The organism is Pseudomonas sp. URMO17WK12:I9, assembly GCF_900230165.1.
Taxonomy (GTDB): Bacteria; Pseudomonadota; Gammaproteobacteria; order Pseudomonadales; family Pseudomonadaceae; genus Aquipseudomonas; species Aquipseudomonas fulva.
In genome coordinates this window covers 57,063-113,126 of record NZ_OCMQ01000008.1, presented here as the reverse complement: position 1 = coordinate 113,126, position 56,064 = coordinate 57,063, and the positions used below count along the sequence as shown (strand labels likewise).

General features: G+C 62.3%; 53 protein-coding genes (2 of these 53 running past the window's edge). 25 read left to right on the top strand and 28 right to left on the bottom strand.

What is annotated here, in order from left to right; all coding sequences use genetic code 11:
• The 3 genes in view from lptC to CRP40_RS16395 are tightly spaced (at most 11 nt apart) and all read right to left on the bottom strand, a layout consistent with a single transcriptional unit that may run on beyond the window.
• A protein-coding gene (gene lptC, locus CRP40_RS16405; RefSeq protein WP_027913744.1) for an LPS export ABC transporter periplasmic protein LptC crosses the window boundary here: on the bottom strand, positions 1–506 show its 5' portion. It extends 67 nt beyond the left edge of the window; 506 of the gene's 573 nt are visible here — the first part of the coding sequence; it begins with the start codon at positions 504–506; its stop codon lies beyond the left edge, outside the window.
• Between the two features lie 8 nt (positions 507–514).
• Positions 515–1,039 (bottom strand): HAD family hydrolase, encoded by a 525-nt coding sequence (locus tag CRP40_RS16400; RefSeq protein WP_027913745.1) that lies wholly within the window; start codon positions 1,037–1,039, stop codon positions 515–517.
• 11 nt (positions 1,040–1,050) lie between these two features.
• Complete coding sequence (locus CRP40_RS16395; RefSeq protein WP_027913746.1) at positions 1,051–2,025, bottom strand: KpsF/GutQ family sugar-phosphate isomerase; 975 nt, start codon at positions 2,023–2,025, stop codon at positions 1,051–1,053.
• 247 nt (positions 2,026–2,272) lie between these two features.
• On the opposite strand from CRP40_RS16395, the gene CRP40_RS16390 reads away from it, so the two are divergent.
• The 12 genes from CRP40_RS16390 to CRP40_RS16335 all read left to right on the top strand — a co-directional run bounded on the left by CRP40_RS16390 (position 2,273) and on the right by CRP40_RS16335 (position 12,192).
• Positions 2,273–3,082, top strand: coding sequence for an ATP-binding cassette domain-containing protein (locus CRP40_RS16390; RefSeq protein WP_027913747.1), 810 nt, complete (start codon positions 2,273–2,275; stop codon positions 3,080–3,082).
• Positions 3,082–3,879: a lipid asymmetry maintenance ABC transporter permease subunit MlaE gene (gene mlaE / locus CRP40_RS16385; protein WP_023533432.1), complete on the top strand. Its 798-nt coding sequence runs from the start codon at positions 3,082–3,084 to the stop codon at positions 3,877–3,879. Before CRP40_RS16390 ends, mlaE begins: the two co-directional genes overlap by 1 nt.
• Positions 3,879–4,364, top strand: coding sequence for an outer membrane lipid asymmetry maintenance protein MlaD (gene mlaD / locus CRP40_RS16380; RefSeq protein ID WP_027913748.1), 486 nt, complete (start codon positions 3,879–3,881; stop codon positions 4,362–4,364). Before mlaE ends, mlaD begins: the two co-directional genes overlap by 1 nt.
• A 9-nt stretch (positions 4,365–4,373) precedes the next feature.
• Positions 4,374–5,021, top strand: coding sequence for an ABC transporter substrate-binding protein (locus CRP40_RS16375; protein ID WP_027913749.1), 648 nt, complete (start codon positions 4,374–4,376; stop codon positions 5,019–5,021).
• Positions 5,018–5,323 carry an STAS domain-containing protein gene (locus tag CRP40_RS16370; RefSeq protein WP_027913750.1) on the top strand — a complete coding sequence of 102 codons (306 nt, stop codon included), beginning with the start codon at positions 5,018–5,020 and terminating at the stop codon, positions 5,321–5,323. The genes CRP40_RS16375 and CRP40_RS16370 overlap by 4 nt, the downstream gene beginning before the upstream one ends.
• A 117-nt stretch (positions 5,324–5,440) precedes the next feature.
• Positions 5,441–5,680: a BolA family protein gene (locus CRP40_RS16365; RefSeq protein WP_019471361.1), complete on the top strand. Its 240-nt coding sequence runs from the start codon at positions 5,441–5,443 to the stop codon at positions 5,678–5,680.
• 23 nt (positions 5,681–5,703) lie between these two features.
• Complete coding sequence (gene murA / locus CRP40_RS16360; protein WP_027913751.1) at positions 5,704–6,969, top strand: UDP-N-acetylglucosamine 1-carboxyvinyltransferase; 1,266 nt, start codon at positions 5,704–5,706, stop codon at positions 6,967–6,969.
• Positions 6,970–7,090: 121 nt separating this feature from the next.
• On the top strand, positions 7,091–7,726 hold the full coding sequence (hisG, locus tag CRP40_RS16355; protein ID WP_023533364.1) for an ATP phosphoribosyltransferase: 636 nt from the start codon (positions 7,091–7,093) through the stop codon (positions 7,724–7,726).
• 126 nt (positions 7,727–7,852) lie between these two features.
• A complete protein-coding gene (gene hisD, locus CRP40_RS16350; protein ID WP_027913752.1) occupies positions 7,853–9,178 on the top strand; it encodes a histidinol dehydrogenase in 1,326 nt (441 codons plus the stop codon).
• Positions 9,179–9,180: 2 nt separating this feature from the next.
• A complete protein-coding gene (hisC, locus tag CRP40_RS16345) occupies positions 9,181–10,227 on the top strand; it encodes a histidinol-phosphate transaminase (protein WP_027913753.1) in 1,047 nt (348 codons plus the stop codon).
• A gap of 123 nt (positions 10,228–10,350) precedes the next feature.
• Entirely contained in the window at positions 10,351–11,631 is a 1,281-nt protein-coding gene (locus CRP40_RS16340; protein ID WP_027913754.1) for an MFS transporter, read from the top strand.
• Between the two features lie 75 nt (positions 11,632–11,706).
• Entirely contained in the window at positions 11,707–12,192 is a 486-nt protein-coding gene (locus CRP40_RS16335; protein WP_027913755.1) for a nuclear transport factor 2 family protein, read from the top strand.
• Here CRP40_RS16335 and CRP40_RS16330 read toward each other — a convergent pair.
• Positions 12,171–13,043 carry a hypothetical protein gene (locus CRP40_RS16330; RefSeq protein WP_027913756.1) on the bottom strand — a complete coding sequence of 291 codons (873 nt, stop codon included), beginning with the start codon at positions 13,041–13,043 and terminating at the stop codon, positions 12,171–12,173. The genes CRP40_RS16335 and CRP40_RS16330 overlap by 22 nt on opposite strands.
• A gap of 36 nt (positions 13,044–13,079) precedes the next feature.
• On the opposite strand from CRP40_RS16330, the gene CRP40_RS16325 reads away from it, so the two are divergent.
• Positions 13,080–13,415, top strand: coding sequence for a GIY-YIG nuclease family protein (locus CRP40_RS16325; RefSeq protein WP_097223518.1), 336 nt, complete (start codon positions 13,080–13,082; stop codon positions 13,413–13,415).
• Here the strand turns inward: CRP40_RS16325 and yejK are convergent.
• On the bottom strand, positions 13,396–14,403 hold the full coding sequence (gene yejK / locus CRP40_RS16320; protein ID WP_027913758.1) for a nucleoid-associated protein YejK: 1,008 nt from the start codon (positions 14,401–14,403) through the stop codon (positions 13,396–13,398). The two genes, CRP40_RS16325 and yejK, sit on opposite strands and share 20 nt — an antisense overlap.
• A gap of 372 nt (positions 14,404–14,775) precedes the next feature.
• Here yejK and CRP40_RS16315 point away from each other — a divergent pair, with 372 nt between their 5' ends.
• Positions 14,776–15,057 carry an HU family DNA-binding protein gene (locus CRP40_RS16315; protein WP_003255106.1) on the top strand — a complete coding sequence of 94 codons (282 nt, stop codon included), beginning with the start codon at positions 14,776–14,778 and terminating at the stop codon, positions 15,055–15,057.
• 50 nt (positions 15,058–15,107) lie between these two features.
• On the opposite strand, the gene rlmF is transcribed toward CRP40_RS16315, so the two are convergent.
• The 5 genes from rlmF to CRP40_RS16290 form a co-directional block, all read right to left on the bottom strand.
• Positions 15,108–16,061: a 23S rRNA (adenine(1618)-N(6))-methyltransferase RlmF gene (rlmF, locus tag CRP40_RS16310; protein WP_027913759.1), complete on the bottom strand. Its 954-nt coding sequence runs from the start codon at positions 16,059–16,061 to the stop codon at positions 15,108–15,110.
• Positions 16,062–16,189: 128 nt separating this feature from the next.
• A complete protein-coding gene (locus CRP40_RS16305) occupies positions 16,190–19,036 on the bottom strand; it encodes a valine--tRNA ligase (protein ID WP_023533311.1) in 2,847 nt (948 codons plus the stop codon).
• A 214-nt stretch (positions 19,037–19,250) separates the two neighbouring features.
• On the bottom strand, positions 19,251–19,598 hold the full coding sequence (locus CRP40_RS16300; RefSeq protein ID WP_027913760.1) for a hypothetical protein: 348 nt from the start codon (positions 19,596–19,598) through the stop codon (positions 19,251–19,253).
• 5 nt (positions 19,599–19,603) lie between these two features.
• Positions 19,604–20,032 carry a DNA polymerase III subunit chi gene (locus CRP40_RS16295; RefSeq protein ID WP_027913761.1) on the bottom strand — a complete coding sequence of 143 codons (429 nt, stop codon included), beginning with the start codon at positions 20,030–20,032 and terminating at the stop codon, positions 19,604–19,606.
• A gap of 48 nt (positions 20,033–20,080) precedes the next feature.
• Positions 20,081–21,574: a leucyl aminopeptidase gene (locus CRP40_RS16290; RefSeq protein WP_027913762.1), complete on the bottom strand. Its 1,494-nt coding sequence runs from the start codon at positions 21,572–21,574 to the stop codon at positions 20,081–20,083.
• 301 nt (positions 21,575–21,875) lie between these two features.
• Between CRP40_RS16290 and lptF the strand changes: the two genes are divergently transcribed.
• The gene (lptF, locus tag CRP40_RS16280; RefSeq protein WP_023533424.1) at positions 21,876–22,991 is read left to right on the top strand and encodes an LPS export ABC transporter permease LptF; all 1,116 of its coding nucleotides are present in this window, start codon (positions 21,876–21,878) and stop codon (positions 22,989–22,991) included.
• Entirely contained in the window at positions 22,984–24,045 is a 1,062-nt protein-coding gene (gene lptG / locus CRP40_RS16275) for an LPS export ABC transporter permease LptG (protein WP_023533306.1), read from the top strand. The genes lptF and lptG overlap by 8 nt, the downstream gene beginning before the upstream one ends.
• A 94-nt stretch (positions 24,046–24,139) precedes the next feature.
• On the opposite strand, the gene CRP40_RS16270 is transcribed toward lptG, so the two are convergent.
• From CRP40_RS16270 to gcvH, 5 genes are all read right to left on the bottom strand, one after another.
• The gene (locus CRP40_RS16270; RefSeq protein ID WP_027913763.1) at positions 24,140–24,628 is read right to left on the bottom strand and encodes an RDD family protein; all 489 of its coding nucleotides are present in this window, start codon (positions 24,626–24,628) and stop codon (positions 24,140–24,142) included.
• An 89-nt stretch (positions 24,629–24,717) separates the two neighbouring features.
• Positions 24,718–24,930 carry a cold-shock protein gene (locus CRP40_RS16265; protein ID WP_027913764.1) on the bottom strand — a complete coding sequence of 71 codons (213 nt, stop codon included), beginning with the start codon at positions 24,928–24,930 and terminating at the stop codon, positions 24,718–24,720.
• Positions 24,931–25,287: 357 nt separating this feature from the next.
• Positions 25,288–26,409 carry a glycine cleavage system aminomethyltransferase GcvT gene (gene gcvT / locus CRP40_RS16260; RefSeq protein WP_027913765.1) on the bottom strand — a complete coding sequence of 374 codons (1,122 nt, stop codon included), beginning with the start codon at positions 26,407–26,409 and terminating at the stop codon, positions 25,288–25,290.
• 82 nt (positions 26,410–26,491) lie between these two features.
• Positions 26,492–29,347, bottom strand: coding sequence for an aminomethyl-transferring glycine dehydrogenase (gene gcvP, locus CRP40_RS16255; RefSeq protein ID WP_027913766.1), 2,856 nt, complete (start codon positions 29,345–29,347; stop codon positions 26,492–26,494).
• 11 nt (positions 29,348–29,358) lie between these two features.
• Positions 29,359–29,742 carry a glycine cleavage system protein GcvH gene (gene gcvH / locus CRP40_RS16250; RefSeq protein ID WP_027913767.1) on the bottom strand — a complete coding sequence of 128 codons (384 nt, stop codon included), beginning with the start codon at positions 29,740–29,742 and terminating at the stop codon, positions 29,359–29,361.
• Between the two features lie 793 nt (positions 29,743–30,535).
• On the opposite strand from gcvH, the gene CRP40_RS16245 reads away from it, so the two are divergent.
• Complete coding sequence (locus CRP40_RS16245) at positions 30,536–30,802, top strand: bacteriocin immunity protein (RefSeq protein WP_080671996.1); 267 nt, start codon at positions 30,536–30,538, stop codon at positions 30,800–30,802.
• A gap of 78 nt (positions 30,803–30,880) precedes the next feature.
• On the opposite strand, the gene gltS is transcribed toward CRP40_RS16245, so the two are convergent.
• The 7 genes from gltS to arcD (CRP40_RS16210) form a co-directional block, all read right to left on the bottom strand.
• On the bottom strand, positions 30,881–32,080 hold the full coding sequence (gene gltS / locus CRP40_RS16240) for a sodium/glutamate symporter (RefSeq protein WP_027913768.1): 1,200 nt from the start codon (positions 32,078–32,080) through the stop codon (positions 30,881–30,883).
• A gap of 165 nt (positions 32,081–32,245) precedes the next feature.
• The gene (locus tag CRP40_RS16235; RefSeq protein WP_027913769.1) at positions 32,246–33,754 is read right to left on the bottom strand and encodes a sigma-54-dependent transcriptional regulator; all 1,509 of its coding nucleotides are present in this window, start codon (positions 33,752–33,754) and stop codon (positions 32,246–32,248) included.
• A 71-nt stretch (positions 33,755–33,825) separates the two neighbouring features.
• Positions 33,826–34,194 carry a DUF5064 family protein gene (locus tag CRP40_RS16230; protein ID WP_027913770.1) on the bottom strand — a complete coding sequence of 123 codons (369 nt, stop codon included), beginning with the start codon at positions 34,192–34,194 and terminating at the stop codon, positions 33,826–33,828.
• A gap of 47 nt (positions 34,195–34,241) precedes the next feature.
• Positions 34,242–35,171, bottom strand: coding sequence for a carbamate kinase (gene arcC, locus CRP40_RS16225; protein WP_027913771.1), 930 nt, complete (start codon positions 35,169–35,171; stop codon positions 34,242–34,244).
• An 88-nt stretch (positions 35,172–35,259) separates the two neighbouring features.
• A complete protein-coding gene (locus CRP40_RS16220; protein ID WP_027913772.1) occupies positions 35,260–36,270 on the bottom strand; it encodes an ornithine carbamoyltransferase in 1,011 nt (336 codons plus the stop codon).
• A 66-nt stretch (positions 36,271–36,336) separates the two neighbouring features.
• Positions 36,337–37,590 carry an arginine deiminase gene (arcA, locus tag CRP40_RS16215; protein ID WP_027913773.1) on the bottom strand — a complete coding sequence of 418 codons (1,254 nt, stop codon included), beginning with the start codon at positions 37,588–37,590 and terminating at the stop codon, positions 36,337–36,339.
• 31 nt (positions 37,591–37,621) lie between these two features.
• The gene (gene arcD / locus CRP40_RS16210; protein WP_027913774.1) at positions 37,622–39,049 is read right to left on the bottom strand and encodes an arginine-ornithine antiporter; all 1,428 of its coding nucleotides are present in this window, start codon (positions 39,047–39,049) and stop codon (positions 37,622–37,624) included.
• Positions 39,050–39,472: 423 nt separating this feature from the next.
• Here arcD (CRP40_RS16210) and arcD (CRP40_RS16205) point away from each other — a divergent pair, with 423 nt between their 5' ends.
• Entirely contained in the window at positions 39,473–40,900 is a 1,428-nt protein-coding gene (gene arcD / locus CRP40_RS16205; RefSeq protein ID WP_027913775.1) for an arginine-ornithine antiporter, read from the top strand.
• Here the strand turns inward: arcD (CRP40_RS16205) and CRP40_RS16200 are convergent.
• The 6 genes from CRP40_RS16200 to gap all read right to left on the bottom strand — a co-directional run bounded on the left by CRP40_RS16200 (position 40,880) and on the right by gap (position 47,606).
• The gene (locus CRP40_RS16200) at positions 40,880–41,293 is read right to left on the bottom strand and encodes a YbaN family protein (protein WP_027913776.1); all 414 of its coding nucleotides are present in this window, start codon (positions 41,291–41,293) and stop codon (positions 40,880–40,882) included. The genes arcD (CRP40_RS16205) and CRP40_RS16200 overlap by 21 nt on opposite strands.
• A 51-nt stretch (positions 41,294–41,344) precedes the next feature.
• Positions 41,345–41,938, bottom strand: a complete 594-nt coding sequence (locus tag CRP40_RS16195) for a biliverdin-producing heme oxygenase (RefSeq protein ID WP_027913777.1) — start codon at positions 41,936–41,938, stop codon at positions 41,345–41,347.
• Between the two features lie 146 nt (positions 41,939–42,084).
• A complete protein-coding gene (locus CRP40_RS16190) occupies positions 42,085–44,673 on the bottom strand; it encodes a TonB-dependent receptor (RefSeq protein ID WP_027913778.1) in 2,589 nt (862 codons plus the stop codon).
• A 182-nt stretch (positions 44,674–44,855) separates the two neighbouring features.
• Positions 44,856–45,824 (bottom strand): FecR domain-containing protein, encoded by a 969-nt coding sequence (locus tag CRP40_RS16185; protein ID WP_027913779.1) that lies wholly within the window; start codon positions 45,822–45,824, stop codon positions 44,856–44,858.
• A gap of 79 nt (positions 45,825–45,903) precedes the next feature.
• Positions 45,904–46,419 (bottom strand): sigma-70 family RNA polymerase sigma factor, encoded by a 516-nt coding sequence (locus CRP40_RS16180; RefSeq protein ID WP_027913780.1) that lies wholly within the window; start codon positions 46,417–46,419, stop codon positions 45,904–45,906.
• A 185-nt stretch (positions 46,420–46,604) separates the two neighbouring features.
• The gene (gene gap, locus CRP40_RS16175) at positions 46,605–47,606 is read right to left on the bottom strand and encodes a type I glyceraldehyde-3-phosphate dehydrogenase (RefSeq protein ID WP_027913781.1); all 1,002 of its coding nucleotides are present in this window, start codon (positions 47,604–47,606) and stop codon (positions 46,605–46,607) included.
• Between the two features lie 262 nt (positions 47,607–47,868).
• On the opposite strand from gap, the gene edd reads away from it, so the two are divergent.
• The 7 genes from edd to CRP40_RS16140 form a co-directional block, all read left to right on the top strand.
• Positions 47,869–49,695 (top strand): phosphogluconate dehydratase, encoded by a 1,827-nt coding sequence (gene edd / locus CRP40_RS16170; protein ID WP_027913782.1) that lies wholly within the window; start codon positions 47,869–47,871, stop codon positions 49,693–49,695.
• Positions 49,692–50,654: a glucokinase gene (locus CRP40_RS16165; protein WP_027913783.1), complete on the top strand. Its 963-nt coding sequence runs from the start codon at positions 49,692–49,694 to the stop codon at positions 50,652–50,654. The genes edd and CRP40_RS16165 overlap by 4 nt, the downstream gene beginning before the upstream one ends.
• A gap of 72 nt (positions 50,655–50,726) precedes the next feature.
• Positions 50,727–51,452 (top strand): two-component system response regulator GltR, encoded by a 726-nt coding sequence (gene gltR, locus CRP40_RS16160; RefSeq protein ID WP_027913784.1) that lies wholly within the window; start codon positions 50,727–50,729, stop codon positions 51,450–51,452.
• Positions 51,433–52,887: an ATP-binding protein gene (locus CRP40_RS16155; RefSeq protein ID WP_027913785.1), complete on the top strand. Its 1,455-nt coding sequence runs from the start codon at positions 51,433–51,435 to the stop codon at positions 52,885–52,887. Before gltR ends, CRP40_RS16155 begins: the two co-directional genes overlap by 20 nt.
• A 141-nt stretch (positions 52,888–53,028) precedes the next feature.
• On the top strand, positions 53,029–54,279 hold the full coding sequence (locus tag CRP40_RS16150) for an AGE family epimerase/isomerase (protein WP_027913786.1): 1,251 nt from the start codon (positions 53,029–53,031) through the stop codon (positions 54,277–54,279).
• Between the two features lie 103 nt (positions 54,280–54,382).
• Positions 54,383–55,669 (top strand): ABC transporter substrate-binding protein, encoded by a 1,287-nt coding sequence (locus CRP40_RS16145; protein WP_027913787.1) that lies wholly within the window; start codon positions 54,383–54,385, stop codon positions 55,667–55,669.
• A 230-nt stretch (positions 55,670–55,899) separates the two neighbouring features.
• A protein-coding gene (locus CRP40_RS16140; RefSeq protein WP_027913788.1) for a sugar ABC transporter permease crosses the window boundary here: on the top strand, positions 55,900–56,064 show its start. 744 nt of this gene lie beyond the right edge of the window; only the first 165 of its 909 coding nucleotides appear in the window; its start codon is at positions 55,900–55,902; its stop codon lies off the right edge, out of view.

Sequence of the window (56,064 nt, the reverse complement as noted above, 5' to 3'; positions counted from 1 at the left end):
TTCATTCCTTTGCCCGTGGTCGTTCCACCGGCGCCGTCGATTCTAACGGCTTGCTCGGTCTGCGCATATTGCTTCTGCGGGAACACGGTCATGCGCGAGCTGGTGATGATGGTCTCACGCTTCTGTTCGTCAGTGCGGGCAACCCGCACATTGTCGATCAACTCGACCTCGCTGCCGTCGGGGTTGACCTCGGCGCGGGTGCTTTGTACATGCCACGGAAACGCCGTGCCGCGGTACAGGTGCAAGTCCGGCGTGGTCAACATCGTGACCTCGCTGGCCTTGAGATGTTCGACTTTGTCGGCGGTCATTTCGTACTGGAGCCTGCCGTCGGGCAGGAACTGGACGCTGTGGGCGTTGATGGCGTAGTAGTCGATGGCGCTCTCGTCGACCTGGGCGATTGGCTTCTCCAGGAAGCTCTCCGGGCTGACGTTCCAGTAGCCGACGGCCACCAGCAGGGCCGCAATGGCCCCGAGCAGCACGATGTTTCTGGCTTTCTTGCTGAACATGGGCAACCTTACAGGTAGTTGGCGTTGGCAGCATCCAGGGTACCCTGGGCCTGCATGATGAGTTCGCAGAATTCACGTGCGGCGCCTTCGCCGCCGCGGGCCTGGGTCACGCCGTGAGCGTGCTCGCGCACGAACGGCGCCGCGTTGGCGACGGCCATGCCCAGAGCTACGCGCCGAATGACCGGCAAGTCCGGCAGGTCATCGCCAAGGTAAGCCACCTGATCATAGCTCAGGCCCAGCTCGGCGAGCAGGCCGTCGAGCACCACGAGTTTGTCTTCGCGCCCCTGATACAGATGCGCGATGCCGAGGTTCTTCGCCCTGCGTTCGACGACCGGTGTCTTGCGCCCACTGATGATCGCGGTCGTAACGCCAGACGCCATCAGCATCTTGATGCCGTGCCCGTCGAGGGTATTGAAGGTCTTGAACTCGCTGCCGTCTTCAAGAAAATAGAGACGCCCGTCGGTGAGTACACCATCGACGTCGAAGACCGCCAGCTTGATGGCCTTGGCGCGTTGCATCAGATCCTGATTCATCGTGGAGCTCCTCACAGTACGCCAGCGCGCAGCAGATCGTGCATGTTCAGGGCGCCGGTGGGGCGGTCGTGGGCGTCCACCACCACCAGTGCGCCAATCTTGTTGTCTTCCATGATTTTCAACGCTTCAGCGGCCAGCATTTCGGCCCGGGCGGTCTTGCCGTGTACCGTCATCACCTCCTCGATCAAGGCGGTGCGCACATCGATGTTGCGGTCCAGGCTGCGGCGCAGGTCGCCGTCGGTGAAGACGCCGGCCAGCGTGCCATCGTCTTCGATGATCACGGTCATGCCCAGGCCTTTGCGGGACATTTCAAGCAGGGCGTCCTTGAGCAGTGTGCCGCGCGTCACCTTGGGCAGGTCGTCGCCGGCGTGCATCACGTTCTCGACCTTGAGCAGCAACCTGCGCCCCAGCGCACCGCCGGGGTGGGAGAAGGCAAAATCCTCGGCGGTGAACCCGCGTGCTTCGAGCAGGGCGATGGCAAGGGCATCCCCCAGCACCAGGGAGGCGGTGGTGGAGGATGTGGGCGCCAGGTTCAACGGGCAGGCTTCCTGGGCGACGCTGGCGTCGAGATTGACGTCGGCGGCCTGGGCCAGGGACGAGGCCGGGTTGCCGGTCAGGCTCACCAGCTTGATGCCCAGGCGCTTGATCAGTGGCAAGAGGGTGATGATTTCGGCAGTACTGCCAGAGTTCGACAGCGCGAGAATCACGTCGTCGCGGGTGATCATGCCCATGTCGCCATGGCTGGCTTCGGCCGGGTGCACGAAGAAGGCCGGTGTGCCGGTACTGGCCAGGGTGGCGGCGATCTTGTTGCCGATATGCCCGGACTTGCCCATGCCGACCACCACGACACGGCCTTTGCTGGCCAGGATCAGCTCGCAGGCCTTGACGAAGTCGTCGCCGATACGCTCGATCAGGGCCGTGACGGCCTCGAGTTCCAGGCGCAGGGTGCGTTGGGCGGATTGGATCAGCTCGCTGGATTGGCTCATGTCGAAAAAGCAGTGTCTGATAAAAAGGCGGCGATTATAGCGGTAATGATTGAAACCCTCACGCTTTCGATTGTCGTAGGCAATATCCCCAAACGCTGTCGACTAGCTGAACAGCGGGCGGTACGGCCTTGGGGCGGCGTTCAGAGCGGTGTTATAGTTCGCGGCTATTCGGCCTGGCCCGGGGCGTGTGCCTTCCCGATGAAGGCTGACGTCCACTAGGACAGGGCTGCACTAGCAAGGAGTCTAGATGAGTGTGGATAGCGCCTGCGCGGTCGAGTTGAAGGGGGTTACCTTCAAACGCGGTTCACGCAGCATTTTCAACAATGTCGACATCCGTATCCCACGCGGCAAGGTCACCGGCATCATGGGGCCATCGGGTTGCGGCAAGACCACATTGCTTCGTCTGATGGGTGCGCAACTGCGCCCTACAAGTGGGGAAGTGTGGGTGGCCGGGCAGAACCTGCCGGCGCTTTCGCGCAGTGACCTGTTCGATGCACGCAAGCAAATGGGCGTGCTGTTCCAGAGTGGTGCCCTTTTCACCGACCTCGATGTCTTCGAAAACGTGGCGTTCCCCCTGCGCGTGCACACACAACTGCCGGACGAGATGATTCGCGACATCGTGCTGATGAAGCTGCAGGCGGTGGGCTTGCGCGGCGCCATCGACCTGATGCCGGACGAATTGTCCGGCGGCATGAAGCGGCGCGTGGCCCTGGCCCGGGCCATCGCCCTGGACCCGCAGATCCTCATGTACGACGAGCCCTTCGTGGGCCAGGACCCGATCGCCATGGGGGTGCTGGTGCGCTTGATTCGCCTGCTCAACGATGCCCTGGGCATTACCAGCATCGTGGTGTCCCATGACCTGGCAGAAACTGCCAGCATCGCCGACTACATCTATGTAGTCGGAGATGGCCAGGTGCTGGGGCAAGGTACGCCGGACGAATTGATGGGTTCCGATAACCCGCGCATTCGCCAGTTCATGAAAGGCGATCCCGATGGCCCCGTGCCGTTCCATTTCCCCGCGCCCGATTACCGCGCCGACCTGTTGGGGGCGCGCTGATGCGTCAGAAATCCATTCTTGAGCGTGTGCGCCTGCTGGGGCGCTCGTCCATTGACGTGCTGGCGGTGCTAGGGCGGTCCTGCCTGTTCCTGTTCCATGCCCTGGTTGGGCGCGGCGGCATCGGCGGCGGCTTCCAACTGCTCACTCGCCAGCTGTATTCGGTGGGTGTGCTGTCCCTGGCCATCGTGGTGGTCTCGGGCATGTTCATCGGCATGGTGCTGGCCCTGCAGGGCTACAGCATCCTCACCAAGTACGGCTCCGAGCAGGCGGTGGGGCAGATGGTTGCCCTGACCCTGCTGCGCGAACTGGGCCCGGTGGTGACCGCCTTGCTGTTCGCGGGCCGAGCCGGTTCCGCCCTGACGGCCGAGATCGGCAACATGAAGTCCACCGAGCAGCTTTCCAGCCTCGAGATGATCGGCGTAGACCCCCTCAAATACATCGTTGCGCCGCGCCTTTGGGCAGGGTTCATCTCATTGCCGTTGCTGGCGCTGATCTTCAGCGTGGTGGGGATCTGGGGTGGCTCGTGGGTGGCGGTCGACTGGCTGGGCGTCTATGAAGGGTCTTTCTGGGCCAACATGCAGAACAGTGTCTCCTTTACCGACGATGTGCTCAACGGGTTGATCAAGAGCCTGGTGTTCGCCTTCGTCACCACCTGGATTGCCGTGTTCCAAGGGTATGACTGCGAGCCCACTTCCGAAGGGATCAGCCGTGCCACTACCAAGACCGTGGTCTATGCCTCGCTGGCTGTACTGGGTCTGGACTTTATTCTGACCGCTTTGATGTTTGGAGATTTCTGATGCAAAACCGCACCCTGGAAATCGGTGTCGGCCTGTTCCTCCTGGCCGGCATTCTGGCGTTGCTGATGCTGGCCCTGCGCGTCAGTGGCCTGTCGGCCAGCCCCGCCACCGATACGTACAAAGTTTATGCCTACTTCGACAATATCGCCGGTTTGACTGTCAGAGCGAAGGTGACCATGGCCGGCGTCACCATCGGCAAGGTCACCGCCATCGACCTGGACCGTGATTCGTACACCGGTCGGGTGACGCTGCAACTGGACAAGTCGGTGGATAACCTGCCGACCGACTCCACGGCGTCGATCCTGACTGCCGGGCTGCTTGGCGAGAAATACATTGGCATCAGCGTGGGCGGTGAGGAAGAGGTGCTCAAGGAGGGTGCGACCATTCACGATACCCAATCGTCGCTGGTACTCGAAGACCTGATTGGCAAGTTCCTGCTCAACTCCGTTGGCAAGGAACCCAGAGACGCGCAACCGGACAACTGAGGAGTTTCCATGATATCGATTCTGCGACGTGGCCTGCTGGTTCTGCTGGCGGCTTTCCCCTTGCTGGCCGTGGCGGCACAATCGCCCCACGATGTGATCCAGAGCACCACCAACGAGTTGCTGAGTGACCTGAAGGCCAACAAGCAGCAGTACAAGGCCAACCCCAATGCGTTCTACGAGTCGCTCAATCGGATTCTCGGCCCGGTGGTCGATGCCGACGGTATCTCCAGGAGCATCATGACCGTCAAGTATTCGCGCAAGGCCACGCCCGAGCAGATGCAGCGCTTCCAGGAAAACTTCAAGCGCAGCCTGCTGCAGTTCTACGGCAATGCCCTGCTTGAGTACAACAACGAAGGGATCGTGGTCGACCCGGCCAAGGCCGATGATGGCAAGCGTGCCAGTGTTGGCATGAAGGTCACCGGTAACAACGGTGCGGTGTACCCGGTGCAGTACACGTTGGAGAACATCGCTGGCGAGTGGAAGGTGCGCAATGTGATTGTCAACGGCATCAACATCGGCAAGCTGTTCCGTGATCAGTTCGCCGATGCCATGCAGCGCAATGGCAACAACCTGGACAAGACCATCGACGGCTGGGCCGGCGAAGTGGCCAAGGCCAAGCAGAGCGCCGACAGCTCCCCGGAGAAGGCTGTCAAATGAGCCCGGCCGCCACCGCAAGCATGAACGAGCCTGGCGTACTGCGCCTGGCCGGCGTGCTGGACTACCGCAGTGGCCCTGCGCTGCGCAAGCAGGGCCAGGCGCTGATCAAGGCCAGCGGTGATGCGCAGCTGATCATCGACTGCACGGCCGTCGAGCATTCCACAAGCGTGGGCCTGTCGCTGTTGCTGGCTTTCATGCGCGATGCTCAGGCCGCTGGCAAGCGTTGCCAGGTGCAGGGCCTGCCTGATGACATGCGTGACATCGCCCAGGTTTATGACCTCGACGAGGTGCTGGCGAGCTGAAACGCTGGCGGTAGAATTGCCCCTCGGTCAGTGAACTCCCTCGTTGGGCTTCGCAGGCGAGGGGCTTTTTTGTATGATGGCCGACCCGTGCGCATCGGGCGCCGATTGAGGTTGAGCATGCAGGCCCTAGAAGTTAAAAGCTTCCTTGAAGAAAAATTGCCGGGTTCCCGGGTCGAAGTTGAAGGCGAAGGCTGCAACTTCCAGTTGAACGTGATCAGCGACGAGCTGGCTGGCCTTAGCCCGGTCAAGCGTCAGCAGGCGATCTACGCCCACCTCAATCCATGGATCGCCAATGGCAGCATCCATGCGGTAACCATGAAATTTTTCAGCAGCGCAGCTTGGGCTGAGCGCACCTGAGCCACAAGGCGGCGAGATTCCAAATGGACAAACTGATTATCACTGGTGGCGCTCGTCTTGACGGCGAGATCCGCATTTCGGGTGCGAAAAACGCCGCCCTGCCAATCCTGGCCGCCACCTTGCTGGCCGATGGCCCGGTCACCGTAGGCAACCTGCCGCACCTGCACGACATCACCACCATGATCGAGCTGTTCGGGCGCATGGGCATCGAGCCTGTGATCGACGAAAAGCTGGCGGTGGAAATCGACCCGCGCAGCATCAAGACCCTGGTAGCGCCGTATGAGCTGGTCAAGACCATGCGTGCCTCCATCCTGGTGCTCGGCCCCATGGTTGCCCGCTTCGGTGAAGCCGAAGTGGCGTTGCCCGGCGGTTGCGCCATTGGCTCACGCCCGGTCGACCTGCACATCCGCGGCCTGGAAGCCATGGGCGCAACGATCGAAGTCGAGGCCGGCTACATCAAGGCCAAGGCGCCCGAAGGCGGGCTGCGCGGCGCGCACTTCTTCTTCGATACCGTCAGCGTGACCGGTACCGAGAACATCATGATGGCCGCAGCCCTGGCCAAGGGTCGCAGCGTGTTGCAGAACGCCGCGCGCGAGCCTGAAGTGGTCGACCTGGCCAACTTCATCAATGCCATGGGCGGTAACGTCCAAGGCGCAGGCACCGACACCATCACCATCGATGGCGTGGAGCGTTTGGGTTCGGCCAACTACCGGGTCATGCCCGACCGTATCGAGACCGGTACCTACCTGGTCGCCGCTGCCGTGACCGGTGGCCGCGTCAAGGTCAAGGACACCGATCCGACCATCCTTGAAGCGGTGCTGGAAAAACTCAAGGAAGCCGGTGCCGACATCAGCACCGGTACCGACTGGATCGAGCTGGACATGCACGGCAAGCGGCCCAAGGCCGTCAACCTGCGCACCGCGCCCTATCCTGCCTTCCCGACCGACATGCAGGCGCAGTTCATCTCGCTCAACGCCATCGCTGAAGGCACTGGCGCCGTCATCGAGACGATCTTCGAAAACCGCTTCATGCACGTGTATGAAATGCACCGCATGGGCGCGCAGATCCAGGTCGAGGGCAACACGGCCATCGTCACTGGGGTCAATGCGCTCAAGGGCGCCCCGGTCATGGCCACCGACTTGCGCGCCTCGGCCAGTCTGGTACTGTCGGCCCTGGTAGCCGAAGGGGACACCCTGATCGACCGCATCTACCACATCGACCGTGGTTACGAATGCATCGAGGAAAAACTGCAGATGCTGGGCGCGAAGATCCGTCGCGTGCCGGGCTAGGAGCCCGTTGGCGCAGTGCAGGGAAGCGTGCAGCCTCGCTTGCCCTGCCTGTGCCTCATGAATTGAATGCCGCCAGGTCGTTGACCTGGCCAGCAGTAGCCGCTTAAGGACTGACGTTCCAATGCTGACCATCGCGCTTTCCAAAGGCCGTATTCTCGACGATACCCTGCCGTTGCTGGCCGAAGCCGGTATCGTACCCACCGAGAACCCGGACAAGAGCCGCAAGCTGATCATTCCCACCACGCAGGACGACGTGCGCTTGCTGATCGTGCGTGCCACCGACGTGCCGACCTATGTCGAGCATGGCGCCGCCGACCTGGGCGTGGCTGGCAAGGACGTGTTGATGGAGTATGGCGGCCAAGGTCTCTACGAACCGCTGGACCTGCAGATTGCCCGCTGCAAGCTGATGACCGCCGGGGTGGTTGGTGCGCCAGAGCCCAAGGGGCGTCTGCGGGTGGCCACCAAGTTCGTCAACGTGGCCAAACGTTACTATGCCGAGCAAGGCCGTCAGGTCGACATCATCAAGCTGTACGGCTCCATGGAGCTGGCGCCGCTGATCAACCTGGCCGACAAGATCATCGACGTGGTCGATACCGGTAACACCTTGCGTGCCAACGGCCTGGAACCCCAGGAGATGATCGCCGACATCAGCTCCCGCCTGGTGGTCAACAAGGCCTCCATGAAAATGCAGCACGCCCGCATCCAGAGCCTGATCGACACCCTGCGTAAAGCGGTCGAATCGCGACACCGCGGCTGACTTCTGCGCGCGACCTTCGCTGTCGCGCCCGTCTATCCGCGTCATAGCCACTTTTCTCAGGTGCCCGCGCGGATGGACTGGTAGCCTAGGGCGCCTGAGCATTCGTCATCAACCGAGGCCCTCGCCATGACCGTGTCCACTGCAATTGCCCGTCTCAACGCTGCTGACCCGGACTTCGCCCGACATCTGGATCATCTGCTGAGCTGGGAGAGTGTGTCCGATGAGGCGGTCAACCAGCGCGTGCTCGACATCATCAAGGCTGTGCGCGAGCGCGGCGACGACGCCCTGGTGGAGTTCACCCAGCGCTTCGATGGCCTGCAAGCCGACTCGATCCAGGACTTGATCCTCGATCGTCAGCGGCTCGAGCTCGCACTGACCCGCATCACTGACACCCAGCGTGCGGCCCTTGAAAAAGCCGCCGAGCGCGTGCGTCTTTACCACGAGCGGCAAAAACAGGACTCCTGGCAGTACACCGAAGCCGATGGCACCGTGCTGGGCCAGAAGGTCACCCCGCTGGATCGCGCCGGGTTGTACGTGCCTGGCGGCAAGGCGTCCTACCCCTCATCCGTGCTGATGAACGCCATTCCCGCGAAGGTGGCGGGTGTGGGCGAGGTGGTCATGGTGGTGCCTACACCGCGTGGCGAGGTCAACGAACTGGTGCTGGCCGCGGCCTGTATCGCCGGTGTCGATCGCGTGTTCACCGTCGGTGGCGCCCAGGCCGTGGCTGCTCTGGCCTATGGCACTGCCAGCGTGCCCAAGGTCGACAAGATCGTCGGCCCGGGCAACATCTATGTCGCCACGGCCAAGCGCCATGTGTTCGGGCAGGTCGGGATCGACATGATCGCCGGCCCCTCCGAGATCCTCGTGGTGTGTGACGGCCAGACCGATCCAGACTGGATCGCCATGGACCTGTTCTCCCAGGCCGAGCACGACGAGGACGCCCAGGCCATCCTGGTGAGCCCGGACGCTGCATTCCTCGACCGTGTCGCGAAAAGCATCGACAAGTTGCTGCCGACCATGGAGCGGGCCGACATCATCGAAAAGTCGGTCAATGGGCGTGGGGCATTGATCCAGGTGCGCGACATGCAGCAGGCCATCGAGGTGGCCAACCGTATCGCGCCCGAGCACCTCGAGTTGTCAGTGGCAGATCCACAGGCGTGGTTGCCGCACATCCGTCACGCTGGCGCCATTTTCATGGGGCGTCACACCAGCGAGGCACTGGGTGACTACTGCGCGGGTCCGAACCATGTACTGCCCACCTCTGGCACTGCACGCTTCTCGTCCCCGCTCGGGGTCTATGACTTCCAGAAGCGTTCATCGATCATCTTCTGTTCGGAGCAGGGCGCTTCCGAACTGGGGCGCACGGCCTCCGTGCTGGCCCGCGGCGAGTCGCTGACCGCCCACGCGCGCAGTGCCGAATACCGCATTCTGACTACCGAGAAGGGGAACTGAGCATGAGTCGATTCTGGAGCCCTTTCGTCAAGGCGCTAGTGCCCTATGTTCCTGGTGAACAGCCCAAGCTTGCCCGCCTGGTCAAGCTGAACACCAATGAGAACCCCTATGGCCCGTCGCCCAAGGCGCTCGAAGCCATGCGCGGTGAAATCAACGATAGCCTGCGCCTGTACCCTGATCCCAATGGCGATCACCTGAAGCAAGCGGTCGCGGACTACTACGGCATCACCGCTGCCCAGGTATTCGTCGGCAACGGCTCGGACGAGGTGCTGGCGCACATCTTCCATGGCCTGTTCCAGCACGATGCGCCTCTGCTGTTTCCAGACATCAGCTACAGCTTCTATCCGGTGTATTGCGGGCTGTACGGCATTGCCTATGAGCAGGTGCCCCTGGACGAGCAGTTCCAGATTCGTGTCGAGGACTACCGCAAGCCCAACGCCGGTATCATTTTCCCCAACCCCAATGCGCCGACTGGCTGCCTGATGCCGTTGCAGGCCATCGAGCAACTCTTGCAGCAGAACCCGGATTCGGTGGTGGTCGTCGATGAGGCCTACATCGATTTCGGCGGTCAGACGGCGATCAGCCTGGTAGACCGTTACGACAACCTGCTGGTAACCCAGACCCTGTCGAAATCGCGCTCCCTGGCCGGCCTGCGGGTGGGCTTGGCCGTAGGTCATCCGGACCTGATCGAGGCACTGGAGCGGATCAAGAACAGCTTCAACTCCTACCCACTGGACCGCGCCGCCATCGTCGGTGCAGCAGCGGCATTCGCCGATCGAGCGTATTTCCAGCAGACCTGCCAGAAAGTGATCGACAGCCGCGAAGCGTTGGTGGCCGAGTTGCAAGCGCGTGGCTTCGAGGTGCTGCCATCGGCAGCCAACTTCGTCTTTGCCCGCCATCCTCGACACGATGCCGCCGCCCTCGCGGCGCAGTTGCGCGAGCAAGGGGTCATCGTGCGTCACTTCAAGCAGGCGCGTATCGATCAGTTCCTGCGCATCACCATTGGCACCCCTGAAATGAATCAGGCGTTGCTCGACGCCCTGGCGTGACGTCGCTGCGTTCGCCATGTCCCGCAAGGCTCATGGCGTGCGTCTTTGTTTCGAGGTTATCCAACCACGGGTGCGGCCCAGGCGACGCACCTGATCTTGCTCGCCCTCTGACACGAGTTACCAATGCCTGAATCCAGAATGCCCAAAACCCCAGCAGTGGATCATGACAGCGATCCGTTGCTCATCGACGCCGAGGCGGACGACGAGCAGGTGCAGAGCCAGCCGCCGGTCAGGCACAAACCCTGGCTGCTGTTGCTCGGCCTGATACTGGTGGCCTTGAACCTGCGCCCTGCGTTGTCGAGCATGGCGCCGGTGCTGGGGCAGGTCTCTGACGGGCTGGGGCTCAGCGCAGCGCAGGCAGGCCTGCTGACGACATTGCCGGTGCTGTGCCTGGGCCTGTTCGCGCCGCTCGCGCCCATGCTGGCGCGCCGCCTGGGCAGCGAACGGGTGGTGCTGGGCATTCTGGGGACCTTGGCGGTGGGCATCGTCCTGCGCAGTGTCCTGGGCACGACGGGTCTGTTTCTGGGCAGCCTGCTGGCCGGTGCCAGTATCGGCATCATCGGTGTACTGCTACCGGGTATCGTCAAGCGCGACTTTCCACAGCATGCCGGCACGCTGACCGGCGTCTATACCATGGCGCTGTGCCTGGGGGCGGCGATGGCGGCGGGGGCGACCGTGCCGCTGGCGCACGCCTTGGGCGACAACTGGGCCCCGGCACTGGGGTTCTGGATGCTACCAGCCGTGCTGGCCATGCTGGTATGGCTGCCACAGGCGCGCAACGGTCATGGCGTGCACAAGGTCGCCTATCGCGTGCGTGGCCTTTGGCGTGATCCGCTGGCATGGCAGGTCACACTGTACATGGGCCTGCAGTCCTCGCTCGCCTACATTGTCTTCGGCTGGCTGCCCTCTATCCTGATTGGCCGCGGCCTTAGCCCAACCCAGGCGGGCCTGGTGCTGTCGGGGTCGGTGATCATGCAACTGTTCAGCTCGCTTGCGGCACCCTGGTTGGCCACCCGTGGACGTGATCAGCGCCTAGCGATCGTGGTGGTCATGCTGGTGACCCTTTGCGGACTGTTCGGCTGCCTTTACGCACCCTTGTCGGGGCTGTGGGGCTGGGCAGTGCTGCTGGGCCTGGGCCAGGGTGGCACGTTTGCCCTGGCACTGACCTTGATCGTGCTGCGCTCAAGGGATGCGCATGTGGCGGCAAACCTCTCCAGCATGGCTCAGGGCGTTGGCTATACGCTGGCGTCGATGGGTCCGTTCGCCGTGGGCCTGGTGCATGACCTGACCGGAGGCTGGAGTGCTTTGGGTTGGGTGTTTGCGGTGCTCGGTGCAGGGGCCATCGTGTTTGGCCTGGGGGCAGGGCGCGCGTTGCATGTGCAGGTCACCAGCGAGAAGGTCTGATGGTTTCACGGTGGTACTGGCGTAACCCGGCGACGCGGATTATCGTGCGGTTTTAACCCAAGGGAAGGCCCTTTGATGAGCGATGCCAACCGCGAGTTGATAACCCGTTTCTACCAGGCGTTCCAGCGGCTTGATGCCCAGGCCATGGTCGCCTGTTACAGCGATGACGTGGTGTTCAGTGATCCGGTCTTCGGCACGCTGCGTGGCAGGGACGCCGGCGACATGTGGCGAATGCTGACCCGGCGCGCCAAGGATTTCTCCCTGCGCTACGACAACGTGTGTGCCGATGAGCGCGGTGGTTCGGCGCAATGGACTGCCACTTACGTCTTCGCCCAGACCGGACGAGACGTGGTCAACACCATCCAGGCACGCTTCGAGATCCGCGATGGGCTGATACACCGGCATCAAGACGACTTCGACCTGTGGGCCTGGTCCCGCCAGGCCCTGGGTGCGCCAGGGCTACTGCTGGGCTGGACACCTTGGCTACAGGCCAAAGTACGCCACCAGGCATTCAAGGGCTTGCGGGCGTACCAGCACGCTCAAGGGGCGGCAACGGCCTGATCACGGTCGTGATAGGTGAACGTGGCACGCTCACCGGCCTGCCAGGGTAGCCGTACCTTGATGACGGGTATGAAGCCGCCATGGGTGCGGTGCCAGTCCTTCTGATCTGCCTGGGCCTGCTCCAGGGCACCGGACTCCCCGTCGATGTAAAAGAATGACTGGATGGGCAGCTCGCCCGCGCGGGCTTCATCCCAAGCGCCGATGACTATCTCGTTCCAGACAAAGGGCAGTTCGTCAGCAAACAACCGTTGCGTGCGCAGGGTCTGGTGGAAGGCTTCCGCGCGTTCCGGTATGCGCGCCCGGCGTATGTCGAAGGCGCATTGACGCTTGTAGTCGCCGGTCAGCCTGAAGCGTGCGATCCAGTCTTCGGCCGTGTGCACGCCTTGCTCATGGCAAGCCGTTTCACGTTCGGGTGTCTGTCGATTGTCGCCGCACCCCCGGTTGTCACGTTCCCAGGTGTCGCCGTCGGTGGGCCATGCGCAGAGCATTTCATAGCGCAGGGATCCAGCGGGTCGCTGTATCAGCGGATACAAGGTGAAGCCACTGCGACCATCGGCGGCCAGGCCAGTGGTCGGCAAGTCACTGCGCAGGTAGGAAAACGAAACACCACCTTTGTCCTTGCTGTTCTGGCTATGATGCCAGGTGTGATAGTACGGAGATGGAAGCGTGGACCTCAGCAAGACGCCAGAGCAGGCATGGGCCGGCACGGCATTGCCCTCGCACTGGGTGGGGGTGGCGTTATAGTTTTCCTGCATGCGGGCGGCGGTCTGGGCGCCAATCGAAGCCTGTGCGCTGGCAGTTGCAGCGAGTACCGCAGTGGCCAGCAGTGAACGAATCTGCAAATGGAGCATGATGAGCCCTCGTCGAGTGGGCTCATGAAGTTAATGATGGATACAACCGTTGTGTTGAGTGAAAGAGTACCGGATCAGGTAATCAAACCATGGTATGTGTACCTGGTCAGGGCGGCCAATGGCGCGCTCTACTGTGGCATCAGCGATGACCCGCGGCGGCGCTTCGAGGCGCACCGCAAAGGCCAGGGGGCACGCTTTTTCAAAAGCAGCCCTGCCCAGGCCCTGGTCTACATGGAGCGGTGGCCAGACAAAAGCGAAGCCTTGCGCCAGGAAAGGCTGGTCAAGCGCCTGCGCAAGTCGGCGAAAGAGGCACTGGTGTCCTCCTACAACGCCGAACCTGCATGCCGTGCGGTCAGTCTTTGCGACGCTTGAGCTGATCCACGAGCGTCGTGGGCAAACCTTTGATGATCAAGGTGCCAGCAGCTTCGTCGTACTCCACCTTGTCGCCCAGCAGGTGCGCCTCGAAACTGATCGACAGCCCTTCGGCACGGCCGGTGAAGCGACGGAACTGGTTGAGGGTGCGCTTATCGGCAGGAATCTCCGGTGACAACCCGTAGTCCTTGTTGCGGATATGGTCGTAAAACGCCTTGGGCCGATCCTCATCGATCAGGCTGGACAGTTCTTCGAGCGTCACCGGTTCGCCCAACTTGGTCTGCGTGGTGGCGTAGTCCACCAGCGTCTGGGTCTTTTCGCGGGCAGAGGCCTCAGGCAGGTCCTCGCTTTCCACGAAGTCACTGAACGCCTTGAGCAGCGTGCGCGTCTCGCCCGGCCCGTCCACACCTTCCTGGCAACCGATGAAGTCACGGAAGTAATCCGAGACTTTCTTGCCGTTCTTGCCTTTGATGAACGAGATGTACTGCTTGGAGTTCTGGTTGTTCTTCCATTCCGAAAGATTGATGCGTGCTGCCAGGTGCAACTGACCCAGGTCCAGGTGCCGCGAAGGCATGACATCGAGCTCGGCGTTCACGGCAACGCCTTCGCTGTGGTGCAGCAATGCGATGGCCAGGTATTCGGTCATGCCTTGCTGGTAATGCGCGAACAGAACGTGCCCGCCGGTGGACAGATTGGACTCTTCCATCAGCTTTTGCAGATGCTCCACAGCCTGCCGGCTGAAGGCGGTGAAATCCTGCTCCTGCTCTAGGTACTGTTTCAGCCAGCCACTGAGCGGATAAGCGCCGGACTCGCTGTGGAAGAACCCCCAAGCCTTGCCTTGTTTGGCGTTGTAGCTGTCATTGAGGTCGGCTAGCAGGTTCTCGATGGCGTCCGAGGCCGCGAGCTCGGCGTCACGTGCGTGCAATACGGCAGGGCTGCCATCGGGCTTTTTGTCGATCAGGTGAACGATGCAATGTCGGATTGGCATGGGGAGTCTCGGACAGGTACAAAAGCACTGAAGTTTACCTCAGACGCTGGGTGATTCAGTGGGCGGATCGAAGCAGAATCGCAGGTTGGCGGTTTTTTACTCAAATCTGCGGTCTTTTCATCATCAAGGCCTGAAAACCTGCATTAAATCAGGGGTGGCAGCGGATATTTATCCGCTGCTGTGGTAGTTTTGCGCCGTCTTGCGCCCCTGTTGTGGCGCATTGCTGCAGTACGCGCTCGGCGTGTCGAACCAAACGCTGATTTGCGTATCTACATACCCAATTGGCGCGGCCCTCCAATCTCGTCGGGGCTGGCCCGATAACGTCGTCGTTCGCTGCATAACCATCGAATTTGATAGGGAAGGAACACCACCATGGCATTGACCAAAGACCAACTGATTGCCGACATCGCCGAATCGATCGCAGCGCCTAAAGCCACCGCCAAGAACGCTCTGGAGCAACTGGGCCAGATCGTTGCCGACCAACTGGAAAACGGCGCTGAAATCACCCTGCCAGGCATCGGCAAGCTGAAAGTCTCCGAGCGTCCTGCCCGTACCGGCCGCAACCCTTCGACTGGCGCTGCCATCGAAATCGCTGCCAAGAAAGTCGTCAAGTTCGTACCGGCCAAAGTGCTGACCGACGCCATCAACAAGTAATTGTCGATGCAGTGACCTGACCGCGCCCGGGTTACCCGAGCGCGGTTTTTTCATGCCTGTGAAATGGGCTTGGCGCGCCATGCCTGGCGCGCAGCATCGTCATGGAAGCTCCAGGCGAGCATGCGGCTCTGTTTCTGTCCTTGGCCCATTTCGACAACGCGCACAGCCGCGGCCCCCGCCTTTTTCAAGGCTGCCTCCAGTGCCGGCAGGTTACTGGCCTTCGACACCAGGCTGGTGAACCACAGTGTCTGGCTGGCGTATTGCGCGCTCTCGTTGATCAGTTGGGTGACGAAGCGGATTTCACCGCCTTCGCACCACAGTTCGTTGTTCTGGCCACCGAAGTTCAACACGGGCAGCTTGCGCTTGGGGTCCTGTTTGCCCAGGTTCTTCCATTTGCGCTGGCTGCCACGGGTGGCTTCTTCGCGTGAGGCATGGAAGGGCGGGTTGCACAGGGTCAGGTCGAAGCGCTCGTCGTCCTTGAGCAGGCCGCTGAGGATATGCGCAGGGTTGCTCTGCTGGCGCAGGTTGATGACCTTGTCCAAGCCATTGGCCTGAATGATCGCCTTGGCCGACGCCAATGCTACCGGATCGATGTCCGAGCCCAGAAAGCGCCAGCGGTAATCGCTATGGCCCAGCAGCGGGTAGATGCAGTTGGCACCCACGCCGATGTCGAGCACGCGCACCTGAGCGCCTTTGAGGAGCTGGCCTGCGTTATCGGCAGCCAACAGGTCGGCGGCCACATGAAGGTAGTCGGCGCGACCTGGAATCGGCGGGCACAGGTAGTTGGCGGGGATGTCCCAATGCTGGATCCCGTACTGGGCCTTGAGCAGGGCACGGTTGAACACTCGCACCGCTTCGGGGTTGGCGAAATCGATGCTGGGTTTGCCATGGGGGTTGGTGAGGGTGAAGCGCGCCAGATCAGGGTGTGCCTTGATCAGGCTGGGAAAATCGTAGCGCCCTTGATGGCGGTTACGCGGGTGCAGGGTGGGTTTGCTCTGGGTCATGCTCGGGTCCGGTGTTGCAGGTGCTGGCCCCCAGACCGTTGGACGGCCCGGTCGCGGCCGGCCCGGTTGCCCCGGGGCTGGCCGCGAACGAGGGCTGAGCCCTCGTCAGTCAGCACTGCACGGTCAGGTTACAGCGCTGCAATCCGCGCATGCTGCTCGGTGAAGTTCGCCAACGCCTGCTCGGACTCGGCCAGCTTGGCGCGCTCCTTCTCGATGACGGCAGGCGGTGCCTTGTCGACGAACGCGGCGTTGGACAGCTTGCCGCCCACGCGCGCCACTTCGCCTTGCAGGCGCTGGATTTCCTTGTTCAGGCGAGCCAGTTCGGCATTTTTGTCGATCAGCCCGGCCATCGGTACCAGCACCTGAAGGTCACCCACCAGCGCCGTGGCGGACAATGGCGCCTCGTCGTTGTCGCCCAGCACGGTGAACGATTCGACCTTGGCCAATTTCTTGAGCAAGGCTTCGTTTTCCTGCAGGCGGCGCTGGTCGTCGGCGCTGGCGTTCTTCAGGAACAGCGGCAGGGGTTTGCCAGGGCCGATGTTCATTTCAGCGCGAATGTTGCGCAAGCCGACCATCAGCTCCTTGAGCCACTCGATGTCGCCTTCGGCGGCCACGTCGATGCGGGCGTCATTGGCCTGAGGCCAGGGCTGCAGCATGATGGTCTTGCCTTCGACGCCGGCCAACGGTGCAATGCGCTGCCAGATTTCCTCGGTGATGAACGGCATAAACGGGTGGGCCAGGCGCAGTGCCACCTCCAGCACGCGAACCAGGGTGCGGCGCGTGCCACGGGCGCGTTCCACAGGGGCCTGCTCATCCCACAACACTGGCTTGGAAAGCTCAAGGTACCAGTCGCAGTACTGGTTCCAGATGAATTCGTACAGCGCCTGGCTGGCCAGGTCGAAGCGGAACTGTTCGAGCTGACGGGTCACTTCAGCTTCGGTGCGCTGCAGCTGCGAGATGATCCAGCGGTCGGCCAGCGACAGCTCGTAGGCCTCGCCGTTCTGCCCACAGTCCTCACCCTTGTCCAGCACGTAGCGGGCGGCGTTCCAGATCTTGTTGCAGAAGTTGCGATAGCCTTCGACGCGGCCCATGTCGAACTTGATGTCGCGACCGGTCGAGGCCAAGGAGCAGAACGTGAAACGCAGGGCGTCGGTACCGTAGCTGGCGATACCCTCGGGGAACTCGGCCTTGGTCTGCTTGGCGATCTTCTCGGCCAGCTTGGGCTGCATCATGCCGCTGGTGCGTTTCTCCAGCAAGGCATCGAGGGTGATGCCGTCGACGATGTCCAGTGGGTCCAGCACGTTGCCCTTGGACTTGGACATCTTCTGGCCCTGGCCGTCACGCACCAGGCCGTGCACGTACACGGTCTTGAACGGAACCTGGGGCGTGCCGTCCTCGTTCTTGATCAGGTGCATGGTCAACATGATCATGCGCGCAACCCAGAAGAAGATGATGTCGAAGCCGGTGACCAGCACATCGGTGGAGTGGAATTTCTTGAGGAACTCCGTTTGCTCCGGCCAGCCCAGGGTTGAGAAGGTCCACAGGCCCGAGCTGAACCAGGTGTCGAGCACGTCGTCATCCTGGCGCAGGTTCACGTCCGCGCCGAGGCCGTGCTTGCTGCGCACTTCCTCCTCGTTGCGCCCGACATAGACCCGGCCCGCCTCGTCGTACCAGGCCGGGATGCGATGGCCCCACCACAGCTGCCGGCTGATGCACCAATCCTGAATGTCGCGCATCCAGGAGAAGTACATGTTCTCGTACTGCTTGGGCACGAACTGGATACGGCCATCCTCGACCGCAGCGATGGCAGGCTCGGCCAGCGGCTTGGTGGAAACGTACCACTGGTCGGTCAGCCACGGTTCGATGATGGTGCCCGAGCGGTCGCCCTTGGGCACTTTCAAGGCATGGTCGTCGATGCCGACCAGCAGGCCCTGAGCCTCCAGGTCGGCAACGATCTGCTTACGTGCAACGAAGCGATCGAGGCCGGCGTACTGGGACGGCAGGGCGGTGTCTACCTGGTCATTGAGCGAACCATCGAGGTTGAATGCCTGGGCTGCTGGCAGCACCACGGCATTCTTGTCGAAAATGTTCAGCAGCGGCAGGTTATGACGCTTGCCGACTTCATAGTCGTTGAAGTCGTGGGCCGGGGTGATCTTGACGCAACCGGTGCCGAACTCAGGGTCGCAGTAGTCATCGGCAACGATAGGGATGCGACGGCCAACCAGCGGCAACTCGACGAACTTGCCGATCAGGGCCTGGTAGCGTTCGTCGGTGGGGTTGACCGCGACGGCAGCGTCACCCAGCAGGGTTTCCGGACGCGTGGTGGCGACCACGAGGTAATCCAGCCCCTCGGCGGTGGTGGCACCGTCGGCCAGCGGGTAGCGCAGGTTCCACAGGTGACCTTTCTCGTCGTGGCTCTCGACTTCCAGATCGGAAATGGCGGTGTGCAGCTTGGTATCCCAGTTGACCAGGCGCTTGCCCCGGTAGATCAGGCCGTCTTCATGCAGGCGCACGAACGCTTCCTTGACCGCTTCGGACAGGCCATCGTCCATGGTGAAGCGCTCGCGGCTCCAGTCCACGGAGGAGCCGAGCCGACGAATCTGCCGGCTGATGTTGCCGCCCGACTGGTCTTTCCACTCCCAGATTTTTTCCAGGAACTGTTCGCGGCCCAGGTCATGACGGTTCAGGCCCTTGGCTTCAAGCTGGCGCTCGACCAGCATCTGCGTGGCGATGCCCGCGTGGTCGGTACCAGGCTGCCAGAGGGTGTCGCGACCCTGCATGCGGCGGAAGCGGATCAGGGCATCCATGATCGCGTTGTTGAAACCATGGCCCATGTGCAGGCTGCCGGTCACGTTCGGCGGCGGAATCATGATGGTGTAGGACTCGCCTGCACCTTGTGGAGCGAAATAGTTTTCGGCTTCCCAGGTGTTGTACCAGGAAGTTTCGATGGCGTGCGGCTGGTAGGTCTTATCCATGCGCGGCGGGACCCTGTGCATTTATTCGGGAAAGCCGGGAAGTATAACCAAGCCGGAGGGCGCAGGCGACAAGCGGCTGCTGGGCGGGTTTGCCCGGTGCGGGGAAAGACAGCCGCGTGACGGCAAGCGTCCTGCGCCGCAGCAGAACGTTACAGCTTCGCCAGTAGGAGCAGTAGCTTGCAGGCGGGTGAAGAGCAGGTGCCCGGCAGCCCCTTCACTCCGAACGCTTGATCAACCGCTCGATGCGCGCATCGAGGCGACGCTTGATCTCGTTTTCGATGTGCGGGGTAAAGTCGTTGATCACATCCTGCATGATCATCTGCGCTGCAGCGCGCAGTTCGCTTTCAAGGTGCAGCAGGGTGTCCTGGCGACGTGCCTGCGGGTCGTCCTGGGCGGTGTCGCTGGCAGCCGGATCGGCAGCGGCGTCAACGCGTGCAGGCACCTGCTCCACCGTGTCGGTGAGCAAAGGCGGTTGCAGGTCGGCATCGCCAAGCAATTGGCGAATCGACTCAAGATCGTCGAGCAGGTGGGTAGAGCCGGGCAGGGGAGCGTGCTTGTCCATCGTCATCAAAATCGCTGTAAGCGGTGGTCTTGCAGAGCATAGCCTTGTTCACGGTAGAAACGGAATCGCTCACGCGCCGATTGGCGGATCGCTGCCTCTTCAACCACGATCTCGGCAACCCGCTCGAACTGGCTGACAAAGCCGGGAACATCGGCGCCCAGGTTGATCAACAAGTCCTGGTGCCCCTGGGCGTGATCACCGACGCCAAGCGCCACGCTCGCATCGGCGTGATCTTCTGCCAGGTCATGGGGCACGAAGGCTTCGCCCCTGAATGCCCATAAACGCGTGTCCAAAGCGGCACGCTGATCCTCATCCTGGCAGTGCAGGTAGACGCGATGGCCGAGCCGCCAGGCTTTGTCGCACAGCTTGCAGGCGAAATCCAGGCGCGCCTCCAGCGAATCGGTAGGCAGTATGTAGAAGTCGACTTTGCTCATGTGGGTTCCGTCAGCCGGCAATGCCCGAGGCACTGCCGGCGGTTGCGGTCAGGCGCCAGCGCGGTCCAGCAGGTACTGGGTCAGCAAGGGCACCGGGCGACCGGAGGCACCCTTGTCCTTGCCGCCGCTGATCCAGGCGGTACCCGCGATATCCAGGTGCGCCCAGTCATAGGCCTTGGCGAATCGCGACAGGAAGCAACCGGCGGTGATGGTGCCGGCTTTCGGGCCGCCGATGTTGCCCATGTCGGCGAACGGGCTGTCCAGTTGTTCCTGGTATTCGTCGAACAGCGGCAATTGCCAGGCGCGGTCATCGGCACGCTTGCCCGCCTCGAGCAGTTGGCTGACCAGCGCGTCGTTGTTGCCCATCAGACCGCTGGTGTGGCTGCCTAGGGCGACGATGCAGGCGCCGGTAAGCGTGGCGATATCGATCACCGCCTGGGGTTTGAAGCGCTCGGCGTAGGTGAGGGTATCGCACAGTACCAGGCGACCTTCGGCGTCGGTGTTGAGAATCTCAACGGTCTGGCCGCTCATGGTGGTCACGATGTCACCGGGGCGAGTGGCGCCGCCGCTGGGCATGTTCTCGGCACAGGCGAGCAAGCACACCAGATTGATGGGCAGCTGCAGTTCCAGCACCGCACGCAGGGTGCCGAACACGCTGGCTGCGCCGCACATGTCGTATTTCATCTCGTCCATGCCGGCACCGGGCTTTAGGCTGATGCCGCCAGTGTCGAAGGTGATGCCCTTGCCCACCAGCACGAAAGGCTTGTCGCCTTTCTTGGCGCCTTGGTAGTTGAGCACGATCAGGCGCGGAGGTTGATCGCTGCCCTGGCCGACGGCGTAGAACGCGCCCATGCCCAGGTCCTTGATCTTCTTCTCATCCAGCACGTCGACTTTCAGGCCTTTGTGCGCCTTGCCCAGCTCCTTGGCCTGCTCGGCCAGGTAGCTTGGATGGCACAGGTTGGGCGGCAGGTTGCCCAGGTCACGGGTATAGGCCATGCCAGTGGCGATGGCATTGGCGTGGCGCACGGCGCGCTCCACGTCGGCCTGGCCGAGCTTGTTGGTGAGCAGGGTGACTTTTTTCAGCGCACGAGGCTCGGCTTTCTGGCTTTTGAAACGATCGAACACGTACTCGCCGTCGAGCAGGGTTTCGGCCAGCAGGCGATATTTGCCATAGCCTGCATCGCGGTTGCTCAGCGCAATGTCATCGAGTGCCAGAACGGCGTCGGCACCGTTGAGGCCCTTGAGCACGCCGGCAACGCTGGCCACCAGCTTGCGCCAGGTGCGATCACCCAGTGCCTCGTCCTTGCCGCTACCCACCAGCAGCACACGCTCGGCCTTCAGGCCTGCAACGGCGTGCAGCAGCAGCGTCTGGCCAGGCTTGCCCACCAGGTCGCCACGCTTGAGCGCCGCACTGATGGCGCCCTCGCTTGCCAGGTCCACGGCCTGGGCCGCGGTGCCCAAGGCACGTTTTTCACCGACTGGGATGACCAGCGTTGCGGTCTTGAGCGATGCAGCGGCTACGCTTTTTACAACCAGTTCCATCTCAGGGTCCCCGAATGATCGATACGTGTGGCGCCGTGCTGGCCGGCGCTTGGAACGCGACTGGCTGCGCAGTGGCAGGCCAGTGGAAAAGCTGCCAGTTTGAGCCTGCGGCCGGCGTGCTGACAACCCCGGCGTGCTGTGCGATGCGCGGCCAAGTGACAGGCGCGGTCAATCACAGGATAATGCGCGCACTTTATATGGAGGTTCGCCTTGGGCGAACCAGCATTGGCCTTGGATGTACTAAGTCATCGTCTGGTGCCATCGATTGGCAGTCCGTGCTGACAACCCAGGAGTGTCTGGTTTGATCGTCTTTCGTTATCTTTCCCGCGAGGTCCTGGTGACCTTGAGCGCCGTCAGCGCCGTGCTGCTGGTGATCATCATGAGCGGGCGCTTCATCAAATACCTGGCCCAGGCTGCACAGGGGGTGCTCGACCCTGGCGTACTGTTCCTGATCATGGGGTTCCGCCTGCCGGGCTTCCTGCAACTGATCCTGCCGCTGGGGTTGTTCCTGGGTATTCTGCTGGCCTATGGCCGGCTGTACCTGGAAAGCGAAATGACCGTGCTGTCGGCCACCGGCATGAGCCAGCAGCGCTTGCTGGCCATGACCATGGCGCCTGCAGCGCTGGTGGCCCTGCTGGTGGCCTGGCTGAGCCTGAGCCTTGCACCCCTGGGCGTGGCCCAGGTGCAGAAGATCATCAGCCAGCAGGATGCCCTGACCGAATTCGACACCCTGGTGCCGGGCCGCTTCCAGACCCTGCGCGATGGTTCGCGGGTGACCTACACCGAGCAGCTTTCAGATGACCGGGTAAACCTGGGCGGCGTGTTCATCTCCGAAAAACGCTTCAACCAGGACAAGACCAAGGACCGCGCCCCGTCGGTGCTGGTGGCCGAGCGCGGGCACCAGGAAATCCAGGCCGATGGCAACCGTTATCTGGTGCTCGAAAACGGCTACCGCTACGACGGCAACCCAGGCCAGGCCGACTACCGCGCCATCAAGTACGACACCTATGGCGTGTTGTTGCCCAAGCCTGAAGTCAGCGAGGAGGTCACCGAGCGGGAGGCCATTCCCACTACCCAACTATTCGGCGCTACGGACCTGCGTGAACGCGCCGAGTTGCAATGGCGTCTGTCACTGCCGATCCTGGTGTTCATCGTGACCCTGCTCGCCGTGCCGCTGTCACGGGCCAATCCTCGGCAGGGGCGTTTCCTCAAGCTGCTGCCAGCCATCCTCCTGTACATGGCGTACCTGACAATGCTGATTTCCGTGCGCGGTGCACTCGAGAAGGGCAAGCTGCCCATCGCCCTTGGCATGTGGTGGGTGCATGGGCTGTTCCTGCTCATCGGCCTGGGCCTGATGTACTGGGAACCTCTTCGCCTCAAGCGCGCAGCCCGTCGTGCGGAGGTGGCCCGTGGCTAAGCTCGATCGTTATATCGGCCAAAGCGTGCTGGTGGCTATTCTGGCTGTCCTGGGCATCATCCTGGGGCTGGCCTCGCTGTTCGCCTTCATCGACGAAATGGGCGACCTGAGCGATACCTACACGGTGCTCGAAGCAGGCAAGTACGTGCTGCTCACCGCACCGCGGCGCCTGTACGACATGCTGCCGATGGCCGCGCTCATCGGCTGCCTGATCGGCCTGGGTACGCTGGCCAGCAGCAGCGAGCTGACCATCATGCGCGCTGCTGGGGTGTCGATCGGTCGCATCGTCTGGGCGGTGATGAAACCAATGCTGGTGCTGATGCTGGTTGGCCTGCTGATCGGCGAGTACGTGGCACCGGTTACCGAAAACAAAGCCCAGGCCGATCGCTCCCTCGCCCAGGGTGGCGGTGAAGCGCAAAGCTCCAAGCGCGGCATGTGGCACCGGCAGGGCGAGGAGTTCGTGCACATCAACTCCGTGCAGCCCAACGGCCTTCTGCTGGGTGTGACCCGCTACCGGTTCGACGACCAGCGCAAGATCATCAGCTCCAGCTTCGCGCGCCGGGCGCGTTACGAAAACGATCACTGGCTGCTGACCGATGTGCGCACCACGCTGTTCCATGGTGACCGTACCGAAGTCGTGCAAAACCCTGAAGAACAGTGGGATGTGTCGGTCACGCCGCAGTTGCTCAACACGGTGGTGCTGGCGCCTGAATCGCTGTCGATCACCGGCCTGTGGGACTACATCCACTACCTGTCCGACCAAGGGTTGAACAATGCCCGCTACTGGCTGGCGTTCTGGACCAAGGTCCTGCAACCGGCCATCACGGCAGCCCTGGTACTCATGGCCATTTCGTTCATCTTCGGCCCGCTGCGCTCGGTGACGCTTGGTCAGCGTGTCTTCACCGGCGTGCTGGTGGGCTTCGTGTTCCGTATCGCTCAGGACCTGCTGGGCCCATCCAGCCAGGTGTTCGGCTTCCCGCCGTTGCTTGCGGTGGTGCTGCCAGCCGGCATCTGTGCCGTGGCAGGCTTGTGGTTGTTGCGCCGCGCTGGATAAGCCTGCTGCGCAGCCCCATGGCTGCGTGCTTGACCCTGGGGGCCGCTATTGCGGCCCCTTGTGTTTCATGGCCGCTGCCGCTTGAGTAGAGCGCTCATTTCTTCGGCTTGGGGACTCGAACCAGTTGGCTCTCGGAGTAGATGTCATGCCAGCTGCGTTTGCGCTTGTCGATCAGGGCCCAGAAAAAACCCAGTCCCAGGCACAGCCACGAGGCAATGGAAACGATAAACCGCAACAGCGCCTGCCAGAGCGTGATGGGCGAGCCATCGGCGTTCTGCACACGCACGCCCCAGACCTGCATGCCCAGCGTCTGCCCGCCATGGGTCCAGAACTTGGCGAAGAAACCGAACAGCACGAACAGCAGCACCGTGGACAGCAAAGGGTCGCCGTCGAGCGCGCCTGCTTCGGTAAGTTCGCGCATACGCTGTTGGCCGATGATCGCCATCTGGACCATCTTGTAGAGGCCCGCAGTGACGATCAGCAGGGCCGTACACAGTAAAAAGTCATAGAACACCGCGGCCAGGCGCCTGCCCAGGCCGACCGGAGGGAAATCACCTTGGGGAAGCAGCACAGGCTTGGACATGCAGAACAGCTCCATCATGCAAAGGCGCCATTCTACGGGCAAAAAAAAGCCCCTGCACTGAGCAGGGGCTTTTTGGAAGGTGACAAGGCTTATTCAGCAACCTGTACCTTGTCAGCTTGCATACCTTTTTGGCCTTGAACGGCTTCGAAAGTGACCTTCTGGCCTTCTTTCAGGCTTTTGAAGCCGTTGCCTTCGATGGCGCGGAAGTGCACGAACAGATCAGCACCGCTTTCTGGGGTGATGAAGCCGTAGCCTTTTTCGTCATTGAACCACTTGACGATACCGTTCTGACGGGTAGACATAATCTTATTTCCTATGAAACTTAGGTTTGGATGACAGTTTTCTTTCGCTTTCAAACAAGCAAAAGAGTACTGGGCTGGGTTGCAGGAAAGTAAGAGACGTCGAACGGGTTGTAGCAGATTGCGGCTACTGGCCCAGGTCACGAACTGTTGCGACCCATGCAAACACAGTGCGTTGACTCTACGCCAACTGCCGAGCGAAAAACAAGCCTTCCAGCGGGTGGAAAGTGACTGTTTTACAACCAGCGGCCAAACCGCCGAACAGTGCATGGTGCCTGGCCTGGCGCCATGTTCGCAGTGGCGCGGGCAACGTTCGCAAACGAAGATGCCGAACGTTGCCACGCCGCTGATGAGTCTGCCTCAACCGCGATAGTAACGGGGCGCAACGAATGGGGTTTTACTGACTTTCAAGGCCACCTTCTTTCCACGCACGAGTGCATATAGAAGCGTGTCCAGTGCGGACTGTTCGGTGTCCACATAACCCATCGCCACAGGGGCACTGAGTGTGGGTCCAAAGCCGCCACTGCAGATGGTGCCAACCGAGGTGCCTTCTGCATCGACAATCTCGGCGCCTTCGCGTACAGGCGTGCGTTCCTGGGGCAGCAAACCGACCCGCTTGCGTTTCACACCCTCACGTTGCTGATCGAAGATGGCCTGTGCGCCCGGAAAGCCCCCAGCACGCGCACCATCGGCCCGGCGCGACTTGGACATTGCCCACAACAAGTTCGCCTGCACGGGTGAAGTGTCGGCGTTCATGTCATGGCCATACAGGCACAGGCCGGCTTCCAGACGCAACGAGTCACGGGCCCCCAGCCCGATCGGCTGGACCTCTGGCTGCTTGAGCAGCGCTCTGGCGAGCGTCTCGGCACCTGCCACCGGCACGGAGATTTCATAACCATCCTCCCCGGTGTAGCCCGACCGACTGACCCAGCACAGGTGGCCCAGCAACGTGACAGGTCGCACCTGCATGAACGTCATGTCCGCCACTTCATGCGCCAGACGCTGCAGGACCTTGGCCGCTGCCGGCCCTTGCAAGGCGAGCAGAGCACGTTGATCGAACAGTGGCTGGACCTCGCAACGTTGGCTGATATGCCGCTGCAAGTGCGCCAGGTCCTGATCCTTGCAGGCGGCGTTCACCACCAGCAGCAGCGTGTCGTCACCCAGGTTGGCGACCATCAGGTCGTCGAGGATGCCGCCGTGTTCGTTGGTGAACATGGCGTAGCGCTGCATGCCAACGGGCAGGTCGATGATATCGACCGGCACCAGCGTTTCCAGCGCCCTGGCAGCGTCGCTACCCTTGAGCAGTATCTGCCCCATGTGCGAGACGTCGAACAACCCGGCCTGTTCACGGGTGTGCAGGTGCTCTTTAAGCACACCCAGAGGGTACTGCACCGGCATGTCGTAGCCCGCGAAGGGCACCATGCGCGCGCCCAGTTCCAGGTGCAGGGCATGCAGTGGGGTTTTGAGCAGTGTTTCGGACATCGATGACTCCTTGCATGGGTTTTCGGTCAATGTCCGGGGACATTGACCGCCAGGCGAATGACACACTCACGATCCGGCGCTGTCAGGCGTCCTGGTAGCTTTCGATCGAGGGGCAGGCACAGACCAGGTTGCGGTCGCCGAAGACGTTGTCGACCCGGCTCACAGGCGGCCAGTACTTGCTTTCCACCAGGCCAGGCAGCGGGTAGACCGCTTGCTCGCGGGAGTAACCATGAGCCCATTCGCCCACCAGTTCCGCTGCGGTGTGCGGCGCGTTCTTGAGCGGGTTGTCATCCTTGTCCAGCGTGCCGTCCTCTACCGCGCGGATTTCCTCGCGGATCTGGATCATGGCCGCGCAGAACCTGTCCAGTTCTTCCCGGGATTCGCTTTCGGTCGGCTCAATCATCAGCGTGCCTGCCACCGGGAACGACATGGTCGGGGCATGGAAGCCGTAGTCGATCAACCGCTTGGCCACGTCGTCGACGCTGATGCCACTGCTGTCCTTGAGCGGGCGCAGGTCCAGGATGCATTCGTGGGCGACCAGGCCATTGCCGCCGGTGTACAGCACCGGGTAGTGCTCCTCCAGGCGGCGGGCGATGTAGTTGGCATTGAGGATGGCCATCTGCGAAGCCCGTTTGAGCCCTGCGCCGCCCATCATGCGAATGTACATCCAGGTGATCGGCAGGATGCTGGCGCTGCCGAAGGGTGCGGCGCATACCACGCCTTCGGCAGTGCCCAGGGCAGCATGGCCCGGGAGGAAGGGCGCCAGGTGCGATTTCACACCGATCGGCCCAACGCCCGGACCACCGCCGCCATGGGGAATGCAGAAGGTCTTGTGCAGGTTCAGGTGCGACACATCGCCCCCGAATTTGCCCGGTGCGCACAGACCGACCATGGCGTTCATGTTGGCACCGTCGATGTAAACCTGGCCGCCGTTGTCGTGGATGATGGCGCAAATCTCGCCTATCGCCTCCTCGAACACCCCGTGGGTGGACGGGTAGGTGATCATCAGCGCTGCCAGGCGTTCACGGTGCTCGATGGCCTTGGCACGCAGGTCGGCAACGTCGACGTTGCCGCGCGCGTCGCAGGCCGTGACCACCACCTGCATGCCGGCCATGTTGGCCGTTGCCGGGTTAGTGCCGTGGGCTGAAGAAGGGATCAGGCAGATGTCGCGATGCCCCTCGTTGCGGCTGCGGTGATAGGCGCGGATCGCCAGCAGGCCCGCGTACTCGCCCTGAGAACCGGCGTTAGGTTGCAGCGATACGGCATCGTAGCCCGTGGCTGCGCAGAGCATGGCCTCCAACTCCGACGTCAATTGCAGGTAGCCCTGGCTCTGCTGCGCCGGGGCGAAGGGGTGCAGGTTGCCGAATTCTGCCCAGGTGACCGGGATCATTTCACTGGCAGCGTTGAGTTTCATGGTGCACGAGCCCAGCGGGATCATGCTGCGGTCCAGGGCCAAGTCCTTGTCGGCCAGCTTGCGCAGGTAACGCATCAACTCCGTTTCGCTGTGATAGCGGTTGAACACGGGGTGTTCCAGGAACGTCGAGCGGCGCAACAAGGCCTCGGGCAGCAGCGTACCGCTGCTGGCGGCCAGCGCCTGGAAGTCAGGTTGCGTTTGACCATCGCCAAGCAGCTGCCACAGCGCCTGCACATCCGCCGGAGTGGTGGTTTCGTCCAGCGATACGCCCACATGGCCGGCATCGACCTGACGCAGGTTGATGCCTTGTGCACGGGCTTTTTCGTGCAGGCCGAGGGTGGCATCGCCAGTGGCCAGGGTCAGGGTGTCGAATGCCGTGTCGCCCACCACCGTCACAGCCATTGCACGCAAGCCCTGGGCCAGGATGGCGGTCAGGCTATGGGTACGTTGGGCAATGCGCGTGAGACCTTCAGGGCCGTGATAGACGGCGAACATGCTGGCAATGTTGGCAAGCAGCACCTGGGCGGTGCAGATGTTGCTGGTGGCCTTTTCGCGGCGAATGTGCTGCTCACGTGTCTGCATGGCCAAGCGCAGTGCCGTCTTGCCGAAGCGGTCTATCGACACGCCCACCAGGCGCCCTGGCATGTCGCGCTTGAAGGCATCGCGGGTAGCGAAGTAGGCCGCATGAGGCCCGCCGAAGCCCAGGGGCACGCCAAAGCGCTGGGCGCTGCCAATGGCCACATCGGCCTCGAACTCGCCAGGCGGGGTCAACAGGGTCAAGGCCAACAGGTCCGCCGCCACGGCCACCAGCGCATTGGCGTGGTGGAACCGTTGCACCACCTCCCGGTAATCGAAGATACCACCGGTGCTGGCGGGGTATTGCAGCAAGGCGCCGAAGAACGGGCTGGCATCGTCGAGCGTCTGCTCGTCGCCTATCACGACTTCGATGCCCAGAGGTTCAGCGCGGGTACGCAGTACATCGAGGGTCTGGGGGTGGCAATGCATTGAGGCAAAGAAGCGGTTGCTGGCCTTGTTCTTCGACAGGCGCTTGCAGAACGTCATGGCCTCGGCAGCGGCCGTTGCCTCATCGAGCAGCGACGCATTGGCGATCGGTAACCCTGTGAGGTCGCTGATCAGGGTCTGGAAATTGAGCAGAGCTTCCAGCCGGCCCTGGGAAATTTCTGGCTGGTAGGGCGTGTACGCGGTGTACCACGCCGGGTTCTCCAGCAGATTGCGCAGGATGGGCGCGGGCGTGTGGGTGTTGTAGTAACCCTGGCCTATGTAACTTTTGAACAGTTGGTTCTTGCCGGCGATGGCCTTCAGGGCGGCGAGCGCATCCGCTTCGCTGTGCCCATCGTCCGTGCCCAGCACGCTGGTGCCCTTGATGCTGGCGGGGATGACGGCGTCGGTCATGGCCTCCAGCGAGTCGAAGCCCAGGGTGGCGAGCATGGCCTGCTCGTCTTCGCTGCGTGGCCCGATGTGGCGGGCAATGAACTCATTGGCAGTGCCGAGGTTGATGGTCATGGCGTGATTCCTCAGGCGTCGTCGTTGGCGTTGAGCAGGCGGTCATAGGCCTCCTGGTCGAGCAGGGCGCTCACAGCGCTGGCGTCGGCAGGCTTGATGCGGAAGAACCAGCCTTCGCCCAGCGGGTCCTCGTTGACCAGCTCGGGGCGCTCTTCGAGTTGGGCGTTGACCTCGATCACCTCGCCGGACAGCGGCATGTACACCCCGCTAGCAGCCTTGACCGACTCTACGGTGGACGCTTCGCTGCCTTTGTCATAGTGCTGCAGCTCCGGCAGCTGCACGAACACCACATCCCCCAGTGCATGCTGGGCGTAGGCAGTGATACCTACGGTGACGCTGCCATCAGCTTCTACACGCAGCCATTCGTGGTCGTCGGTGAAACGCAACTCGCTCATGAAAAATCCTCGTGGACCGGGTGGTGCGATTAGGTTCGCGCTCTGGTGGGTTTTCAGTAAGCAATAACGTGGCCAACTAGCGCTGGGCCCTGTGGATGCAGGGAGGGAGTGCCAGCTCGCTGAAGATCGAGTAAGGCGGCGTAACGAAATCGATACGATAAAACGTTGGTTTTGCTACACGACGCCGTTAATCTCTCGGCCCACCTTGGAGTTGGAGGTGTAGCGATTCAGATACGGTGTATTGAATTCTATACGGCTACATGTGTTCCACTGTTTTGAATAAGCCACCCTGCATTGGGGGAATCAAACAAGGGATGGGAAATACATCATAAAGCCAGTGTTTCTAAAGCAAAGATATTAATAATCTACTGCTGAAGTTTATTGAATTATGAATTTTATTTATCAGGGGCAGTAGGTCATGCGAAATAAACTATCTGGCCTGACAAAAAATCTAGAATTTGTCTGCGGTTTCTATCATGCAGATCCGGTCCTTTATTTTTGGGATCCTTCGCACCCACAGGGGGCATGAAGTTTGAGGTAATTTGAGAACATCCACAAGGATCTAATTTAATAGTTCACTCAAGTGCAGTAAGGATAAACGATTGAACACAATCCGTAGTCGATGCTGTGAAAAGGGTGGCGCAAAGAGCAGGGGTTGCCTGGTTTCAAAGATGCCTGATTAACCGTGGCTTTAAAGGCGGTATGATATCCACAGGCCCTCAGAGCATGCCTGGAATGAAAGGCAAGCTACAGCGGGTCACAGGCAAGTCTTACTCAAACGGAAAATAGACACATGCCTAAAGAAATAACTGATTACACTGAACAAGAGTTTTTTCAATTAGTGTATGCCCTGTATCATGGCGACCCGCAGTACTTTCCTAATGACAAAGAGCACACGCGCGGCGTTCTTGAGTTTGATCGCTTGGCACAGCATCCGGCAAAGTGGAACTTAATTTATCGCCCCCACAGGGTCGGGATTGAATCCTCCCCTCAAGCGGTGGTTGATGAAGTGAAACGGTGGCGGGCTGAGCAGGGACTTCCAGGGTTCAAGCCATCTTGAATCCAGAACAGACGACTCCCGCAGCTCATCATGCGGGAGTCTTAACCTTAGCGGTTCAGCAACGCCATCATGGCCTGCTTACTGAAAAAACGGCAATGCCAAATACACCTTGATCACCACCACATTGATCAAGTCAATGAAGAACGCCCCCACCATCGGCACCACCAGAAATGCCACGTGCGAAGGCCCGAACCGCTGGGTTACCGCTTGCATGTTGGCGATTGCCGTCGGCGTTGCCCCCAACCCGAAGCCGCAATGGCCGGCGGACAGGACAGCCGCGTCGTAGGTGCGGCCCATCACTCGGAAGGTGATGAAGATGGCGAACAGTGCCATCAGCAGCGTCTGCGCCGCCAGCAGCACGAAGAACGGCAGTGCCAGTGCAGCCAGGTCCCACAGTTTCAACGACATCAACGCAATGGCCAAAAACAACGACAGGCTCACATTGCCCAGTACCGACACTTCCCGCTCGAACACCTGGTAAAAGCCGAAGGCTGACAGGCCATTGCGCAGCAGCACGCCCACGAACAATACGCAGACGAAGTTTGGCAGTTCGAAGGCAGTACCCTTGAGCAGCTCATTCAAAACGGTGCCGGTCAACAGGCTCACTGCAATCAGGGCAAGCGTCTCGATCACGGAAATCGAGGTGATCAGGCGTTCTTTCTCCGGCTGCTCGAAGCCAGAAGGCAACTGAGGCGTGCTGTCGGCGCGACCAGGGCTAGCGACCCGCTTGATCAGCAAGCGGGCCACGGGGCCACCAATCAAACCCCCCAGTACCAATCCAAATGTGGCGGAGGCCAGTGCCAGTTCCGAGGCCGAGGCCAGGCCGAATTTTTCGGTGAAGGTGGCGCCCCACGCAGCACCGGTGCCATGGCCTCCTGACAGGGTGATCGAACCGGCCAGCAGGCCCATCAGCGGGTCCAACCCCAGCGCCGTGGCCAGACCGATGCCCAGGGCGTTCTGTACCACCAGCAGGCTGGTCACCACCGCCAGGAACAGCACCACCGCGCGCCCACCTTTTTTCAGGCTGGCGAAATCGGCGTTCAGGCCGATGGTAGCGAAGAACGCCAGCATCAAAGGTGTTTGCAGGGAGGTGTCGAAGTGAACTTGCACATCGAAGGTGCGCAGCACCAACAGGGCAATCGCGACCACCAAGCCGCCGGCGACCGGTTCAGGAATGTTGTAGGCACGCAGAAAACCTATGCGTGCGACCAGGCCGCGACCTAGCAGCAGCACCAGGGAAGCGGCCACCAGCGTGCCGTAAAAATCGAGTTCGAACATCAGGTACTCTCGTTGAATCCATAACGGACCGCTGACCACTCTGGGGTGGTCTTGCGGGGTGACAGGCAGGGATTGCACTGGCGCCATTCTACGAGGCGTGAGGAAGGACGTATCCGGGGAACGCCTAGGAAAAGTCTACTAAAACAGCAGCATTTGCCGACAACTTCAGGTTTTCCCCGGAATGCCGTATTTGCGCAGGCGTTGGGCAATGGCGGTATGTGAGGTGTGCAGCCGGGCCGCCAGCAATCGGGTCGAGGGGTAACTGGTGTACAGCCGTTGCAACAGTTCACGCTCGAAATCACCCACAGCCTGCTCCAGGCTGGCCACATCACCTTCATGGGTACGACTGACAGACGTGCCGGCGATGTCCAGGTCGCCGATGTCCACCAGGTTGCTTTCGCAAATGGCGGCGGCGCGAAAGATCACGTTCTGCAATTGCCGCACATTGCCCGGCCAAGGGTTAGCCAGCATGGCGCTGTGAGTGGCGGGGGTGAGCCTGCAGGCAGGCCGCTGGATCTGTGTGCAGGCCTGCTGCATGAAGAAGTGCGCAAGCATCAGGATGTCCTGGCCGCGGTCACGCAGGGGTGGGACCTGCAGGTTCAACACGTTGAGGCGGTAGAACAGGTCTTCGCGGAACGTGCCCTCGGCCACCATCTGCTCCAGGTTACGGTGGGTCGCGCTGATGATACGCACGTTGACCTTCACTTCCCGGTCGCCCCCCACCCGGCGGAAGCTGCCGTCGCTGAGAAAACGCAGCAGCTTGGCCTGCAGGTAGGGGGACATCTCGCCGATCTCATCGAGAAACACCGTGCCCTGATTGGCCAGCTCCATCAGCCCTGGCTTGCCGCCGCGCTGGGCGCCGGTGAAGGCGCCTGGTGCATAACCGAACAGTTCGCTCTCGGCGAGGCTCTCAGGCAATGCGGCGCAGTTCAGAGCCAGAAAGGGGGCCGCATGACGGCTGCTGATCGCGTGGCATGCGCGGGCCACCAGTTCCTTGCCGGTGCCGGTTTCGCCATGCACCAGCAGCGGTGCATCCAGGGTGGCCACGCGCAGGGCTCGAGCCTTCAGGGTGCGGATGGCAGGTGATTCGCCCAGCAGAGCGTCGAAGCCCTCGGCATGGTCATGGCGCAGGGCCGATAGCCGTTCGCCCAACCGCGTAGGCGGGTAGAGCGTCAGCAAGCCGCCGGTATGGGTGATTGGCATGGCATCGAGCAGCAGGCTCTGGCCATTGAGCTGCATTTCGCGCATGGGCAGGTGAAAGTTGCTGTCGAGCAATACTTGCAGCAGGCCCGGGTCGCCAAACAACTCGCCTACGCAGCGCCCGGCCGACTCCCGACCACACAACGCCACCAGCGCTGGGTTCGCCAGCAGCACCTTGCCGGCCCTGTCAACCGCCAGTACGGGGTCGCTCATGGCGGCCAGCAGCGCATCGAGCTGCAGGTGACGGCGTTGCCCCGGCAGGATATCGACCACCTCCACCGCCTCCACGCCCTGCACCTCGAACAAGGCGTCATGCAGCTCTTCCAGTACGGCGGGGCTGAGGGTAGGCGCGTCGATGTAGACGTTCGGCGGCACCATTTCCACGGCATCGAGGTTGAGGTTGCGCGCACCGAGCAGCGCCAGGACTTCCTGAGTGATGCCGACGCGGTCGATGAAGCTGACGTGGATACGCATGGGGCAATACGAAATGGCCGGGTAGGGCGCTAGTATGCCTCAAGCTGATCCTGCTCGTGACGGGTCGCGCCCTACTCCAGATGTTCAGGCTTGATGGGGTCACCGGACTTCACGTCCAGCTTGGCGCGAATGTCTTCGAACATCCAGTCGTAGATCCTGTGAGGTGAAGCCAGGCTCTCGAACTTCTTCGGTGGGGCCAGGTAGGCCTGGGCGCGGCGACTCAGTTGCATCAGAAAGCTAGGCAGCACCTGGTCCTTGGGCAGAAAGAAAACCTCGTCGACCGGCTTGCCCTCGATGCTGCCCTGCATGCGGAACTGAATGCCCCTGCCTTCACGGGGGTCGGTGAAGGCCTCGTAGTCCACCTTGAGGTCATAGCTGTGGTCACTGCTGTTGAGCGCAGTGCGCTCGATGTGGACGTGACCGGGTTCATATTTGGCCATGGGCTCTCCTGTACGAGGTTGGGCGGGCACATGGCCCGCCGACTGTGTCAACGGTAGCTGATCCCGGAGGCAGCGGTCGAAACCCGCGTGCCGGCGGTACCGCTCACGATGCGCTCGATGTTGGCCAGCGAGCTGATCACCGCCACCTTGCCCGTGTGCCGGGCGAAGTCGCAGGCCGCCTGCACCTTGGGCCCCATCGAACCTGCCGCGAAACCCAGCCTGTCCAGCTCGTCAGGGTGGGCCTGGGCGATGGCGCGTTGGGTTGGCTTGCCAAAGTCGATGTACGCCGCCTCCACGTCGGTGGCAATGACCAGCAGATCGGCCTCGAGCTGTTCGGCCAGCAGTGCAGAGCACAGGTCCTTGTCGATCACCGCCTCGATCCCTTTGAGGTTACGGTGTTCATCATAGAGAGTCGGGATGCCGCCGCCGCCGGCGCAGATCACGATGCTGCCCTTTTCGAGCAGCCACTTGATGGGGCGGATTTCGAAGATGCGCTTGGGTCTGGGGCTTGCCACCACGCGGCGGTACTTGTCGCCGTCAGGCTTGACCACCCAGCCCTTTTCAGCGGCCAGGCGCTGGGCTTCATCCTTGCTGTAGACCGGGCCGATGAACTTGCTCGGGTCCTTGAACGCAGGGTCCTGAGCGTCCACTTCAACCTGGGTCAGCAGGGTGGCGAACGGCACGTCGAAGTCCAGCAGGTTGCCCAGTTCCTGCTCGATCATGTAGCCGATCATGCCCTCGGTTTCGGCGCCCAGCACGTCCAATGGGTAGGCCTCGTCCGGCTTGTACGACAGCCCCTGCAATGCCAGCAGGCCCACTTGCGGGCCATTGCCATGAGCGATCACCAACTCGTTGCCTGGATGGATCTTGGCAATCTGCTCGGCGGCGGTACGGATATTGGCGCGCTGGTTTTCCGCGGTCATGGGCTCGCCACGGCGCAGCAGGGCATTGCCGCCTAGTGCAACAACGATACGCATGAAGAATGTCCTTTATCGAAAGTCTTGAGCCGCTGCCCGACGGCTATTGCGGCACGCTAACAGCCGCAACGCCTGGGCAGGTGGCGATCTACAGGTCGGCCAGTGTCGACACCAGGATCGCCTTGATCGTGTGCATGCGGTTCTCCGCTTGCTCGAACGCAATGCAGGCCGGGGACTCGAACACGTCGTCGGTCACTTCGATGCCGTTGGTAAGGTCCGGGTACTGCTCGGCGATCTGCTTGCCGACCTTGGTCTCACAGTTGTGAAACGCCGGCAGGCAGTGCATGAACTTGGTCCTGGGGTTGCCGCTGGCCTTCATCAGCTCGGCGTTGACCTGGTAGGGCTTGAGCAGCTTGATACGTTCGCCCCAGGCTTCGATGGGTTCACCCATCGATACCCACACGTCGGTATGAATGAAGTCCACGCCCTTGACTGCCGCCTTGGCATCTTCGGTGAGGGTGATGCGGGCACCACTTTCCTCGGCGTACTGCTTGCAACGTTGCACCAGGTCATCGTGGGGCCACAGGTCCTTGGGCGCGGCGATGCGCACGTCCATGCCCAGCTTGGCGCCGATCAACAGCAGCGAGTTGCCCATGTTGTTGCGCGCATCGCCCAAGTAGGCGTAGCTGATGTCATGCAGCGGCTTGTCGCTGTGTTCGCGCATGGTCAACACGTCGGCAATCATCTGGGTCGGGTGGTATTCATCGGTCAGGCCATTGAATACCGGCACGCCGGCATACTTGGCCAACTCTTCGACGATTTCCTGCTTGAAACCGCGGTACTCGATGGCGTCGTACATGCGCCCGAGTACACGTGCGGTGTCCTTCATGCTTTCCTTGTGGCCGATTTGCGAAGAATTCGGGTCGATGTAGGTGACGTTGGCGCCTTGATCGTAAGCGGCCACTTCGAACGCACAACGGGTACGCGTGGAGGTTTTTTCAAAGATCAGCGCAATGTTGTTGCCCTTGAGGTGCTGCTGCTCGGTGCCGGTGTACTTGGCTCGCTTGAGGTCGCGGGACAGGTCCAGCAGGTAACGCAGCTCACGGGTGCTGTGGTGTTCCAGGCTGAGCAGGTTGCGGTTGTGGATGTTGAACGCCATGACTTTTCTCCTGGGTGTGGTGAACGCCGGGCCGCCGCCGGGTAGGGACGGCCTGGGTGATGGACGTCAGTAATCGATGGGGTCGCGAACGATAGGGCAGGTCATGCAGTGGCCACCGCCGCGACCACGGCCCAGTTCGCCAGCACTGATGGTGATCACTTCGACCCCGGCCTTGCGCAGCAAAGTGTTGGTGTAGGTGTTGCGGTCGTAGCCGATGACCACGCCTGGCTCCAGCGCCACGACGTTGTTGCCGTCGTCCCATTGCTCGCGTTCGGCGGCGAAGCTGTTGCCGCCGGTTTCGACCACCCGCAGGCGCACGCCCAATTGTTCGCCCACCACCTCGATGAACGACTTGTGCTCGCGGCGGACGTCCATGCCATAGGGCCGGCTTTCGTCGGGCTGGATGATGAACGGCACGATCTCGTTGACGACTTCGGGGAAGACCGTGACCAGGTCGCGGTCGCAGAAGCTGAACACGGTATCCAGGTGCATGGCGGCGCGGGACTTGGGCAAGCCGGCGACGATGACTTTATGCACGGCGCCCTTGGCGAACAGGCTCTGCGCCAACTGGCCGATGGCCTGGCGGGAGGTCCGCTCGCCCATGCCGATCAGCACGATGCCGTTGCCGATGGGCATGACATCACCGCCTTCGAGGGTGGACTGGCCATGGTCCTTGTCCGGGTCTCCGTACCAGACCTGGAAGTCGGCGCCTGTGAACTGCGGGTGGAACGTGTAGATGGCGGTGGTGAGCAGTGTTTCCTGGCGCCGCGCCGGCCAATACATGGGGTTGAGCGTGACGCCGCCGTAGATCCAGCAGGTGGTGTCGCGGGTGAATTGGGTGTTGGGCAACGGCGGTAGGATGAAGCTGGAATGGCCCAGGTAGTCGTTGTACATCCTGACTACTTCGGCACCTTCACTTTGCGGCAGATCCTGGCCGGCCACACCGCCGATCAAAAATTCGGCCAGATGGCGCGGCTCCATGCCTTCGAGCCAACTGCGCACTTCATTGGTCAGGCCCACCCCAACGGTGTCGGGCGTAATCTTGCGGTCCAGTATCCACTTGAGTGCTTCGGGTTGCTGCACGATATCGGTCAGCAGGTTGTGCATCTCCAGCACGTCGACACCGCGCTCGCGCATCTTGGTGACGAAATCGAAGTGGTCACGCTTGGCCTGGTCCACCCAGATCACATCGTCGAACAACAGCTCGTCGCAGTTGCTCGGGGTCAGGCGCTTGTGCGCAAGGCCCGGCGAGCACACCATGACCTTGCGCAGCTTGCCGGCTTCTGAATGCACACCGTATTTCTGTTTTTCAGCGGACATGGTTTCAATCCTCCATTGAGTCGAAGAGGGGTCACAGCGTCAGGAAGCCGTCGTACAGGCCGAAGGCTGCCACCAGGGCACCGACGACCACGGCTGCGAAAATCAGTTTTTCCACGGGGGTGAAGACAGGTTGGCCCACCTCACGCTTGGCCTTGGCAAACAGGATGGCGCCAGGGGCGTACAGCAACGCCGAGAGCAGCAGGTACTTCACCCCGCCGGCATACAGCAGCCAGATGGCATAGAGCAGGGCGATGCTGCCGATGAACAGGTCCTTGCGGCGTTCGGCCAGCGCCTGTTGATAGGTTTCACTGCGCACCGCCAGCAACACGGCGTAGGCCGCCGACCACAGGTAGGGCACCAGGATCATCGAGGTAGCCAGGTAGATCAGCGACAGGTAGGTACTGTTGGAGAACAGCGTGATCACCAGGAAGATCTGCACCATGGCGTTGGTCAGCCACAAGGCGTTGGCAGGCACCTGGTTGGCGTTCTCGCGGCGCAGGAACGCGGGCATGGTATGGTCCTTGGCTGCGGCGAACATGATCTCGGCGCACAACAGCACCCATGACAGCAGCGCACCGAGCAGCGAAATGATCAGCCCGACACTGATCAGCACGGCGCCCCAGTGGCCGACCACATGCTCAAGCACGGCCGCCATCGAGGGGTTCTGCAGCCCTGCCAGTTCAGGCTGGGTCATGATGCCCAGCGACAGCACATTGACCAGCACCAGGAACAACAGCACCGTGATGAAGCCAATGACGGTGGCCTTGCCCACATCGGAGCGTTTTTCCGCACGTGACGAGAAGATGCTCGCGCCTTCAATGCCGATGAAGACCCACACCGTCACCAGCATCATGTTGCGCACCTGATTCATCACACCGCCTAGCTCAGGGGTCCTGGTGCCCCATATATCGGCGGTGAAGATGTCCAGCCGGAAGGCGAACAGGCAAATCAGCGCAAAGAGCACCAGCGGCACCACCTTGGCCACCGTGGTGACCAGGTTGATGAACGCCGCTTCACGGATGCCACGCAGCACCAGAAAATGCACGGCCCACAGCAGGATCGAGGCGCCGATGATCGCGGCCGGCGTGTTGCCCTCGCCAAACACCGGGAAGAAATAGCCCAGGGTGCTGAACAACAGCACGAAATAGCCGACGTTCCCCAGCCAGGCACTGATCCAGTAGCCCCAAGCCGAAGAAAAGCCCATGTAATCGCCGAAACCTGCCTTGGCATACGCATAGACCCCACCGTCCAGGTCAGGCTTGCGGTTAGCCAGGGTCTGGAATACGAAAGCCAGGGTCAGCATGCCCACGGCGGTGATCGCCCAGCCAATCAGTACCGCGCCCACGCCGGCGCTGGCGGCCATGTTCTGCGGCAGGGAAAATATACCGCCACCGATCATCGAGCCGACGACCAACGCAACTAATGCGCCGAGTTTTAGTTTTGCGGGAGAATCAGACATTTAACAACTCCTGCCAGGAGAAAGTTGGCCTCAGATTAAATCTGACGCCGTGGCCACACGCTGATATGGATCAGTGCATTGCAAGGTAAGGCCGTTGAATCACCTCACCGAACTCCTGGAGACTGCCGACTGCCATGGCTGCAGGCCTTGTACGCTGGCACCTCCATGTATTGCTCATCTTCATCCCTCTTTGCCTGCGAAGGTTGAAACTAGTCGCTTCTGGGCAGAGCGCAAATTTTTTACGGGTATTTATGCTTTTATCGGAATAGTGTGAACCGGTTGGCAACTGCGGGGTTCTTAACCACCGCACGCTTAGACGTTAATGGCTTAGTGGCTAAATGGAAGTACGGCTGTAATGACACCAGCCTTTATAAACAGTGTGTTGTTACAACTGCATGACTGTCAGGAAATATTTGGAGACCTATGGGCGAACAAGGACAGAAACTCCGGCTGGGGGCATTGGTGGCGCTCGTCGTGGGCTCAATGATCGGTGGCGGCATCTTTTCCTTGCCCCAGAACATGGCGGCCCGTGCCCAGGCCGGGGCGGTGCTGATTGGCTGGGGGATCACTGCCGTGGGCATGCTGGCCCTGGCGTTCGTTTTCCAGACGCTGGCCAACCGCAAGCCCGAACTGGATTCGGGGGTCTATGCCTATGCCAAGGCTGGGTTCGGCGATTACATGGGCTTTTCTTCGGCCTGGGGCTACTGGATCAGTGCTTGGCTGGGCAACGTTGGCTACTTCGTACTGTTGTTCAGCACCCTGGGGTTCTATTTCCCGGTGTTCGGTGAAGGCAATACCCCAGTGGCCATCGGGTGTGCCTCGATGTTGCTATGGGCCGTGCATTTTCTGGTGTTGCGCGGGATTCGCGAGGCAGCGTTCATCAACCTGGTCACCACGGTGGCCAAGGTGGTGCCCTTGGTACTGTTCGTCGTCATCGCGGCTTGCGCCTTTCGCCTGGATATCTTCACCCAGGACATTTGGGGGCAGGGCGCTCCGGCGATCGGCAGTGTGCTCGAGCAAGTGCGCAACATGATGCTGGTGACGGTGTTCGTCTTCATCGGTATCGAAGGCGCCAGCGTGTATTCGGGCAGGGCACGGCGCCGGGCCGACGTGGGCAGGGCGACGGTCATTGGCTTTGTGGGTGTGCTGGCCCTGCTGGTGCTGGTCAACGTCCTCTCCCTTGGGGTCATGACGCAACCGGAGCTGGCTGGCTTGCAGAACCCCTCGCTGGCGGCGGTTCTGTCGCACATCGTTGGCCCCTGGGGCGCGTTACTGATCAGCCTGGGGCTGGCTGTCTCGTTGCTTGGGGCGTTGCTGTCGTGGGCGCTGCTGTGTGCCGAGATCCTCTATGCCACGGCGCGCGACCAGACCATGCCCCGTTTCCTTGCCAGGGAGAACGCCAACCAGGTACCTGCCAATGCACTGTGGCTGACCAACTGCATGATCCAGGGTTTTCTACTGATCACGCTGGTATCTGCCGGTACCTATACCAGCCTGATCTACCTGGCCTCATCCATGATTCTGGCGCCGTACCTGTGGTCTGCCGCCTACGCCATGTCGCTGGCCGTGCGTGGGGAGACTTACGCAGGCCAACCGGCCCGGCGGCGCAAGGACCTGCTGGTGGCCGCGCTCGCGGTGGTGTACGCCGTTTGGCTGCTGTATGCCGGTGGCCTGAAGTACCTGCTGCTCTCGGCGCTCTTGTACGCACCGGGGGTGATCCTGTTTGCGCGGGCCAAGCATGAACAAGGTCTCACGCTTTTCACGCTGATGGAGAAACTGATCTTCGCCGCCGTGCTGTCGGGGGCGGCGCTGGCAGGCTATGCACTCTGGTCAGGGTTGCTGAGCCTGTGAGCCGGCTGTGAACGGCCGTTCCGGGCGGGACCAGATCCACAGGTTGCCCAGGCTCATGCCGGCGATGGCCAGGAACACCGGCCAGTGATGCTCAAGAAACACCAGCATCAAAACCGCGCAGAGCAACATGCTGACCGTCGCACTGACCTTGGCCCGCCGCTGGATCACCTTGCCGTTGCGCCAGTTGTACAGAATAGGACCGAACAACCGGTGATTTTCCAGCCAGGCGGACAGGCGAGGCGAGCTTCGCGTGGCCGCCCATGCCGACAACAGAATGAATTCGGTGGTCGGCAAGCCCGGAATGACAATGGCGACCAGGCCCACCCCCAGGCTTGCGTAAGCCAGGATCGCATACAGCAGTCGGGCAATTTTGGAGCGGGCAGGTTGGGTCATGGGCTCACTGCTAGAACGAACGGCCCCGGTCAGGGGGCCTTTGAAAGTGTTTCAAACCTGCTCGGCATCCACGGCATAGGCCTGTTTGAGCAAGACTGTAAAGCGCTCGAACGCTGCGACGGCGCCGTGTTCTGCAGCCACTTCTTCTCCAGCTGACAGCATCAGGCCATCGAGTGTTCGCGTGAACTGCTTCCAGCCTTCGGCGCGGCCACCGGCTGGCTCGCCCAGGTGGCGGGCGCCGAAGGTCTCCGACAAGCCCAGCGCCGCCGCCCGCTTGATTAGAAACGCGGCGCCCAGTTTGGAGCCTTCGGACACGAAGATCCAGCCTAATGCCTCTGCAATGCTGGGGCGCTGCACGGCCCCCGGCAGCTCGGCAGGCGCCTGCATGTCCAGGTCCGCCAGGTCCTGGCGGGCCTGATGGGCTCGGCAGCGCTCGGCAAGGTCGGGTATGAGGGCGATCAATCGCGGGTCGTTGTAGAGCGGCTGCAGTTCGGCCTGGAACAGGTACTGGGCCACCACGAAGCGGGCAAAACTTTCGCGGCTATCGAATGGCGCATGGGATTTGACCAGGGCGTCGAGTGCGGCATGGGGCGCCTGGGTCACCAGGTTCAGGCGTTGGGTACGCGAAGAAGCGCGGTTGCTCATGATGCAGTCCTTGGAAAGCGAAGCGTTTCAATACAAGACGAATCAACAGGGGCGGGGGCGTAAAAAACCCCGCAGGAACAGGGGTGGGTGCCAGGAACCAAGGCGGGAACACAGCGACCCCGCCCGGTTTCAGCTGCGCCAGCGCCTCAGATGTCCCACACCACGTTGATGGCGAAGTTACGGCCCGGCATGCTCAGGCGGTCGATGTTGGCCGGCTGGGTCACCGCGGCCTCCCCCTGGCCGTCATAGCTGCGCACCGAGTCCCACTGCCAGTACTTCTTGTCGGTGAGGTTGTACAGGCCGGCGTTCACGGTGATGTCATCGGTAACGTTGTAGAAGCCGGTCAGGTCCAGCACGCCATAGCCGGGCGTGCGGAACTTCGACGCCGAGCCATCGGGGGAATAGAAGGTGCTGTCGTCGACCCGCGTCTTGCGCTTGACCAGCGTCCAGCTCAGCAGCCCACCCATGTCGCCCTGCGTGTAGCCCAGGCCCATGACGCCCTTGAGTGGGTTGACGGTGTTGAGCGGCTGGCCGCTGTCGTCGTTGCGGCCGTAGGTGTATGCCAGGGAGCCTTGTGCATACAGCCCCTGTGGCGCGCCGAATTGGTCGAGTTCGAGCTGGCCTTTGACCTCGGCGCCTTTGATGGTCGCGCGCTTGATGTTGTTGGCCTGGAAGGTCTGCTCGAGGTTGGCGCCTTGCACGGCGTCTTCGTCAATGAAGTCACGGTACTTGTTGTAGTAGACCGCCATATCGAAGCTGCCCGTATCGAAGCGACCGCGCAGCCCGGTTTCCAGGCCCTTGCTGCGCTCAGGCCGCAGGCCAGGGTTACCCTCCACGCGGTAGCCTTGTTCCAGGTTCACGAACTTGCCGTACATGGACTTGGCCGTGGGCGTACGGAAGCCCTGGGCGTATTGCGCGTAGCCTGTGTAGTGGTCGTTGAAGGCATAGGTCATCCCCAGCTTGGGTGACACGCGGTGCCACTTCTTGTCTGAGTCATCCTGGAAAGCCGGGGCCGTGCCGCTGGCATCAAGGCCGCGCAGGAAAGCATCGGTGAAGTGAGGCGCCATGCGTGTGTAGTCGTAGCGCGCACCTGGCAGGAACGTCCAGCTGCCCCAGCGAATCTCGTCCTGAACGAACAGGCTGTAGGTATCGATGGTTGGGTCCGGGAAGTCGCTGACCAGCGCCTGGCCGTCGCGCGGGCTGTCCTGGCCGATACCCCGGCAGGTGCCGCCCACATTCACGCACGTGCCAGTACCGCTGCGCGCCCCGGTGACGTCCTGGTGCTTGAGGGTAGTGCCATAGGTCAGGGCGTGGTCGGTCTGGCCAAGGCTGAATGCCTTTTCAAGCTGGGCATCGAAGATCCACTGGCGGTCCTTGTAGGTGGTCTGGCGGTCGCGCAGTACCTGACGTCCCGAAGCGACGTACAGCTCGTCGGTGCGCTGGTCCGTCTTGGCGATCTGGTAGTTCAGGCTCCACCTGACATCGTCTGCGAACAGGCTGTCCAGGCCGAAACGTTGGTTCAGGCCGAAGCGCTCGCGGGTAATCGTGTCGTTGCCCTGGCGCATGCGGTACGAATTCATGGCACCAACGCCCGGGATGAATGGCCCGCCTACGGCGCTGAGCAGGTTCTGGTCGCGGTCGTCCTTGAAGCGTTCGTAGGTCACGCCCAGGCGGGCGTCGTCGGCGTAGTCCCAGCCCAGCTTGGCCAGCACGTTGGTGGTACGCGCATCCACTGGGTTGGCGCGGGTGCGTGCAAGGCCCACGCCGCCGTGATCGGCATGGCTCTTGGTTTCGTGACCGTTGCGCTGGCTCAGGTGCAGCAGACCGTCCAGGCTGCCCTCACGGCCAGCCACGGTGGCGGACGTCAGCCAACTGTCATCGGCTGAGCTGTAGCCGGTTTTGAGTCGCGCGCCAGCGTCTCGGCCAGGTTTGATGATGTCTTCAGGATCCAGGGTGAAGTAGCTCACTGCACCGCCGATGGCATTGCTGCCGTAGAGCACTGAGGCTGGGCCGCGCAGGATTTCCACCCGCTTGATGATTTCCGGGTCGACATAATTGCGCTGGGTCTGGGCGTAGGGCCCGTAGAAGAAGCTGTCCGGTATCGCCACGCCGTCGATCTGGGTGAGTATCCGCTCGCCATCGATACCGCGAATGTTGTAGCCGTTCAGGCCACTGCGCTGCCCGGTCCCCGCCACCGAGACGCCCGGCTCGTAGCGCACCAGGTCCTGGAGGGTGTTGACGTTCTGCCGGTCCAGCTGCTCTCGGGTCCGCACGCTGACCGTGCTGGGGACCTGGCTCACGTCCTTGGCACTGCGGGTGGCGCTGACGGTCACCTGCTGCAAGGCTATGGCCCCGCGACCTGACTGGCGCTCGAGCACCACGTTGCCGCGGCTGATGGTCCGCGGGACCAGGCCAGTGCCGTGTAGCAGGCGTTTGAGTGCCTGCTCGGGGGGCAGTGAACCCTGTATGCCGGGGGAGGCGACCCCTTCGGCCAGGCGAGCGTCGAAGCCCACCTGCCAGCCCGTGACCTGGCTGAAGGCATTGATGGCCGATACCAGCGGCTGTTGGGCGATGCCGAAGTGGTAGTCGCCCATGCGCGAGGTGCTCACCGACGCCGGCTCGACCGCCAGCGTGGGGAGTGAACAGGCGCCTGTAGCGAGCAAGGCGAGTGAAAACAGGGACAGTTGCCCCTTGAGGCGTGGCCGTAGGGTCGAACGGGTAGGACTGGTGGGCATCGAAAGCGCTCCCTGACGCGCGAACTGTTCATAGGGTGTGCGTTCTTGATTGAACAAGAATCAATTGCATTGGCTATGACGAGACGGACAGGGAGGGGGTATCGCGTAAAAATAAATCCCAGGCGCCCAGCAGGGCGTACGGCGCTGCCGCGGGTGGGCTGGTAGCGGTCAAGGCAGGCGCATCAGTTCAGGATGACCAGCGCTGGATACTCATGCAGTTGTGCCGAGGTGATATGGGCCAATGCACGTAGCGCCTCAAGCGGCTGGTCAAGGCGGTAGTTGCCGGTGACGGCGATGTTCTCCAGCCGTTCATTGCGATTGATGATCCAGCCGGGGTAATAGCGGCGCAGCTCGGCCAGCACCTGGCTCAAGGGGCAATTTTCGAAGACCAGGCGCCCATCGACCCAGGCCAGGTCCTTGCGCATGTCCAGTTGCCTGCGTGCACCGAGCCCGTCGGGCCCGACGCGAATGCTCTGACCGGCCTGCAAACGGATGCGTTGGACGCGGCCCCCTTGCACGTCGACGTCGACGTCGCCGCGTTGCACCTTGACCCAAGCCTGGCCATCGAGCAGGCGCACGGCAAAATCGGTGTCGCGTGCCTGGGCGCGCAGAGGGCCGGCTTGCACTTCGAGCGGTGCCGGCGCGCCCTTGGGCACCTGGAAGTATGCCTCGCCTTGCAGCAGGCGGGCGACCTGCCGCCCGTCATTGCGCTCGCTGGCAAACGCTGACTGGGTATTGAGCAGCACCCGGGCATCGTCCTGAAGGTTCACCCGGTGGCGTTCCCCCGCGACCGTCAGGTGATCAGCCTGCAGGCGCACTGGCACGTTGCCGAACGTGAACAGGCCTACCAGCAGCGCGGCAGCGGTGGCCAGCGGTTTCCACTGGCGACGCAGGCGACCTGCGCGAGGGCGCGATGGGTAGCCCTGCAGCTGTGCAGCGGCCTGCTTGAGCGCTGCGCCGTTCCACAATGCCTCGGCTTGCACGAACGCTTCGGCATTTTCGGGAGCGGCTTGCAGCCAGGTTTCGAATGCGAGGTGGTCGGCGGGCTCGGCGGTTTCAAGACGGACCAGCCACGCCAAAGCCTCGTCCGTGGCACGACGACGCGCATTGGGCCTGGTTGGTGACGGGCGATGTTCGGGGCTGTCGGTCACGGTGAGTCCTTGAGCGGGCGTGCGCAGATGATCAGGGCGCTGGCGCGATGTGGCAAGCGGGCCTCATCGCGGCGGCCCGTCAGGCGTCCAGGCGCTGGGCGACACCCAGGCAGATACCCATGATCAACTTCAGCTCCTTTTGCACCGTGCTCGCAGAAACCCCCAGCTGCTGGGCGATTTCGAGAGAGGTGGCGCCGTGCAGCCGGCTTAGCGTGAAGATCCTTTGCTGGCGTGGCGTCAGTTGCTTCAGGCTTTCGCTCAGGTGGCGCAGCAGTTGCTGGGCATGTGCAGCATCCTCGTTGCTGCTGGCGAGCACGGCGACATTGTTCACTACCTCGTCAGCCACGTCGTCGACCAGGGTTCGGGCCTGTACCCGGCGGGCACGCAAGTGGTCGAGCGCAAGGTTGCGGGCGGTCTGAAAGACGAAGGGTTCGATGTGCTGGACCGAACGCTCGCCCAGTGCGCGTGAGACGCGCAAGTAGGTTTCCTGAAGCAGGTCTTCGGCCGTGCAACGGTTGCCTACCATGCGCTGGAGCGTGCGCAGCAAGATGGGCCTCTGGCTGAGGAATACGGAATTGAACCGGGACTGACTCACGGAGCGACCTGACCTGACAAGCGGCCAATGATAATGCTTATCATCCGTGCTTGAGGTCAAGCTGCGAAATGTAGGCAAATCGTAACGGCGCCGCGAGTATCGCCGGTGCCGCAGAGCGGCTACGGCGATACGAGCTCGATGACCCAGCACCTGCTACCAGTTGTCAGGGCGTGCTGGCACAGCCGTTACTGAGCGCGGCAGAGCGCCAGGCAGTTGTCCAGCATGCGGTTGGAGAAGCCCCACTCGTTGTCGTACCAGGCCAGCACCTTGAGCATGCGCCCATTGGCCCGTGTGTGGTTGGCATCGAAGATCGACGACAGCGGGTTGTGGTTGAAGTCGCACGAGACCAGGGGCAGGGCGTTATAGCCCAATACTCGCGAATGCTTGCTGGCCTCGAGGAACAGCTGGTTGACCTGTTCGGCCGTGGCTTCGCGCTTGAGGTTGACGGTGAGGTCCACCAGCGACACGTTGATCACCGGTACCCGCACGGCCATGCCGGTCAGCTTGCCGGCCAGCTCCGGCAGTACCAGGCCCACGGCCTCGGCGGCGCCAGTCTTGCTGGGGATCATCGACTGGGTGGCCGAACGGGCGCGGTAGGGGTCGCTGTGGTACACGTCGGTCAGCACCTGGTCGTTGGTGTAGGCATGGATGGTGGTCATCAGGCCTTGCTCGATACCGAACTCGCGGTGCAGCACCTGGGCGATGGGCGCCAGGCAGTTGGTGGTGCAGGAGGCGTTGGAAATGACCTGATGCGAGGCGCGCAGCACGTCGTGGTTGACGCCATACACCACGGTGGCATCAGCGCCCTTGGCCGGCGCCGAGACGATCACCTTGCCCGCGCCGGCAGCGATGTGCGCAGCGGCCTTGTCGCGCTCGGTGAACAGCCCCGTGCATTCGAAGACCACATCGATCGCCAGGGCTTTCCAGGGCAGTTCGGCCGGGTTGCGAATGGCGCTCACCGCGATGCGGTCGCCGTTGACGGTCAGGCTTTCGTGGTCGGCTTCGACGCTGGCCTCGAAGGTGCCGTGCACGCTGTCGTACTTGAGCAAGTGGGCGTTCATGGTGCTGTCGCCCAGGTCGTTGATGGCGACGACCTGCATGTCCTGGCGGTAGCCCTGGGTATAGAGTGCGCGCAGGACATTGCGCCCGATGCGGCCGAATCCGTTGATGGCGATGCGAAGGGTCATGGCGATACCTCTGGCAGTCCGAGTCAAACCTGTGGCACAAAGGTGCTTCACTGAAACGGTTTTGTTGTTGGAATTACAAGATTATTCAGTTGCAGATAGAAAACAAGCCTTTTTAGTGGCAGTATTTTGTTTAAACCTACAACGAGCGGTTCGATCGTGAGCCTACCGAAGCAGTGCGCGCCTGTCCTTTGAGCCTAGGCGGCAATCGGCCGGGCACGATCACTTGGTAAACCGCCCTTACAATTAGCCTGGAGTCCAGTACATGCACCCGCGCATCCTTGAGGTCACCCAACGGCTGGTCGAGCGTAGCCGCGCCACCCGCGAACGCTACCTGCAGCTGATCCGCGGGGCCGCCAGCGAGGGCCCGATGCGTGCCAGCCTGCAATGCGCCAACTTCGCCCATGGCGTGGCCGGTTGCGGCAGCGAGGACAAACAGACCCTGCGCCTGATGAATGCCGCCAACGTGGCCATCGTCTCGGCCTACAACGACATGTTGTCGGCCCACCAGCCCTACCTGCATTTTCCCGAACAGATCAAGCAGGCCCTGCGCGAAGTCGGCTCGGTAGGCCAGTTCGCCGGCGGTGTGCCGGCCATGTGCGATGGCGTCACCCAGGGCGAGCCGGGCATGGAACTGGCCATCGCCAGCCGTGAAGTGATCGCCATGTCCACTGCCGTGGCGTTGTCCCACAACATGTTCGACGCGGCCCTGATGCTGGGCATCTGCGACAAGATCGTGCCGGGCCTGATGATGGGGGCCTTGCGCTTTGGTCACTTGCCCACGGTGTTCGTACCGGGCGGGCCGATGGTCTCGGGTATTTCCAACAAGCAGAAAGCCGATGTGCGCCAGCGTTATGCCGAAGGCAAGGCCAGCCGAGAGGAACTGCTGGAATCGGAAATGCAGTCCTACCACGGCCCTGGCACCTGCACCTTCTACGGCACGGCCAACACCAACCAGCTGGTGATGGAAGTGATGGGGCTGCACCTACCGGGTGCTTCTTTCGTCAACCCCTACACGCCGCTGCGCGACGCGCTGACCGCCGAGGCGGCGCAACAGGTCACGCGCATGACCAAGGCCAGCGGCACCTTCATGCCCCTGGGCGAAATCGTCGACGAGAAGGCGCTGGTCAACTCGATCGTGGCCCTGCATGCCACAGGCGGTTCCACCAACCATACCCTGCACATTCCGGCCATAGCCCAGGCCGCCGGTATCCAGCTGACCTGGCAGGACATGGCCGACCTGTCCGAAGTGGTACCGACCCTGTCCCACGTCTACCCCAACGGCAAGGCCGACATCAACCACTTCCAGGCAGCCGGCGGCATGGCGTTCCTGATCCGCGAGCTGCTCGATGCCGGTTTGCTGCACGAGGACGTCAACACCGTCGCCGGCCCTGGCCTGCGTCGCTACACCCAGGAGCCGTTCCTGGAGGACGGCAAGCTGGTCTGGCGCGAAGGGCCACAGCAGAGCCTGGACGAAAGCATCCTGCGGCCCGTGGCGCGGCCGTTCTCCGCCGAAGGCGGGTTGCGGGTGATGGAAGGCAACCTGGGGCGTGGCGTGATGAAAGTCTCCGCCGTGGCTCCAGAGCACCGCGTGGTCGAGGCGCCTGCGCGCATCTTTCACGATCAGCAGTCATTGGCCGACGCCTTCAAGGCAGGCGAGCTGGAGCGGGACTTCGTCGCAGTGGTGCGCTTCCAGGGCCCGCGCTGCAACGGCATGCCGGAGCTGCACAAACTCACCCCGTTCCTTGGCGTGCTGCAGGATCGCGGGTACAAGGTAGCCCTGGTGACCGATGGGCGCATGTCCGGTGCATCGGGCAAGATCCCCGCCGCCATTCACGTGTGCCCCGAAGCTTATGACGGCGGCCCGCTGGCACGGCTGCGCGATGGTGATATCGTGCGGGTCGATGGCGCTGAAGGTACATTGCGGGTAATGGTATCGGCCGACGAGCTGGCCCTGCGTGACCTGGCGACCGCGCCCCAGGGCAATGACCTGGGCTGCGGGCGCGAGCTGTTCGGCTTCATGCGCATGGCGTTCAGCCCGGCAGAGCAGGGCGCCAGCGCCTTTACCTCTGCCCTGGAGAACCTGAAATGAATGACCTGCTGGTTGGCGACATCGGCGGCACCAATGCCCGTTTTGCGTTATGGCGTGACAACCAGCTGCACGAGGTGAAGGTATTCGCCACCGAGGACTACACAAGCCCGGAACAGGCCATCGAAGCGTATTTTGAAGCCCTGGCCATACCGCGGGGTGGCGTAGCCGCTGCTTGCCTGGCGGTGGCCGGCCCGGTCGATGGCGATGAGTTTCGCTTCACCAACAACCATTGGCGCCTGAGCCGGACCGCCTTTTGCCAACGCTTACAGATCGGGCACCTGTTGCTGATCAACGATTTCACCGCCATGGCCCTTGGCATGACCCGCCTGCGCGAGGGTGAGTGTCGAGAAGTCTGCCCAGGTCAGGCCGATCCGCTGCGCCCGGCGCTGGTCATCGGACCCGGTACAGGCCTGGGTGTCGGCTCGCTGTTGCGCCTGGGGGGCAAGCACTGGCATGCCTTGCCAGGCGAAGGCGGGCACGTCGACCTGCCGGTGGGCAATGCCCGAGAGGCGGCGATCCATCAGTACATCCATGGCCAGATCGGCCATGTCAGTGCCGAGACGGTGCTCAGCGGCGGCGGGCTGGTGCGCCTGTACCAGGCCATTTGCGCCCTGGATGGTGAAAATCCGCGACATACTTCGCCGGCGCAGATCACCGATGCGGCCCTGGGTGGCGAGCCGCGGGCGCGGGCGGTGATCGAGCAATTCTGCCGGTTCCTGGGACGGGTGGCGGGCAACAACGTGCTTACCCTGGGCGCGCGTGGTGGGGTATATATCGTCGGCGGCGTGATCCCACGCTTTGCCGAGCTGTTCCTGCGCAGCGGTTTCGCCGACAGTTTCGGCGACAAAGGCTGCATGAGCGGTTACTTCCAAGGCGTGCCCGTATGGCTGGTGACTGCCGAGTTTTCCGGGCTGCTGGGCGCTGGCGTGGCCTTGCAGCAAGCGCTGGATCAGGGCTAGGCGCCTGGGCTCCCTGCAAGGCGACACAGGTCAGCGGGCAACAAGACCCGCCACCACAAAAGGACATCCCCCTTGAGCACTGCCGGCAAATCCATCCTGATGGTCGACGACGATCAGGAAATTCGCGAACTGTTGCAAACCTACCTCAGCCGCTCGGGCTTTCAGGTCAATGCCCAGGCCGATGGCGCCGGGTTTCGTCATGCCCTGGACACCACCGCTTGTGACCTGGTTATCCTGGACGTCATGCTGCCGGACGAGGACGGTTTCAGCCTGTGCCGATGGGTACGCCAGCACCCGCGTCATGCGCGGGTGCCCATCATCATGTTGACGGCAAGCTCGGACGAGACCGATCGGGTCATCGGGCTCGAGCTTGGCGCCGATGATTACCTGGGCAAGCCGTTCAGCCCGCGTGAACTACAGGCCCGCATCAAAGCCTTGCTGCGCCGCGCCGAGTTTGGGCAAGCAGCGCCGGGTGGGGCGGTGCTGGCATTCGACGATTGGCGGCTCGACACGGTCAGCCATCGCCTGTTCCACCGCGACGGAGAGGAGGTGATTCTCTCGGGCGCGGACTTTGCGCTGCTCAAGCTGTTTCTGGACCACCCCCAGCAGATCCTCGACCGCGACACCATCGGCAACGCCACGCGAGGGCGAGAGCCGATGCCACTGGACCGCATCGTGGACATGGCCGTCAGCCGTCTGCGCCAGCGCTTGCGCGACACCGAAAAGCCACCCCGGCTGATCCGCACCGTGCGTGGCAGCGGCTACCTGCTGGCGACCCATGTCTGCACTGCACCCTGAGCGGCGGTGGCGCCTGCTGCCACGTTCGCTGCTGGGGCGCATGCTGCTGCTGACCTTGCTGGTGGTTCTGCTGGCCCAAGGGCTGTCGAGCATCATCTGGGTGGCCCAGCTGCGCGCCAGCCAGTTGCAAGGGCTGCGTGCCAGTGCCAGCAGCCTGGCCCACTCGATGAGCGCCAGCGTCAGTTACTTTCGCTCGCTGCCCGTTGCTTACCGGCCAATGGTGCTCGACCAGTTGCGCAGCATGGGAGGCACGCGGTTTTTCGTTTCGCTGAACGCCAAGCCGCTGGACATGCAGATGCTGCCTGTCACGCCGCGCAAGCAGGCAGTGATGGAGGTGTTCCAGCAAGTGCTGCATGAGCGTCTAGGGCCGCAGATGGACATTTCCGTCGAATTCGTCGACCCCGATGAACTGCGCATCTTCAACAGCGGGCTCAAGCTCGACGAGCTGCCAAGGTCATGGGCCCATTATTCGCTCACCCTCGAACCGCTCAATCCGCCGGTACTGGTCACCCAGATTCGTCTGGCCGAAGGCGAATGGCTGTACATCGCCTCGTTGTTGCCCGAGCCCTATACCAGCCTGGAAGCCGAGCGTCTGCCGCGCCAGCAGATCGGCTTCATCGTCCTGACTACGGCATTGTTGTTGCTGTTCATCGGGCTGCTGGTGCAATGGCAGAGCTGGCCGCTCAAGCGCCTGGCCCGTGCAGCGCGGGAGCTGTCACTGGGCGCCGATGTTGCGCCTGTGGCCGAAGGCGGCGGCAGCGAGGTGGTGGAGGTGGGTCGGGCCTTCAACAGCATGCGCGAGCGGATCAGCCGTTACCTCACCGAGCGTAGCCAATTGTTCAGCGCCATCTCCCACGACCTGCGTACGCCCATCACCCGGCTTCGCCTGCGTGTCGAACTGCTTGAAGACGAGCACCTGCAAGCCAAGTTCAGCCAGGACCTGGACGAACTGGAATTGCTGGTAAAGGGCGCGCTGCAATGCGTGAAGGACACCGACATTCACGAGAACATCGAGCCGGTGGACCTCAATCATATCCTCGAACTGCTGGCCGAGCCGTACCTGCGAGACGGTAGGATCATACTCGAAGGGCATGCCCTGGCGCCGTATCCGGGCAAGCCACTGGCATTGCGGCGCTGCATCGGCAACCTGATCGACAACGCCATCAAGTACGGCGAGCGGGCGCGGCTGCGTATCATCGACGGTGCGGCAGGCTTCGTCCTGCAGGTCGATGATCAGGGGCCTGGGGTGCCGCAACAGCAGATGGAGCAGGTGTTCGAACCCCATGTGCGGCTGGCCGGTCATCAGCAAGGCTATGGGCTGGGGTTGGGCATTGCCCGCAACATCGCCCACAGCCACGGTGGCGAGGTCAGCCTGCTCAATCTGCGCGAAGGCGGCTTGCGGGTGACCTTGTACCTGCCACGGGGCGTGGACTGACCCACCTGTACGCGTTGAACGTGCACCTGCGCGCAGAGGGCCAAATGTCACGGGCACGTGACAATCATGCCCGCGTTCGTGACACCCCACGTGGCCTGGCTGGCTAGAATCGGCACACGACTGGCAAGGACCTCGCTGGCGATGAACAATGATCTTTCTTCACAGGTGTCCTGGCTCCAAGCTCCGGGGCACACCGCATGGCGGCTGGCCGAGGGGCAGCGGTTGCTGGCCTTCGCCAGGGCTGCACGGCTCGCAGAAGGGTTTGGTGACCTGGATGCGGCAGGCAGGCTTGCCCTTGATGCAAGCGCCCAGACCCTGACCACTGCCCGCATGACCCACTGTTTCGCCCTGGCTCACCTTCAAGGCCTGCCGGGCCACCTAGGGCTGGCTGCCCACGGTGTGAGTGCCCTGCGCGGCCCCCTGAAGGATGCGCGCTACGGCGGCTGGTTTGCCCAGGCGGGCGGCCGTCAGGACAGTGGCAAGGATGCGTACCTGCATGCGTTCGTCGCCCTGGCCGCCAGCTCCGCCGTGGTGGCGGGCGTCGATGATGCTGAGGCCTTGCTGAGCGACGCCATCGACATCATCGAGCGGCATTTCTGGAGCGAGGAGGAAGGTGCGCTTCGCGAAGCCTACGCCCGCGCCTGGCAGATGCCCGAGCCCTACCGCGGCGCCAACAGCAACATGCACGCGACCGAGGCGTTCCTGGCCCTGGCCGATGTCACCGGCAACCCAGTGTGGTTGCACCGCGCCTTGCGCATTGCCGAGCGCATCATCCATGCCCACGCGGCTGCCAACGGCTACCGAGTGGTGGAACACTTCGACGTCTTCTGGCGGCCGCTCAAGGACTACAACCAAGCACACCCGGCCGACCACTTCCGACCCTACGGCACGACGCCTGGGCATGCCTTCGAGTGGGCGCGGCTTCTGCTTCATCTGGAGGCCAGCCTGGCCCGCTGCGGGCACCAGCCCCCGCCATGGCTGGTCGACAGTGCCCGCGCCCTGTTCGACGCCGCCTGCGCACAGGCGTGGAGCGTCGATGGCCAGCCTGGCTTCGTCTACACCCTCGGCTGGGATGATCAGCCACGGGTACGCGCCCGGCTGCATTGGGTTCACGCCGAAGCCTGCGCATGCGCAGCAGCCCTGTTGCAGCGCACGGGGCAGGCGCGCTTCGAGCAGTGGTATCGGCGCTGCTGGGACTTCATCACCGAGCATTTCATCGATCTTGAAGGCGGCAGTTGGCACCACGAACTCGATGCCGACAACCGTCCTGCCGGCACGATATGGCCCGGTAAGCCCGACCTGTACCATGCCTACCAGGCCCTGTTGCTACCCGGCCTGCCGCTGGCACGAAGCCTGGCGAGCGGGTTGGCCCTGAATGTAACCAAACGATGACATTCGCGCATCGCTTCGTTACCTGGCGGTGCGCGCACGCTGTTTAGACTCCATGCAACGCAAGCGCACGACTTGCACGGCATAACAACAATAAGGTGTAGAAATGACTTCCTACCTTCGTCTCGCTGCTGCGATCTCCCTGGCATCCCTGTTCCCCCTGACTGCGCACGCTGCCGATGCCAAGGGCACCGTCGAAGTGGTGCACTGGTGGACATCGGGTGGTGAAAAAGCGGCCGTCGATGTGCTCAAGGCCCAGGTCGAGAAAGACGGTTTCACCTGGAAGGACGGCGCCGTGGCCGGCGGCGGCGGCGCTACTGCCATGACCGTGCTCAAAAGCCGAGCGGTGGCTGGCAATCCGCCAGGCGTCGCGCAGATCAAGGGCCCCGACATCCAGGATTGGGCTGCAACCGGCCTGCTCGACAGCGACGTGCTCAAGGATGTGGCCAAGCAGGAAAAGTGGGATGCACTGCTGGACAAGAAAGTCGCCGACACCGTGAAATACGACGGCGACTATGTAGCCGTTCCGGTCAACATCCATCGCACCAACTGGCTGTGGATCAACCCTGAAGCCTTCAAGAAGGCCGGGATCGACAAGGCGCCCGCCACCCTCGATGAGTTCTATGCCGCTGCCGACAAGCTCAAGGCGGCAGGCATCATCCCGCTCGCCCACGGTGGCCAGCCGTGGCAGGACAGCACCGTCTTCGAAAGCGTCGTGCTGTCGGTGATGGGTGTCGACGGCTACAAGAAAGCCATGGTCGACCTGGACAACGATGCCCTGACCGGGCCCGACATGATCAAGGCCCTGACCGAGCTCAAGCGGGTCGCCACGTACATGGACCCCGATGGCAAAGGCCAGGACTGGAACCTGGAAGCTGCCAAGGTCATCAACGGCAAGGCTGGTATGCAGATCATGGGCGACTGGGCCAAGAGCGAGTGGACCTTGGCCAAGAAAACCGCCGGCAAGGACTACCAGTGCGTGCCGTTCCCCGGCACCGAGAAGGCCTTCCTGTACAACATCGATTCGCTGGTGGTGTTCAAGCAGAACGATGAGGGCACAGCTGCCGGCCAGCAGGACATCGCCCGCAAGGTGCTGGGTGAGGAGTTCCAGAAGGTGTTCAGCACCAACAAAGGCTCGATCCCGGTGCGCAACGACATGCTTGCCGACATGGGCAAGTATGGGTTCGATGCGTGCGCCCAGACCTCGGCCAAGGACTTCCTCGCCGACGCCAAGACCGGCGGCCTGCAGCCGAGCATGGCGCACAACATGGCCACGACGCTGGCCGTGCAGGGCGCCTTCTTCGATGTGGTGACCAACTACATCAACGACCCCAAGGCCGACCCGGCAGACGCGGCCAAGAAGCTGGCAGCCGCCATCCGAGCGGCCAAGTAGCCCACGGGCTGGCCAATGCGGCCCGGTGTCGGGGATGCCTGACGGGCCGCTGCGCCATCGTGGGCCGGCGTGACAAGCAGGCTGCGTGGCCCATCGACCTGTGGCTGCGTCAGTCTCGCGCGGCCACCGGCCTCGCACCCCGGTGCTACGTAGCGCCCAAGGCGACCTTCAAACCTGAGCAAGACAGTCGCTGCCGCGCGCCCTGCGCAGCAGCGCCTTCGAGGTGAACCATGACCACTACCACCGCCCGCCTGCGGGCTTCTCCCATGGATGCGCTACAGCGCTGGCTGCCCAAGCTGGTGCTGGCGCCGAGCATGTTCATCGTGCTGGTGGGCTTCTACGGCTACATCCTCTGGACCTTTGTGCTGTCCTTCACCACGTCCACGTTCCTGCCT

Excerpts from the sequence above, each read along its gene's own strand:
- CRP40_RS16365 (WP_019471361.1), top strand. The coding sequence starts at position 5,441 with ATGCAGGCCCTAGAAGTTAAAAGCTTCCTTGAAGAAAAATTGCCGGGT.
- CRP40_RS16300 (WP_027913760.1), bottom strand. The coding sequence starts at position 19,598 with ATGGACAAGCACGCTCCCCTGCCCGGCTCTACCCACCTGCTCGACGAT.
- CRP40_RS16335 (WP_027913755.1), top strand. The coding sequence starts at position 11,707 with ATGAGCGATGCCAACCGCGAGTTGATAACCCGTTTCTACCAGGCGTTC.
- mlaD (WP_027913748.1), top strand. The coding sequence starts at position 3,879 with ATGCAAAACCGCACCCTGGAAATCGGTGTCGGCCTGTTCCTCCTGGCC.
- arcC (WP_027913771.1), bottom strand. The coding sequence starts at position 35,171 with ATGCGTATCGTTGTTGCACTAGGCGGCAATGCCCTGCTGCGCCGTGGC.
- gcvT (WP_027913765.1), bottom strand. The coding sequence starts at position 26,409 with ATGTCCGAAACACTGCTCAAAACCCCACTGCATGCCCTGCACCTGGAA.
- CRP40_RS16265 (WP_027913764.1), bottom strand. The coding sequence starts at position 24,930 with ATGTCTACCCGTCAGAACGGTATCGTCAAGTGGTTCAATGACGAAAAA.
- CRP40_RS16200 (WP_027913776.1), bottom strand. The coding sequence starts at position 41,293 with ATGACCCAACCTGCCCGCTCCAAAATTGCCCGACTGCTGTATGCGATC.
- CRP40_RS16195 (WP_027913777.1), bottom strand. The coding sequence starts at position 41,938 with ATGAGCAACCGCGCTTCTTCGCGTACCCAACGCCTGAACCTGGTGACC.
- CRP40_RS16230 (WP_027913770.1), bottom strand. The coding sequence starts at position 34,194 with ATGGCCAAATATGAACCCGGTCACGTCCACATCGAGCGCACTGCGCTC.
- CRP40_RS16290 (WP_027913762.1), bottom strand. The coding sequence starts at position 21,574 with ATGGAACTGGTTGTAAAAAGCGTAGCCGCTGCATCGCTCAAGACCGCA.
- hisG (WP_023533364.1), top strand. The coding sequence starts at position 7,091 with ATGCTGACCATCGCGCTTTCCAAAGGCCGTATTCTCGACGATACCCTG.
- CRP40_RS16165 (WP_027913783.1), top strand. The coding sequence starts at position 49,692 with ATGAATGACCTGCTGGTTGGCGACATCGGCGGCACCAATGCCCGTTTT.
- gcvH (WP_027913767.1), bottom strand. The coding sequence starts at position 29,742 with ATGAGCGAGTTGCGTTTCACCGACGACCACGAATGGCTGCGTGTAGAA.
- arcD (WP_027913775.1), top strand. The coding sequence starts at position 39,473 with ATGGGCGAACAAGGACAGAAACTCCGGCTGGGGGCATTGGTGGCGCTC.
- CRP40_RS16325 (WP_097223518.1), top strand. The coding sequence starts at position 13,080 with ATGGATACAACCGTTGTGTTGAGTGAAAGAGTACCGGATCAGGTAATC.
- rlmF (WP_027913759.1), bottom strand. The coding sequence starts at position 16,061 with ATGACCCAGAGCAAACCCACCCTGCACCCGCGTAACCGCCATCAAGGG.
- CRP40_RS16315 (WP_003255106.1), top strand. The coding sequence starts at position 14,776 with ATGGCATTGACCAAAGACCAACTGATTGCCGACATCGCCGAATCGATC.
- CRP40_RS16390 (WP_027913747.1), top strand. The coding sequence starts at position 2,273 with ATGAGTGTGGATAGCGCCTGCGCGGTCGAGTTGAAGGGGGTTACCTTC.
- CRP40_RS16295 (WP_027913761.1), bottom strand. The coding sequence starts at position 20,032 with ATGAGCAAAGTCGACTTCTACATACTGCCTACCGATTCGCTGGAGGCG.
- CRP40_RS16340 (WP_027913754.1), top strand. The coding sequence starts at position 10,351 with ATGCCTGAATCCAGAATGCCCAAAACCCCAGCAGTGGATCATGACAGC.
- gltS (WP_027913768.1), bottom strand. The coding sequence starts at position 32,080 with ATGTTCGAACTCGATTTTTACGGCACGCTGGTGGCCGCTTCCCTGGTG.
- CRP40_RS16245 (WP_080671996.1), top strand. The coding sequence starts at position 30,536 with ATGCCTAAAGAAATAACTGATTACACTGAACAAGAGTTTTTTCAATTA.
- CRP40_RS16190 (WP_027913778.1), bottom strand. The coding sequence starts at position 44,673 with ATGCCCACCAGTCCTACCCGTTCGACCCTACGGCCACGCCTCAAGGGG.
- edd (WP_027913782.1), top strand. The coding sequence starts at position 47,869 with ATGCACCCGCGCATCCTTGAGGTCACCCAACGGCTGGTCGAGCGTAGC.
- CRP40_RS16270 (WP_027913763.1), bottom strand. The coding sequence starts at position 24,628 with ATGTCCAAGCCTGTGCTGCTTCCCCAAGGTGATTTCCCTCCGGTCGGC.
- hisD (WP_027913752.1), top strand. The coding sequence starts at position 7,853 with ATGACCGTGTCCACTGCAATTGCCCGTCTCAACGCTGCTGACCCGGAC.
- yejK (WP_027913758.1), bottom strand. The coding sequence starts at position 14,403 with ATGCCAATCCGACATTGCATCGTTCACCTGATCGACAAAAAGCCCGAT.
- murA (WP_027913751.1), top strand. The coding sequence starts at position 5,704 with ATGGACAAACTGATTATCACTGGTGGCGCTCGTCTTGACGGCGAGATC.
- gap (WP_027913781.1), bottom strand. The coding sequence starts at position 47,606 with ATGACCCTTCGCATCGCCATCAACGGATTCGGCCGCATCGGGCGCAAT.
- CRP40_RS16150 (WP_027913786.1), top strand. The coding sequence starts at position 53,029 with ATGAACAATGATCTTTCTTCACAGGTGTCCTGGCTCCAAGCTCCGGGG.
- mlaE (WP_023533432.1), top strand. The coding sequence starts at position 3,082 with ATGCGTCAGAAATCCATTCTTGAGCGTGTGCGCCTGCTGGGGCGCTCG.
- CRP40_RS16330 (WP_027913756.1), bottom strand. The coding sequence starts at position 13,043 with ATGCTCCATTTGCAGATTCGTTCACTGCTGGCCACTGCGGTACTCGCT.
- arcA (WP_027913773.1), bottom strand. The coding sequence starts at position 37,590 with ATGTCCGCTGAAAAACAGAAATACGGTGTGCATTCAGAAGCCGGCAAG.
- gcvP (WP_027913766.1), bottom strand. The coding sequence starts at position 29,347 with ATGACCATCAACCTCGGCACTGCCAATGAGTTCATTGCCCGCCACATC.
- CRP40_RS16375 (WP_027913749.1), top strand. The coding sequence starts at position 4,374 with ATGATATCGATTCTGCGACGTGGCCTGCTGGTTCTGCTGGCGGCTTTC.
- CRP40_RS16235 (WP_027913769.1), bottom strand. The coding sequence starts at position 33,754 with ATGCGTATCCACGTCAGCTTCATCGACCGCGTCGGCATCACTCAGGAA.
- CRP40_RS16370 (WP_027913750.1), top strand. The coding sequence starts at position 5,018 with ATGAGCCCGGCCGCCACCGCAAGCATGAACGAGCCTGGCGTACTGCGC.
- CRP40_RS16395 (WP_027913746.1), bottom strand. The coding sequence starts at position 2,025 with ATGAGCCAATCCAGCGAGCTGATCCAATCCGCCCAACGCACCCTGCGC.
- CRP40_RS16305 (WP_023533311.1), bottom strand. The coding sequence starts at position 19,036 with ATGGATAAGACCTACCAGCCGCACGCCATCGAAACTTCCTGGTACAAC.
- hisC (WP_027913753.1), top strand. The coding sequence starts at position 9,181 with ATGAGTCGATTCTGGAGCCCTTTCGTCAAGGCGCTAGTGCCCTATGTT.
- CRP40_RS16220 (WP_027913772.1), bottom strand. The coding sequence starts at position 36,270 with ATGGCGTTCAACATCCACAACCGCAACCTGCTCAGCCTGGAACACCAC.
- CRP40_RS16145 (WP_027913787.1), top strand. The coding sequence starts at position 54,383 with ATGACTTCCTACCTTCGTCTCGCTGCTGCGATCTCCCTGGCATCCCTG.
- CRP40_RS16155 (WP_027913785.1), top strand. The coding sequence starts at position 51,433 with ATGTCTGCACTGCACCCTGAGCGGCGGTGGCGCCTGCTGCCACGTTCG.
- arcD (WP_027913774.1), bottom strand. The coding sequence starts at position 39,049 with ATGTCTGATTCTCCCGCAAAACTAAAACTCGGCGCATTAGTTGCGTTG.
- CRP40_RS16400 (WP_027913745.1), bottom strand. The coding sequence starts at position 1,039 with ATGAATCAGGATCTGATGCAACGCGCCAAGGCCATCAAGCTGGCGGTC.